61 protein-coding genes and 1 riboswitch (2 of these 62 only partly in view) are annotated in these 54,939 nt (G+C 68.9%); of the genes, 21 read left to right on the top strand and 40 right to left on the bottom strand.

Features of this window, described 5'->3' with window-relative positions:
• The 3 genes in view from LX13_RS12645 to LX13_RS12635 are tightly spaced (at most 38 nt apart) and all read left to right on the top strand, a layout consistent with a single transcriptional unit that may run on beyond the window.
• Positions 1-119: the 3' end of a WS/DGAT/MGAT family O-acyltransferase gene (locus LX13_RS12645; protein ID WP_253661845.1), read on the top strand. The gene continues 1,252 nt to the left of window position 1, outside the view; 119 of the gene's 1,371 nt are visible here — the last part of the coding sequence; its start codon lies off the left edge, out of view; it ends in the stop codon at positions 117-119.
• 38 nt (positions 120-157) lie between these two features.
• Entirely contained in the window at positions 158-820 is a 663-nt protein-coding gene (locus LX13_RS12640; RefSeq protein ID WP_253661649.1) for a GNAT family N-acetyltransferase, read from the top strand.
• Between the two features lie 12 nt (positions 821-832).
• Entirely contained in the window at positions 833-1,201 is a 369-nt protein-coding gene (locus tag LX13_RS12635) for a DUF1304 domain-containing protein (RefSeq protein WP_253661648.1), read from the top strand.
• Positions 1,202-1,208: 7 nt separating this feature from the next.
• Here the strand turns inward: LX13_RS12635 and LX13_RS12630 are convergent, their stop codons facing one another.
• Genes LX13_RS12630 through LX13_RS12620 form a run of 3 tightly spaced genes read right to left on the bottom strand, consistent with a single transcriptional unit; the run spans position 1,209 to position 3,294 of the window.
• The gene (locus LX13_RS12630) at positions 1,209-1,589 is read right to left on the bottom strand and encodes a DUF8021 domain-containing protein (RefSeq protein WP_253661647.1); all 381 of its coding nucleotides are present in this window, start codon (positions 1,587-1,589) and stop codon (positions 1,209-1,211) included.
• Complete coding sequence (locus LX13_RS12625) at positions 1,589-2,509, bottom strand: SDR family oxidoreductase (RefSeq protein WP_253661646.1); 921 nt, start codon at positions 2,507-2,509, stop codon at positions 1,589-1,591. The genes LX13_RS12630 and LX13_RS12625 overlap by 1 nt, the downstream gene beginning before the upstream one ends.
• Positions 2,506-3,294: an SDR family oxidoreductase gene (locus LX13_RS12620; protein ID WP_253661645.1), complete on the bottom strand. Its 789-nt coding sequence runs from the start codon at positions 3,292-3,294 to the stop codon at positions 2,506-2,508. Before LX13_RS12620 ends, LX13_RS12625 begins: the two co-directional genes overlap by 4 nt.
• Before the next feature lie 111 nt (positions 3,295-3,405).
• Between LX13_RS12620 and echA20 the strand changes: the two genes are divergently transcribed.
• Genes echA20 through LX13_RS12600 form a run of 4 tightly spaced genes read left to right on the top strand, consistent with a single transcriptional unit; the run spans position 3,406 to position 6,909 of the window.
• Positions 3,406-4,161, top strand: coding sequence for a (7aS)-7a-methyl-1,5-dioxo-2,3,5,6,7,7a-hexahydro-1H-indene-carboxyl-CoA hydrolase (gene echA20, locus LX13_RS12615; RefSeq protein ID WP_253661644.1), 756 nt, complete (start codon positions 3,406-3,408; stop codon positions 4,159-4,161).
• Positions 4,158-5,075 (top strand): CoA transferase subunit A, encoded by a 918-nt coding sequence (locus LX13_RS12610; protein WP_308214739.1) that lies wholly within the window; start codon positions 4,158-4,160, stop codon positions 5,073-5,075. The genes echA20 and LX13_RS12610 overlap by 4 nt, the downstream gene beginning before the upstream one ends.
• Positions 5,072-5,839: a cholesterol ring-cleaving hydrolase subunit IpdB gene (ipdB, locus tag LX13_RS12605; RefSeq protein ID WP_253661643.1), complete on the top strand. Its 768-nt coding sequence runs from the start codon at positions 5,072-5,074 to the stop codon at positions 5,837-5,839. The genes LX13_RS12610 and ipdB overlap by 4 nt, the downstream gene beginning before the upstream one ends.
• Positions 5,840-5,850: 11 nt before the next feature.
• A complete protein-coding gene (locus LX13_RS12600) occupies positions 5,851-6,909 on the top strand; it encodes an NAD(P)H-dependent flavin oxidoreductase (RefSeq protein WP_253661843.1) in 1,059 nt (352 codons plus the stop codon).
• A 22-nt stretch (positions 6,910-6,931) separates the two neighbouring features.
• Here the strand turns inward: LX13_RS12600 and LX13_RS12595 are convergent, their stop codons facing one another.
• Positions 6,932-7,657, bottom strand: coding sequence for a hypothetical protein (locus LX13_RS12595; protein WP_253661642.1), 726 nt, complete (start codon positions 7,655-7,657; stop codon positions 6,932-6,934).
• A 356-nt stretch (positions 7,658-8,013) separates the two neighbouring features.
• Here LX13_RS12595 and LX13_RS12590 point away from each other — a divergent pair, with 356 nt between their 5' ends.
• Both LX13_RS12590 and LX13_RS12585 read left to right on the top strand, forming a co-directional pair.
• Positions 8,014-8,757: a class I SAM-dependent methyltransferase gene (locus LX13_RS12590; protein WP_253661641.1), complete on the top strand. Its 744-nt coding sequence runs from the start codon at positions 8,014-8,016 to the stop codon at positions 8,755-8,757.
• A 1-nt stretch (position 8,758) separates the two neighbouring features.
• Positions 8,759-9,505 (top strand): class I SAM-dependent methyltransferase, encoded by a 747-nt coding sequence (locus LX13_RS12585; RefSeq protein ID WP_253661640.1) that lies wholly within the window; start codon positions 8,759-8,761, stop codon positions 9,503-9,505.
• Positions 9,506-9,516: 11 nt separating this feature from the next.
• Here the strand turns inward: LX13_RS12585 and LX13_RS12580 are convergent, their stop codons facing one another.
• Positions 9,517-9,990 (bottom strand): MarR family winged helix-turn-helix transcriptional regulator, encoded by a 474-nt coding sequence (locus LX13_RS12580; RefSeq protein ID WP_253661639.1) that lies wholly within the window; start codon positions 9,988-9,990, stop codon positions 9,517-9,519.
• Positions 9,991-10,036: 46 nt separating this feature from the next.
• Between LX13_RS12580 and LX13_RS12575 the strand changes: the two genes are divergently transcribed.
• Together LX13_RS12575 and LX13_RS12570 are read left to right on the top strand one after the other, a co-directional pair.
• On the top strand, positions 10,037-10,564 hold the full coding sequence (locus LX13_RS12575; protein ID WP_253661638.1) for a phenolic acid decarboxylase: 528 nt from the start codon (positions 10,037-10,039) through the stop codon (positions 10,562-10,564).
• On the top strand, positions 10,564-11,031 hold the full coding sequence (locus LX13_RS12570; RefSeq protein WP_253661637.1) for a DUF3237 domain-containing protein: 468 nt from the start codon (positions 10,564-10,566) through the stop codon (positions 11,029-11,031). The genes LX13_RS12575 and LX13_RS12570 overlap by 1 nt, the downstream gene beginning before the upstream one ends.
• Before the next feature lie 8 nt (positions 11,032-11,039).
• Here LX13_RS12570 and LX13_RS12565 read toward each other — a convergent pair whose 3' ends face one another.
• From LX13_RS12565 to LX13_RS12540, 6 genes are all read right to left on the bottom strand, one after another.
• Complete coding sequence (locus tag LX13_RS12565) at positions 11,040-11,354, bottom strand: DMT family transporter (protein WP_253661636.1); 315 nt, start codon at positions 11,352-11,354, stop codon at positions 11,040-11,042.
• 10 nt (positions 11,355-11,364) lie between these two features.
• Positions 11,365-11,426, bottom strand: a riboswitch (guanidine-III (ykkC-III) riboswitch).
• Positions 11,427-11,459: 33 nt separating this feature from the next.
• Complete coding sequence (gene atzF / locus LX13_RS12560; RefSeq protein ID WP_253661635.1) at positions 11,460-13,136, bottom strand: allophanate hydrolase; 1,677 nt, start codon at positions 13,134-13,136, stop codon at positions 11,460-11,462.
• Positions 13,133-15,130 (bottom strand): 5-oxoprolinase/urea amidolyase family protein, encoded by a 1,998-nt coding sequence (locus LX13_RS12555; RefSeq protein WP_253661634.1) that lies wholly within the window; start codon positions 15,128-15,130, stop codon positions 13,133-13,135. The genes atzF and LX13_RS12555 overlap by 4 nt, the downstream gene beginning before the upstream one ends.
• Positions 15,127-15,813 (bottom strand): urea amidolyase associated protein UAAP2, encoded by a 687-nt coding sequence (locus LX13_RS12550; RefSeq protein ID WP_253661633.1) that lies wholly within the window; start codon positions 15,811-15,813, stop codon positions 15,127-15,129. Before LX13_RS12550 ends, LX13_RS12555 begins: the two co-directional genes overlap by 4 nt.
• An 11-nt stretch (positions 15,814-15,824) precedes the next feature.
• Positions 15,825-16,664, bottom strand: coding sequence for an urea amidolyase associated protein UAAP1 (locus LX13_RS12545; protein ID WP_253661632.1), 840 nt, complete (start codon positions 16,662-16,664; stop codon positions 15,825-15,827).
• Positions 16,661-18,199 (bottom strand): amino acid permease, encoded by a 1,539-nt coding sequence (locus LX13_RS12540; protein WP_253661631.1) that lies wholly within the window; start codon positions 18,197-18,199, stop codon positions 16,661-16,663. Before LX13_RS12540 ends, LX13_RS12545 begins: the two co-directional genes overlap by 4 nt.
• A 209-nt stretch (positions 18,200-18,408) precedes the next feature.
• Here LX13_RS12540 and LX13_RS12535 point away from each other — a divergent pair, with 209 nt between their 5' ends.
• The 3 genes from LX13_RS12535 to LX13_RS12525 all read left to right on the top strand — a co-directional run bounded on the left by LX13_RS12535 (position 18,409) and on the right by LX13_RS12525 (position 20,347).
• Positions 18,409-19,038, top strand: coding sequence for a TetR/AcrR family transcriptional regulator (locus LX13_RS12535; RefSeq protein WP_253661630.1), 630 nt, complete (start codon positions 18,409-18,411; stop codon positions 19,036-19,038).
• Positions 19,039-19,112: 74 nt separating this feature from the next.
• Positions 19,113-19,400, top strand: a complete 288-nt coding sequence (locus LX13_RS12530; RefSeq protein WP_253661629.1) for a putative quinol monooxygenase — start codon at positions 19,113-19,115, stop codon at positions 19,398-19,400.
• A 41-nt stretch (positions 19,401-19,441) separates the two neighbouring features.
• Positions 19,442-20,347, top strand: a complete 906-nt coding sequence (locus LX13_RS12525; RefSeq protein ID WP_253661628.1) for an LLM class flavin-dependent oxidoreductase — start codon at positions 19,442-19,444, stop codon at positions 20,345-20,347.
• Between the two features lies 1 nt (position 20,348).
• On the opposite strand, the gene LX13_RS12520 is transcribed toward LX13_RS12525, so the two are convergent.
• Positions 20,349-20,882 (bottom strand): TetR/AcrR family transcriptional regulator, encoded by a 534-nt coding sequence (locus LX13_RS12520; RefSeq protein ID WP_253661842.1) that lies wholly within the window; start codon positions 20,880-20,882, stop codon positions 20,349-20,351.
• Between the two features lie 125 nt (positions 20,883-21,007).
• The gene (locus tag LX13_RS12515; RefSeq protein ID WP_253661627.1) at positions 21,008-22,531 is read right to left on the bottom strand and encodes an aldehyde dehydrogenase family protein; all 1,524 of its coding nucleotides are present in this window, start codon (positions 22,529-22,531) and stop codon (positions 21,008-21,010) included.
• 117 nt (positions 22,532-22,648) lie between these two features.
• On the opposite strand from LX13_RS12515, the gene LX13_RS12510 reads away from it, so the two are divergent.
• Entirely contained in the window at positions 22,649-23,035 is a 387-nt protein-coding gene (locus LX13_RS12510; protein WP_253661626.1) for a hypothetical protein, read from the top strand.
• A gap of 147 nt (positions 23,036-23,182) precedes the next feature.
• Here LX13_RS12510 and LX13_RS12505 read toward each other — a convergent pair whose 3' ends face one another.
• The 3 genes from LX13_RS12505 to LX13_RS12495 are packed head-to-tail and all read right to left on the bottom strand — an operon-like array spanning position 23,183 to position 26,453.
• Complete coding sequence (locus tag LX13_RS12505) at positions 23,183-24,337, bottom strand: acetyl-CoA C-acetyltransferase (RefSeq protein WP_253661625.1); 1,155 nt, start codon at positions 24,335-24,337, stop codon at positions 23,183-23,185.
• 20 nt (positions 24,338-24,357) lie between these two features.
• Positions 24,358-25,203, bottom strand: coding sequence for an SDR family oxidoreductase (locus tag LX13_RS12500; RefSeq protein WP_253661624.1), 846 nt, complete (start codon positions 25,201-25,203; stop codon positions 24,358-24,360).
• Positions 25,200-26,453 carry an acyl-CoA dehydrogenase family protein gene (locus tag LX13_RS12495; RefSeq protein WP_253661623.1) on the bottom strand — a complete coding sequence of 418 codons (1,254 nt, stop codon included), beginning with the start codon at positions 26,451-26,453 and terminating at the stop codon, positions 25,200-25,202. Before LX13_RS12495 ends, LX13_RS12500 begins: the two co-directional genes overlap by 4 nt.
• Here LX13_RS12495 and LX13_RS12490 point away from each other — a divergent pair.
• Positions 26,452-28,074 (top strand): FadD3 family acyl-CoA ligase, encoded by a 1,623-nt coding sequence (locus tag LX13_RS12490; RefSeq protein ID WP_372499887.1) that lies wholly within the window; start codon positions 26,452-26,454, stop codon positions 28,072-28,074. The genes LX13_RS12495 and LX13_RS12490 overlap by 2 nt on opposite strands.
• A 178-nt stretch (positions 28,075-28,252) precedes the next feature.
• Here the strand turns inward: LX13_RS12490 and LX13_RS12485 are convergent, their stop codons facing one another.
• From LX13_RS12485 to ftsH, 14 genes are all read right to left on the bottom strand, one after another.
• Positions 28,253-28,585, bottom strand: coding sequence for a histone-like nucleoid-structuring protein Lsr2 (locus tag LX13_RS12485; protein ID WP_253661622.1), 333 nt, complete (start codon positions 28,583-28,585; stop codon positions 28,253-28,255).
• 157 nt (positions 28,586-28,742) lie between these two features.
• The gene (gene lysS, locus LX13_RS12480) at positions 28,743-30,269 is read right to left on the bottom strand and encodes a lysine--tRNA ligase (RefSeq protein WP_253661621.1); all 1,527 of its coding nucleotides are present in this window, start codon (positions 30,267-30,269) and stop codon (positions 28,743-28,745) included.
• Positions 30,270-30,290: 21 nt separating this feature from the next.
• A complete protein-coding gene (locus LX13_RS12475) occupies positions 30,291-30,800 on the bottom strand; it encodes a hypothetical protein (protein ID WP_253661620.1) in 510 nt (169 codons plus the stop codon).
• A gap of 121 nt (positions 30,801-30,921) precedes the next feature.
• Complete coding sequence (locus LX13_RS12470) at positions 30,922-31,728, bottom strand: type III pantothenate kinase (RefSeq protein WP_253661619.1); 807 nt, start codon at positions 31,726-31,728, stop codon at positions 30,922-30,924.
• A gap of 1 nt (position 31,729) precedes the next feature.
• Positions 31,730-32,155 carry an aspartate 1-decarboxylase gene (panD, locus tag LX13_RS12465; RefSeq protein ID WP_253661618.1) on the bottom strand — a complete coding sequence of 142 codons (426 nt, stop codon included), beginning with the start codon at positions 32,153-32,155 and terminating at the stop codon, positions 31,730-31,732.
• A 7-nt stretch (positions 32,156-32,162) separates the two neighbouring features.
• A complete protein-coding gene (gene panC / locus LX13_RS12460; RefSeq protein WP_253661617.1) occupies positions 32,163-33,053 on the bottom strand; it encodes a pantoate--beta-alanine ligase in 891 nt (296 codons plus the stop codon).
• An 8-nt stretch (positions 33,054-33,061) separates the two neighbouring features.
• Entirely contained in the window at positions 33,062-33,982 is a 921-nt protein-coding gene (locus tag LX13_RS12455) for a Rossmann-like and DUF2520 domain-containing protein (protein ID WP_253661616.1), read from the bottom strand.
• Between the two features lie 114 nt (positions 33,983-34,096).
• Positions 34,097-35,347, bottom strand: coding sequence for a DUF6779 domain-containing protein (locus LX13_RS12450; RefSeq protein WP_253661615.1), 1,251 nt, complete (start codon positions 35,345-35,347; stop codon positions 34,097-34,099).
• Positions 35,348-35,442: 95 nt separating this feature from the next.
• Positions 35,443-35,955: a DUF3180 domain-containing protein gene (locus LX13_RS12445; RefSeq protein WP_253661840.1), complete on the bottom strand. Its 513-nt coding sequence runs from the start codon at positions 35,953-35,955 to the stop codon at positions 35,443-35,445.
• The gene (gene folK, locus LX13_RS12440) at positions 35,955-36,533 is read right to left on the bottom strand and encodes a 2-amino-4-hydroxy-6-hydroxymethyldihydropteridine diphosphokinase (protein WP_253661614.1); all 579 of its coding nucleotides are present in this window, start codon (positions 36,531-36,533) and stop codon (positions 35,955-35,957) included. Before folK ends, LX13_RS12445 begins: the two co-directional genes overlap by 1 nt.
• A 10-nt stretch (positions 36,534-36,543) precedes the next feature.
• Positions 36,544-36,906: a dihydroneopterin aldolase gene (gene folB, locus LX13_RS12435; protein ID WP_253661613.1), complete on the bottom strand. Its 363-nt coding sequence runs from the start codon at positions 36,904-36,906 to the stop codon at positions 36,544-36,546.
• Positions 36,907-36,956: 50 nt separating this feature from the next.
• Positions 36,957-37,847 (bottom strand): dihydropteroate synthase, encoded by an 891-nt coding sequence (gene folP, locus LX13_RS12430; RefSeq protein WP_372499886.1) that lies wholly within the window; start codon positions 37,845-37,847, stop codon positions 36,957-36,959.
• 53 nt (positions 37,848-37,900) lie between these two features.
• A complete protein-coding gene (gene folE, locus LX13_RS12425; RefSeq protein ID WP_253661612.1) occupies positions 37,901-38,497 on the bottom strand; it encodes a GTP cyclohydrolase I FolE in 597 nt (198 codons plus the stop codon).
• A gap of 85 nt (positions 38,498-38,582) precedes the next feature.
• Complete coding sequence (gene ftsH / locus LX13_RS12420; RefSeq protein ID WP_253661611.1) at positions 38,583-41,063, bottom strand: ATP-dependent zinc metalloprotease FtsH; 2,481 nt, start codon at positions 41,061-41,063, stop codon at positions 38,583-38,585.
• A gap of 163 nt (positions 41,064-41,226) precedes the next feature.
• Between ftsH and LX13_RS12415 the strand changes: the two genes are divergently transcribed.
• Together LX13_RS12415 and LX13_RS23495 are read left to right on the top strand one after the other, a co-directional pair.
• Positions 41,227-41,703: a PPOX class F420-dependent oxidoreductase gene (locus LX13_RS12415; protein WP_253661610.1), complete on the top strand. Its 477-nt coding sequence runs from the start codon at positions 41,227-41,229 to the stop codon at positions 41,701-41,703.
• A gap of 34 nt (positions 41,704-41,737) precedes the next feature.
• Positions 41,738-42,805 carry a GGDEF domain-containing protein gene (locus LX13_RS23495; protein ID WP_253661609.1) on the top strand — a complete coding sequence of 356 codons (1,068 nt, stop codon included), beginning with the start codon at positions 41,738-41,740 and terminating at the stop codon, positions 42,803-42,805.
• Positions 42,806-42,920: 115 nt separating this feature from the next.
• Here LX13_RS23495 and bluB read toward each other — a convergent pair whose 3' ends face one another.
• From bluB to hpt, 3 genes are read right to left on the bottom strand one after another with little or no spacing between them, the layout of a single operon-like run.
• Entirely contained in the window at positions 42,921-43,571 is a 651-nt protein-coding gene (bluB, locus tag LX13_RS12405; RefSeq protein WP_253661608.1) for a 5,6-dimethylbenzimidazole synthase, read from the bottom strand.
• The gene (locus LX13_RS12400; protein ID WP_253661607.1) at positions 43,568-44,944 is read right to left on the bottom strand and encodes an amidase; all 1,377 of its coding nucleotides are present in this window, start codon (positions 44,942-44,944) and stop codon (positions 43,568-43,570) included. Before LX13_RS12400 ends, bluB begins: the two co-directional genes overlap by 4 nt.
• Positions 44,941-45,522, bottom strand: coding sequence for a hypoxanthine phosphoribosyltransferase (gene hpt / locus LX13_RS12395; protein WP_253661606.1), 582 nt, complete (start codon positions 45,520-45,522; stop codon positions 44,941-44,943). Before hpt ends, LX13_RS12400 begins: the two co-directional genes overlap by 4 nt.
• 417 nt (positions 45,523-45,939) lie before the next feature.
• Between hpt and LX13_RS12390 the strand changes: the two genes are divergently transcribed.
• A complete protein-coding gene (locus LX13_RS12390) occupies positions 45,940-46,407 on the top strand; it encodes a hypothetical protein (protein WP_253661605.1) in 468 nt (155 codons plus the stop codon).
• A gap of 77 nt (positions 46,408-46,484) precedes the next feature.
• Here the strand turns inward: LX13_RS12390 and tilS are convergent, their stop codons facing one another.
• The 3 genes from tilS to dacB are packed head-to-tail and all read right to left on the bottom strand — an operon-like array spanning position 46,485 to position 49,863.
• Entirely contained in the window at positions 46,485-47,456 is a 972-nt protein-coding gene (gene tilS, locus LX13_RS12385; protein ID WP_253661604.1) for a tRNA lysidine(34) synthetase TilS, read from the bottom strand.
• A gap of 2 nt (positions 47,457-47,458) precedes the next feature.
• A complete protein-coding gene (locus LX13_RS12380; RefSeq protein ID WP_372499885.1) occupies positions 47,459-48,511 on the bottom strand; it encodes an Rv3626c family coenzyme F420 biosynthesis-associated protein in 1,053 nt (350 codons plus the stop codon).
• A complete protein-coding gene (dacB, locus tag LX13_RS12375) occupies positions 48,502-49,863 on the bottom strand; it encodes a D-alanyl-D-alanine carboxypeptidase/D-alanyl-D-alanine endopeptidase (protein WP_253661602.1) in 1,362 nt (453 codons plus the stop codon). The genes LX13_RS12380 and dacB overlap by 10 nt, the downstream gene beginning before the upstream one ends.
• A gap of 168 nt (positions 49,864-50,031) precedes the next feature.
• Between dacB and LX13_RS12370 the strand changes: the two genes are divergently transcribed.
• Positions 50,032-50,544, top strand: coding sequence for an inorganic diphosphatase (locus LX13_RS12370; protein ID WP_253661601.1), 513 nt, complete (start codon positions 50,032-50,034; stop codon positions 50,542-50,544).
• Between the two features lie 71 nt (positions 50,545-50,615).
• On the opposite strand, the gene LX13_RS12365 is transcribed toward LX13_RS12370, so the two are convergent.
• Both LX13_RS12365 and LX13_RS12360 read right to left on the bottom strand, forming a co-directional pair.
• On the bottom strand, positions 50,616-52,526 hold the full coding sequence (locus tag LX13_RS12365; protein ID WP_253661600.1) for an MDR family MFS transporter: 1,911 nt from the start codon (positions 52,524-52,526) through the stop codon (positions 50,616-50,618).
• On the bottom strand, positions 52,523-53,020 hold the full coding sequence (locus tag LX13_RS12360; RefSeq protein ID WP_253661599.1) for a MarR family winged helix-turn-helix transcriptional regulator: 498 nt from the start codon (positions 53,018-53,020) through the stop codon (positions 52,523-52,525). Before LX13_RS12360 ends, LX13_RS12365 begins: the two co-directional genes overlap by 4 nt.
• A gap of 207 nt (positions 53,021-53,227) precedes the next feature.
• Here LX13_RS12360 and alc point away from each other — a divergent pair, with 207 nt between their 5' ends.
• On the top strand, positions 53,228-54,235 hold the full coding sequence (gene alc, locus LX13_RS12355) for an allantoicase (protein WP_253661838.1): 1,008 nt from the start codon (positions 53,228-53,230) through the stop codon (positions 54,233-54,235).
• Between the two features lie 18 nt (positions 54,236-54,253).
• Here alc and LX13_RS12350 read toward each other — a convergent pair whose 3' ends face one another.
• Entirely contained in the window at positions 54,254-54,721 is a 468-nt protein-coding gene (locus LX13_RS12350) for a hypothetical protein (protein WP_253661598.1), read from the bottom strand.
• Positions 54,718-54,939: the end of an aminotransferase class V-fold PLP-dependent enzyme gene (locus LX13_RS12345; protein ID WP_253661597.1), read on the bottom strand. 1,110 nt of this gene lie beyond the right edge of the window; the window shows 222 of its 1,332 coding nt (coding positions 1,111-1,332); its start codon lies off the right edge, out of view — the gene reads right to left on this strand; its stop codon occupies positions 54,718-54,720. The genes LX13_RS12350 and LX13_RS12345 overlap by 4 nt, the downstream gene beginning before the upstream one ends.

The following is a 54,939-nucleotide window of genomic DNA, read 5'->3' as shown; positions in this document are numbered from 1 at the left end:
ATCAGCTCGACTTCGGGATCATCGGATGCCGGCAGACGGTGCCCAGCCTGCAGCGTCTGATCCACCACCTCGAGGACTCCCTGACCGAGCTGGAAAAGGCGGTCGCGGCGACCGTGTGACCGCCCGGGGAGGGGGTGGGCTGATCTACGATGTCGCCATGACCGATCACGATCGTGCCGCGGACCGCCGCGAGATCACCAACGCCCTGCACTCCGCCCTCGAGCGCCGCCACGAGGTCCTCGACGCCATCGTCGAGGCCTCCGACCGCGACGCCGCCGTGGCTGCGATCGCCGAGTTGCTCGGCACCGCCACCCTCGGCGCGCAGGCCGTCATGGGCATGTCGTTCGCACAGTTGACCAAGGACGCCCGGCGCGCCAACCAGAGCGAGCTCGAGGACCTGAACAACCAGCTGACCTTCACCCTGTCGGATCGGCCCGCCAGCTCCGGCGAGACCCTCGGTCTGCGGCCGTTCGACGGTGCAGGCGACAGCGACATCTTCGCCGCACGGACCGACGAGATCGGCGCCGCGGGTGACGGTTCGGGCGGCCCGGCGGGCGGGCTCGACGACGAGATCGCCTCCGCGGTGGACCGCGTGCACGCCGAGGAGGCCGCATGGTTCGTCGCCCTGGAGGGCTCGGACAAGATCGGCATGGTCTTCGGAGAGCTCATCGGCGGCGAGGTGAACGTCCGCATCTGGATCCACCCCGAGCACCGCAAGAAGGGCTACGGAACCGCTGCGCTGCGCGCGTCACGGACCGAGATGGCGTCGCACTTCCCGGGCGTCCCGATGGTGATCCGCGCCCCCGGCGCACCGGCCTAGCGGCCCACGGCCGTGCCCGTCGTCGCCGCTGTCTTCGCGGTCCTGGCCGCGCTCCTGCACGTCGCCATCTTCGCGATGGAATCCGTGTTGTGGACGCGGCCGGCGGTCTACCGACGGTTCGGCGTCGCCTCCGACGCCGATGCGGCCACCACGAAACCGTTGGCGTTCAACCAGGGTTTCTACAACCTCTTCCTGGCCGTCGGCATCATCGTCGGGGTCGTCATCGGCGGCACCGCGGGACTCACGCTCGTCGTCTTCGGGTGCTCGTGCATCGTCGCGGCCGCAGCCGTGCTCGCGAGCACCGGGCGCGCGTACCTCCGCGCCGCGGCGACGCAGGCACTCTTCGCGATCGTCGCCCTGGTGCTGCTCGCCGTCCTGTAAGGCGGCCTCAGGGTGCGCGGTGCGGGACACCGAAGCGCGCAACGATTCTCACGATGTCCCCGGTGTCGGTGAACTCGAACGACTCGGTCACCTTCGCCTGCAGCCGGAGCGGCCGCGGGTGGACGTGGACACAGAAGGTCGAGTGCACGACCCCGTCGACGACCCGAGCCTGGAAGTCGGAGATGGTGTGGATCAGCTTGAACTGCGGCGCTCCGGCGAGCCCGCGTGCGATGTGTCCACCGTTGCGTCCGGTCTTGAGTCCGAGCTCGATCCGCACGCAGGCCGGGTCCAGGGGCACCGCGGACGGGTCGTGGCTCACGAGGGCGTCGACATAGGCCTTCGCCGCGGTGACCCGCTGCTCGTCGGTGAGCCCGGTCCCGCCCGTCATCAGCGGGCGCCGTAGACCGGGAACGGCGCGGGTGCCTCGGCGAGGATCTCGGCGATCACCGGACCCAGCTCGGCCGGATCCCACCGAGACCCTTTGTCCCGCAGCACACTGCGCTGCCAACCGTCGGTCACCGACACCTTGCCCCCCTCCACCTCGAACACCCGACCGGTCACGTTCGCCGACTCCGGCGAGCCCAGCCACACCACCAGCGGCGACACGTTCGCCGGGTCCATGGTGTCGAACGACCCGTCGGCCGGAGGCGCCATCTGCGCGGCCATGGCCTCGCCGGCGCTGGTGGTCATGCGGGTCCGCGCGGACGGGGCGATCGCGTTCACGGTGACGCCGTACCCGGCGAGTTCGGATGCCGCCTGGATGGTCAACTGCGCGATGGCCGCCTTCGCGGCGGCGTAGTTGCCCTGTCCCACCGAGCCGTACAGGCCGGCACCCGACGAGGTGTTGATGATGCGGGCCGACCGCGTCGACCCGGCCTTGGCCTGCGCCCGCCAGTACGCACCCGCGTGGCGCAGCATCGAGAAATGGCCCTTGAGGTGAACGCGGATCACGTCGTCCCAGTCGTTCTCGCTCATCGACACCAGCATCTTGTCGCGCAGGAAGCCGGCGTTGCTGACGAGCACGTCGAGGGCCCCGAAGTGCTCGACCGCCGAGTTGACGAGGTTCTCCGACCCCGCCCAGTCGGCCACGTCGTCGCCGTTGACGACGGCGTCGCCACCCGTGGCGACGATCTCGGCGACCACCTGCTCGGCAGGCGAGTCCCCTGTGGCAGACCCGTCCAGCCCGGCCCCGATGTCGTTGACGACGACCTTGGCGCCGGACGCCGCGAACGCCAGTGCGTGCTCGCGGCCGATGCCCCGTCCCGCGCCGGTGACGATGACGACGCGTCCCTCGTTGATGCCGCTCATGATGTCTTCTGCTCCGATGTGGTGGTGGTGGTGTTCGCTGCGTCCAGGAAGGCCGGCCTCTCGCCGCCGCCGTGGACCGTGATGGTGGATCCGGTGATGTATCCGGCCAACGGCGACAACAGGAATGCCACCGCGTTGCCGATGTCGTCGGGGACGGCCATCCGTCCCATCGGGATCGTGCGACCGACCGCGGCGACGCCCTCGGCGTCGCCGTAGTGCAGTTCGGACAGTTCGGTCTGCACCGGACCCGCGACCACCGAGTTGATACGCACCGCGGGCGCCCACTCGATGGCCAGTGAGCCCGTGAGGTTGTCCAGCCCGGCCTTCGCCGCGCCGTATCCGGCGGTCCCCGGCGACGGGCGGTGGCCGCTGACGCTGGAGACGTTGACGATGGCGCCGCCGTCGGCCTGCTCCCGCATCACGGCCTGCGCGGCCTGCGCGACGATCAGCGGCGCCAGCAGGTTGAGTTCGACGATCTTGCTGTGGAAGCGAGCACCGGCGTCGGCCGCGAGGGCGAACGGCGACCCGCCCGCGTTGTTCACCAGGCCGTCGAGCCGTCCGTGGCGCGCCACGATGCCCGCGACCATCTCGGCCACCGCGTCGGGGTCGCGGACGTCGCAGGAGACGAACTCCGGGGCGCCCGCGCGGTCCGGATCGTCGGGGGCGCGGCGCGCGCAGGCGACGACGGTGGCACCCAGTGCGCCGAGTACCGAACAGATGCCCGCCCCGACCCCTCGTGCGCCGCCGGTCACCAGGACCACGCGGCCGTCCAGACCGATATCCACGCATCCACTCCGATCGCCCGAGTCCTCCGGCCGCCTGACCGGTGCTGCTAGGCTACCAAGCAAGTGTTTGGTTGGTAACACGTCCACCGGGTATGCGAGGGAGTAGCGCCAGTGTCGATCACGACATCCACCATCGAACCGGGCATCGTGACGGTGACCGTCGACTTCCCGCCGGTCAACGCGTTGCCGTCGGCGGCCTGGTTCGACCTCGGTGAGCAGATCCTCGCCGCGGGGGCCGACCCGGCCACCCACGTGGTGATCCTGCGAGCCGAGGGACGTGGCTTCAATGCCGGCGTCGACATCAAGGAGATGCAGGCGACCGAGGGCTACGGCGCGCTGATCGACGCGAACCGCGGGTGCGCGGCCGCCTTCGCCGCGGTCTACGACTGCGCGGTCCCGGTCGTCGTCGCGGTCAACGGGTTCTGCGTCGGCGGCGGTATCGGTCTGGTGGGCAACGCCGACGTCATCGTGGCCACCGACGACGCGGTCTTCGGTCTGCCCGAGGTGGACCGCGGAGCACTCGGCGCCGCAACCCATCTCGCACGTCTGGTCCCCCAGCACCTGATGCGCACGCTGTACTTCACCGCCCAGAACGTCACCGCGCAGCAGCTCGAGCACTTCGGGTCGGTGTACCGGGTGGTGCCGCGCGCCGATCTGCTCGAGACCGCACTGGAGGTCGCGCGCATGATCGCCGTCAAGGACACCCGCGTCATCCGTGCCGCCAAGGAGGCCCTCAACGGCATCGACCCGGTCGACGTGAAGACCAGCTACCGCCTCGAACAGGGATACACCTTCGAACTCAACCTCGCCGGTGTCTCCGACGAGCACCGCGATGCTTTCGTCACCACCGGAAAGGCCAAGGCGTGAGCGCGACCGGCACCACCCGGACGCAGACCGACAAGTCGTCGACCCTCGACGAGGCCATCGCCGAGATCTCCAGCGGGATGACCATCGGCATCGGCGGATGGGGATCGCGCCGCAAGCCGATGGCCTTGATCCGTGCGTTGGCTCGGTCGGAGGTCACCGATCTGACCGTGGTCACCTACGGCGGCCCCGACCTGGGGCTGCTCTGCGCCGCGGGCAAGGTCGCCAAGGCGTACTACGGGTTCGTCTCTCTCGACTCGCCTCCGTTCTACGACCCCTGGTTCGCCCACGCGCGGACCACCGGCGCCATCGAGGTCCGCGAGATGGACGAGGGCATGGTCAAGTGCGGACTGGAGGCCGCCGCGTCGCGTCTGCCGTTCCTGCCGATCCGGGCGGGCCTGGGCTCTGCCGTGCAGGACTTCTGGGGCACCGAGCTCAAGACGGTCGACTCGCCCTACCCGGACGCCGACGGCCGCACCCAGACGCTCATCGCGATGCCTGCACTGAATCTCGATGTGGCACTGGTGCACCTGGACATCGCCGACGTGCACGGCAACGCCGCGTACACCGGCGTCGACCCGTACTTCGACGACCTCTACTGCGGGGCCGCGACACGGCGCCTCCTCGAGGTCGACACCGTGGTGAGCACAGCCGAGCTGGTGGAAACGGTTCCGTTGCAGCGCATGCTGCTCAACCGTATGAACGTCGATCGGGTCATCCACGCACCGAACGGTGCCCACTTCACCTTCGCCGGCGACTACGGACGCGACGAGGCGTTCCAGCGGTTCTACGCCACCTCAGCCGCCGACCCGGACACCTGGCGGGCGTTCTCCGACCGGTTCCTCGCGGTCGACGAGGAGACCTATCAGACGCGTGTGCGTGACTGGGCGAGCGAGCAGGGAGCAGAGAAAGCATGAGCGACAACGTCACCCGCGCCGAGGTCTGCGTGATCGCCTGCGCCGAGATCTTCGACGGCGCCGGCGAGATCATGGCGTCCCCGATGGCCACGACACCACTGATCGGCGCGCGCCTGGCACGCCTGACCACCGAACCCGACCTGCTCATCACCGACGGTGAGGCGCTGATCTTCGCCGACACCCCCGCGGTCGGGCGCAGCGCACCCATCGAGGGGTGGATGCCGTTCCGCAAGGTGTTCGACGTGGTGGCGTCGGGTCGGAGGCATGTCGTGATGGGCGCCAACCAGATCGACCGACACGGCAACCAGAATCTGTCCGCGTTCGGTCCGCTGCAGCAGCCGACCCGCCAGATGTTCGGTGTGCGTGGGGCTCCCGGCAACACCCTGAACCACCCGACGAGCTACTGGGTCGCCAAGCACAATGCGCGTGTGTTCGGCGATCAGGTCGACATCGTCTCGGGCGTCGGATACGACCAGGTGAACCCGGACAACCCGGCGTATCAGTACCTCGACATCCACCGCGTGGTGACGAACCTCGGCGTGTTCGACTTCGGCGGACCCGACCACACCATGCGGGCACGCTCGCTGCATCCCGGCGTCACCGCCGATGAAGTGGCCGACAACACCGGATTCGAGGTGGCCGAACTGGATTCGGCGGGCGTGACGCGACTGCCGAGCGACGAAGAAGTGCGTCTGATCCGTGAGGTCATCGACCCCAAGGGCCTGCGCGAGCGCGAGGTCAAGCCGGTGGAGACGAGCCGGTGACGCAACCGCGGATGTCGACGCCGTTCACCGAACTGGTCGGCATCGACTACCCGATCGTGCAGACCGGCATGGGCTGGGTGTCGGGGGCGTCGTTGACCTCGGCCACGTCGAACGCGGGTGGCCTCGGGATCCTGGCCTCGGCGACGATGACCTACGACGAGCTCGAGACCGCGGTCGCGAGGACGAAGTCGTTGACCGACAAGCCGTTCGGCGTCAACATCCGCGCCGACGCCACCGACGCCGGCGAACGCATCGACCTGCTGATCCGCGAGAAGGTGCGGGTCGCGTCGTTCGCGTTGGCGCCCAAGAAGGATCTGATCAGCAAGCTCAAGGACAACGGCATCGTCGTGATCCCGTCGATCGGTGCGGCCAAGCACGCGGTCAAGGTCGCGTCCTGGGGTGCCGACGCCGTGATCGTGCAGGGCGGTGAGGGCGGCGGCCACACCGGCCCCGTCGCGACGACGCTGTTGTTGCCGTCGGTGCTCGACGCACTCGGTCCCGGCGGGATCCCGGTCGTCGCCGCGGGCGGGTTCTTCGACGGTCGCGGGCTCGCCGCGGCACTGTCGTACGGCGCGGCCGGGGTCGCGATGGGCACCCGCTTCCTGCTCACGTCCGACAGCACGGTGCCCGATTCGGTGAAGCAGGAATACATCGGTCGGACCCTCAACGACACCGTCGTCTCCACCAAGGTCGACGGGATGCCGCATCGGGTGCTGCGGACCTCGCTGGTGAACAAGCTCGAGGGCGGTAGTCCGATCAAGGCCCTGGTCGCGGCGGCCCGCAACGCCAACGACTTCAAGCAGATGACCGGCATGAAGTGGACGACGATGCTCACCGACGGTCGCACCATGCGCAGATCCGGTGAGCGCACCTGGCAGCAGATCATCATGGCCGGGAACACCCCCATGTTGCTCAAGGCCGGCCTGGTCGACGGCGACACCGGCGCAGGGGTGCTCGCGTCCGGGCAGGTGGTCGGGATGATCGACGACCTGCCCAGCTGCGACGAGTTGATTCAGTCGATCATGACCCGGGCCCGCGAACGACTCTCGGAGCTGCGCGAACTCGCCTGAGCATTTCTTGCCGTAACGCTGGCTAGTAGGTCGACCGCATAGACCTCAACCGGGCGATCGGAGTTGCCCGTCCGGCCACCGCGTAGGTGAAATTCTGGGTCCTCGGCAATTCGGATATCCGGGCATAGTCAGTCGCCAGGGCTTCGTACTTCCCAGCGGAGCCAACCAGAAACGCACTTGCCACCGCCCCCGTAAGAGGAACCATCAGCAGGAATGCGTTCCATGGGGCCGGTTCGGCAGCACCGCTGGCGAACCAAATAACCACGCGAGGTACAAACGCCGAGGCCACCAATCCCAGAAGAATTCCGACCGTCTTTCGCATCGTCGCACTGAATCGTGCCTGAGCCGCGAACGAACCGGAGACCACGACGCTTCGGACAGACTGCGGCACCTCCCAGTCGTCGTTGAACCGTCTGCGGTGATACTCCAGCACCCGACCGTGACACTCGATTGTGGACGGGTGCGGGAACCGCGACGAGGCTTTCACCCAGCGAACGACCCTGGCCCTCTCGCGATTTGCTACGACGAGCAGAACCGAACCGAGAATCGTGACGATCGCGGCAACCGCCAACCCCGCCGCGAACGGCTGAATTGCCGTTGCAGGTCGTAGGAGCAGCGGTAGTGCGCAGCTGAGAAGCGTCGCACCGACCAAACGATTTCTCCTCAACAGGCGCACGGCTCGGCTAAGTGTCTTCGGAAGATCCGACGGATGGACTGCCCACGCGTAGTAGAAGACGACGACGGACACGAGAAATCCCAAACCGGGCCCCACCCGGAGGAGCAGCCACATTGCCATTCCCGCAGTTCGCATGCCCCCGGTAACCGGCACAACCCCTCCAGCTGACAACGCCCACGCACCGAGCATGACCCAGGCCGATGCGATGGAAACGAAAGCGAGTGCATTAATTACGACAAACCACCACAAGTACGTCCTGGACGGCGACCATCGAGTTTTGCGTTCCGCTGTGTGCACGGGTCCTCACCTCTCGCATGTACTCGTTTGACAGAACCGGCCCCTTTTTACCGTGGAGCACTGACACCGCCGAAGTCCGCTCGTGCGCGCTTGTGACCTGCCCTGATACACCGGCGTTCTAAGCTAAAGGCGTGCCCGAGCCCACTCCCCTTCACGTCGATCGCCACCTCGCGCTCAGCTTCGGAGCGCAGGCACAGGCCTACGAGGACCATCGGCCCGACTTCCCCGACGACCTGATGGATGCGGTCGCCGCACTCGGCCATCGTGTCCTCGATGTCGGGTCGGGTACGGGTAAGGCGGCGGCCGCGCTGCTCGCCCGCGGTTGCGATGTGCTTGCCGTGGAACCGGATTCGGACATGGCGGACATCGCGCGCGCCAAGGGTGTGACCGTGGAGCCCGGGACCTTCGAGCACTGGGACCCGCGGGGGCGGTCGTTCGATCTGGTGGTCTTCGCCCGCTCGTGGCACTGGGTGGACCCGATCCCGGCCCTGGCGAAGCTCGCCGAGATCCTCCCCGTCGGCGGCCACGTTGCACTGCTGTCCCACGAGTCGAGTTGGCGCGGATTCGACAATCCGGCCATCCACGACATCGTCGACGGCGTGCTGGGCAACAACGACACCGCCCGACGCAGGCTGACCGACGAGACGGCCGCCGACTTCACCGCCGCCGGTTTCGACATGCGCGTCGAGGACTTCCCACTGACGGAGACCGTCACCGTCGCAGACTGGTTGGACACCGTGTTCACCTACTCCCGGTTCCTGGTGCTCGACCAGCCGACCAAGTACCGGCTGCGGGACGAGTTGTCGGCGGCTCTCGGCGACGATCCGATCACGATCACCGGGTCGCCGCGGGCGATGATCGCCCGGAGGCGCTGACGTGGCCGGACCACTGCACACCCAACGGGATCGAGCGGACTCGTTCGGATCGGTGGCACGCGCCTACGACCGGCACCGACCGAGGTATCCGGTCGAGGTGATCGACGACATCGCCGCGCTCGCCCACGGCGGTCGTGTTCTGGACGTGGGCTCGGGGACGGGCATCGCCGCCGCGCAGCTCGCCGAGCGTGATCTGCCGGTGTTGTCGGTGGAGCCGGACGCGGCGATGGCCGCGGTCGCTGCCGCCAAAGGGCTGCGCGTCGAGTTGGGCACGTTCGAGGACTGGGACCCGGACGGACGGGTGTTCGATGTCGTGCTGTTCGCGCAGTCGTGGCACTGGGTCCGCGCCGACGTCGCTGTGCCGAAGGCGTATTCGATCCTCCGGCCCGGTGGGTCGCTCGCGCTGCTGTGGCATGCCACCGCACCGGAGTCACCACCGCCGGCGGACTTCGACACCGTCTACCGCAGGTACATGAACATTCGCGAGCATCCGACGGCGACCGGCGAGGTTCCGCTCGCGGACACCCTGGCCGCTGGCGGGTTCGAGGTGTCCGAGACGACGCACCCGATCCGGACCGAGTACACCACCCAGGCGTGGCTCGACATGGTCTTCACGTTCTCCGCGCAGATCGTGCTCGATCCCGATGCGGCACGGTCTCTTCGAGCCGATCTCGCGGAACTGGCGGGCCCGGACGGGGTCACGGTCATCGGATCCACCTACCTGGCCACGGGAACCAAGCCCCGCTAGGGGGTTTCCCGTCAGTCCGGCAGCTCGTCGGCCATCCGGGCGACGAGGGCGGCGGTGAGTCCGTCGAGTACCGGCAACGCATGGGCGAGGACCGCACGGGCGTCGTCGTCGAGACCACCGAGGATCTCGTCGAGGACCGCGCCGGCAGCCTCGTCGTATCGATGCAACAGATCCAGCGCGCGCGGGGTCGGGGCGATCAGCACCTGTCGCAGATCGTCGGCACCCGGCACCCTGGTGACGAGGTCGTCGGCGGTCATCGCCCGGATCACGTTGCTCACGGTGGGGCGGGCCAACTGCAGGCCGGCGGCCAGATCCCCCGACGTCTGCGGGGACTGCCCGGCCAACGACCGCAGCACCTGGATCTGCGCCTCGGGGAGGTCAGGGAGGCCGGCGGCCAACCGCGCCGCGCGCAGCATGGCGCGACGCAGTGGACCGATCGTCCGGCTCAACTCCGCGGCGAGCTCGGTCATGGGCACCTCCGACATCCTGCACACCATTGTCTGCAAACTAGTTTTGTGACAAAATCAAATCATGACTCAGCACATCGACGTACAGAACCCCATCCCCGCGCAGGACCTCTCCGGCCTTGTCGGCCATCGCTTCATCTACACCTACGCCAACTCGTGGCAGTACGAAATGTATGTGAAGAACGCGACCACCATCGACTACCGGATCCACACCGGCATGGTCGGTGGGCGGTGGGTCAAGGACCAGGAGGTCGACCTCGTCCAGCTCGACGACGACGTCTTCAAGATCTCGTGGAACGAGCCCACCGGCACGTCCGTCGTGGTCAACGTCCTGCCCGGCAAGCGCCGCCTGCACGGCACCATCTTCTTCCCCAAGTGGGTCGAGGACGCGGGCACCAAGACCGTGGTCTTCCAGAACGACCACCTCGACGAGATGCGCACCTACCGTGACGCCGGCCCGACCTACCCGATCTACGTGGTTCCCGAGTTCGCCGCGATCACGCTGTTCGAGAACGTCGGGATCGACGACGAGTCCGTGATCTCGGTGGGACCGTCGGAGCTCCCCGCCGGATTCGCCGACCGCACCAACTGATGTCCACGCCCGCCGCGCCGCCGCTGGAGTTCGTCGCGCACCTCTCGATCGCCGTCGGTACACCCATCGACCTCGGCGCCCTGCCGAACGGCCACCGGCGCATGGTGCCGATCCTGGGTGGCACCGTCGCCGGGCCCCGGCTGCGCGGACGGGTCCTCCCCGCGGGCGCCGACCACCAGTACCTGCGGTCGGATCGGGTGACCGAGCTCGACGCACGGTACGCCGTGGAGACCGACGACGGCGCACGGATCGCGGTGCACAACATCGGCTTGCGCGTGGGCAGCGCGGCCGATGTCGCGGCGCTGCTGCGCGACGAACCGGTCGATCCGAACCGGATCTATTTCCGCACCCAGCCGCGTCTGTCGACCGCCCATCCCGACTACGCCTGGCTTGACGACACGTTGTTCGTCGCGGCCGGGGAACGGACTCCCACCACCGTCGAACTGGACGTCTTCGCCGTTCGGTGAGTCGGGAGTCAGTGCAGGACCTTCAGTCCCACCACACCTCCCACGATGACAGCCAGCAACACGATCTTCGTCCAGGACGCCGCCTCGTCACCGGTCAGCATCGCGTAGGTCACCGTGAGCACCGCCCCGATACCCACCCACACCGCGTAGGCCGTACCGATGGGGAGACTGCGCAACGCGTAGGCCAGACCGGCCATGCTGACGACGAGTCCGACCGCGAAGACGACAGACGGTGTCAGGCGAGTGAACCCCTCGGACCTACCGAGCGCAGTGGCCCAGATCGCTTCGAAGACACCGGAGATGATGAGAACCGACCACGCCATGACGAGCTCCTGTGCACCGTCTTGTCGCTGGTCGGGTACGGCGCGCTCGTCCGAGGGTCATTGTGACTGCCGTCCACGCTAGCAAATGCGACACCCGCACCGGTGTCAGCGGGCGAGCCAATGGTCGACGGTCAGCTCGGTGCCGCCGGCGAGCGCCTGAGCCTGGGCGCCGAACCCGACCGTCGTGGTCCCGTCTGCGAGCTCGATCGACCCCAGCAGCATCGGTGGCGGGAGCTCGGCGAGGAAGCTGCCCAGCGCGGCCGCCGACAGCACCCATGTCTCGCCGCGGATCGCGCGCCCGGACACGTCGTCGCGCACCAACCCGGGCTTGGGCGGCGTCGTGTCGAGTTCGACGAGCCGGTACGCAGGTGCGGTGACGACGTCACCCGCCCACCGAGCGCCGCGGTCGGTCAGCTGGTGGTCGAGCGGTTGCCCGCGCAGGTGCGCGCCGAAGACCGCGAGTTCCACCGCGTCGGACACCTTCTCGACCCATGTCGGCCCGTCACCCGAGCGGGCGAGGCGACGCGCGACGTCGATCAGCACGGCGTCGCGATGGGCCGTCGACAGCAGCGTCACGCCGAACTGCGCCGTGCCCGAGTCGCCGTCGTCGGCCTCTCCTGCCGGGACGGCGAGGGCGCACATGTCGAAGAGGTTGCAGAAGTTGGTGTAGGTCCCCATCCGCGCGTTGACGCCCACCGGGTCGGCTGCGACCTCGGCCAGGGTCGGGTGCGCGGGTGCGGTCGGAACCATCAGCACATCGACCCCGTCGAGCAACGCCACTGCTGCGGAACGCAACTCGTCGACACGTCTGCGGTCCCGCAACAGATCGGTCGCCGACCATCGCGATGCCGCCGAGATTATCGATGCCACCGTGGGATCGAGGCCGTCCGGACCGGCGTCGACGAAATGCCCGACCGCATCGTGGCGTTCGGCCACGAGTGCACCGTCGTACAGCAGGACCGCGGCCGCGAGGAAGTCGCCGAGGTCGATCTCGCGCACCGAACACCCGGCGGCCACCGCGTCCTCGACGGCCCGGGCGAAGGCCGCCCGCCAGTTCTCGTCGAGGGACGGCAGGGCGGACGGGATCGCGATCACCGGAGCCGTCGACGCGGCCAGCGCGGTGTCGGCGGGGAACGGTCGTGGACCGGCGGCCGTCGCCATGACGGCCATCGCGGCGTCCGCCTGCGCGAGGTCGCGGGCGAAGACGGTCACGCAGTCATAGCTCGCGCAGGCCGGGACGACGCCGTCGGTGGAGACGACCCCGAGGGTCGGTTTGATCCCGACGATGCCCTGCAGGCCTGCGGGTATCCGGCCCGACCCGGCGGTGTCGGTGCCGATGGCGATGTCGGCGAACCCGAGCGCAACGGCCACGGCCGAGCCCGAACTCGACCCGCCGGAGATGTGGTCGGAGCGGCGTGAATCCCGGACCGCGCCATACGGACTGCGCGTACCGACCAGACCGGTGGCAAACTGGTCGAGGTTGGTCTTGCCGATGACGACCGCGCCGGCGGCCCGCAGCGCGGCGACCACGGGTGCGTCGACGGCGGGCACCGTCGCGAACGACGGACAGGCTGCGGTGGTCGGGAGGCCTGCCACGTCGACGTTGTCCTTGACGGCGAGGATCACCCCGGCGAGTGGGCCGTCGGCCGCCAGCGACGCGGCCAGTTCGGCCTCGACCTCGGCGACCGGTCGGAGGTGGATGAAGACCTCGGTACGCCCACTCGACTGGATCTCCCGGTGGATGTCGGACACGCGGCCGGTACCCACGGCGGTGGTCGTCATGCGACCCGTCCTCTCGAGACCTCTCCACCGTCGGACCAGCGCTGCCGTTCGGCGTCACGTGCGGTCTCCATCTCGCCACGCGTGCGCGCGATCTCACCGGCGTTGACGTCGAGGAACGCCTGGTGGTCAGCGATCGAGAACTCGCCGTCGGTGATGTCCATGTGTCCGCCTCCCGCGGCGACGTCGGCCCGCATGTCGAGAAGTTCGTCGGCGCCGACGGGATACCACTTGATCCGGTCGAAGAAACGTAGCAGCCAGGGATGTTCGGGATCGAACCCGACGGTCGCCTGGGGATGTCGGTGGTTCCAGACCTGGGTGGTCCGGCCGACGAACTGGTATCCCCCGGGCCCCTCCATCCCGTAGACGCACAGGTAGGCGCCACCGATACCGACGGCGTTCTCCGGGGTCCACGTCCGGGCCGGGTTGTACTTGGTGGTCACCAGGCGGTGTCGGGGGTCGAGCGGAACGGCCACGGGGGCACCGAGATACACGTCACCCAGACCGAGGACCAGGTACTCCGCGTCGAACACGATCCGGTGGACGTCGTCGGGCGATGCGAGGCCGTTCATTCGCCGGATGAACTCGATGTTCCACGGACACCAGGGCGCGTCGTCGCGGACGCCGAGCATGTAGCGCTCGGTCGCCTCCCGCGTCGCGGGGTCGTCCCACGACAACGGCAGGTGGACCGTGCGGCTGGGCACGACGAGGTCGTGCACCGACGGCAGCTCGGCCTCGCACTCACGGAGCCACTCGACCACCGTCGACTGCTTGATCGCCGACGGATCGAACTTGACCTGGAGCGAACGGATCCCGGGGGTGAGGTCGACGAGCCCGGCCGGGCGGTCGGCGGCGATCCGCTCGGCCAGTGCGTGGACGCGGGCGCGCGAGGCGAGGTCGAGGGCCATGTCGCCGTACTCGATGAGGACGTTGTCGTCGCCGCTGCGGCGGTAGGTGACACGGGACCCTCCGTCGGCGGTGTCGGCGACACCCAGGATGCCGCCGTCGGGGTCGCCGCCGGTCGAGATCACCGGGATGTACTGGGAGCGGCGGGCGTTGCCGATGGCCGAGGAGTCGGCCACCGCCGACGACCGGACCGGGACGAACCGCACCGCGTCGCCGGGCGCGATCTGGCCGAGTTTCCACCGATCGGCGGTGGTGACGGTGACCGGGCAGACGAATCCACCGAGGCTCGGCCCGTCCGGCCCGAGCAGGATCGGGGTGTCGCCGGTGAAGTCGAGCGCACCGACCGAGTAGGCGTTGTCGTGGATGTTCGACGGGTGCAGGCCGGCCTCGCCGCCGTCGGTCCGCGCCCACTGCGGTTTGGGTCCGATGAGCCGGATGCCGGTCCGGTCGGAGTTGAAGTGCGCCTGATACGAGGTGGCGTACAGCGTGGCGATGTCGTCGTCGGTGAAGAACTCCGGTGCACTGTGCGGTCCGACCGTGACCGCGAGGTCCCACGCGGTTCCCATCGCGGGTTCCTCCTCGTGCTGGATTCGCCGGGGCGGGCCGTTCGGCGCGACACCGGCGAGGTCGAGCTCGTCGCCGTCGGTGAGGACCCGACCCCCGTGGCCACCGAACCGACCGAGTGTGAACGTCGAAGCGCTGCCCAGCACCTTCTCGGCGGCCAGTCCCCCGGCCACCGCGATGTAGATCCGCATACCGATCGATTCGACCGCGCCGATGGTCACCCGGGCCCCGGCTGCGACCGAGATGGGTTCGCACTGGCCGTGTTCGACCCCGTCGACACTGATCCGGACCGGGGCGCCGGTGACCGCGATGGTCGCGGCCACGGTGAACCGCAGGGTGGGTCCGGCCATGGTGGCCTCGAGCGCCGCGGTGCCCTGCGGGTTGCCGACGGCGATGTTCGCGAGCCGGAAGGACAGGTCGTCCATCGGTCCCGACGGCGGGACGCCCACGTGCCAGTACCCGGTACGTCCGGGCCAGTCCTGGATCGTGGCCATCGGTCCGGCCCGCTCGACGACGATGGCGCTCATGCGGCGATCTCGGTGTCCGGGTGGGTGACGATGACGCGGACGGCCGTCGGGTCGAAACCGTTGCACGGGTTGTTGATCTGCGGGCAGTTCGAGATCAGCACCAGGGTGTCGACGTCGGCGCGCAACGCCAACCGCTTGCCGGGGGCGGACAGGCCGTCGACGATGCCGAGGCTGCCGTCCGGGTCGACGGGGACGTTCATGAAGAAGTTGACGTTGCCGACCATGTCGCGCTTGCCGAGTCCGTGGCGGGCGCCCTCGATGAGGAAGTTCTCGACGCAGGCGTGCTGGTGCTTGGTGTGGTGGCCGTAGCGCAGGGTGTTCGACTCCTGCGAGCACGCACCGCCCACGGTGTCGTGGTTACCGACCTCGTCGGCGACGATCGTCATCAGCGGGTTCGACTCCTGATCGCGGATCACCGACCCGGTGGTGAGGAACAGATTGCCCTGGGCGGCAACGGTCGCCTGCGCGGAATAGCGCGCGGCCGGGTCGGGTGTGCCTGCGGCCGTCACCCCGTAGAACAGGGTGTCGACGGCCTGGTTGCCGTACAGGTCGACGATCGTCAGCACGTCGCCGGCGGCGATCACGCCCGACCACGGACCGCGGGCGCCGATCTCGACGTCGCGGACGACGGTGCCGGGCACCAGCGCCGCCTCGGCGGCGGGAACGGCTACGGGGGTGGACATCACGGTTCCTCTCACAGGTGTGCGGCGGCGACGGCGTCTTCGGAGTTCGCCACGGCGCGTCGGTATTCGGGGTCACGATCGTCGACCGTCGCCAGCAGGGCGGCCAGATCGTCCGGTGCCCGCCAGGCGAGCACCTCCAGCGGGCCGGTGTCGAAGCCGGGCGACGGGTCGAGCGGGTGCGCGGTGTTGGCCACGGCGACGATGCACGGCAGGTGCAGGAGCAGGTCGACGTGTTTGCCGAGACCGGCCGACCCCTTGGACGTGAGCGTGCCGTCGGATTCGACGACCACGCCGTGGAAGAAGGACACCGACGGCGCGACGTCCGCAGGGGTCAGGCCGTGTTTGGCCGCGGCGAGACCCAGCAGCTCCCGACCGGCCGGGCTCTGCGAATGCACCTGTCCCGCGCCGTATTTCCCGGTGTTGCCGACCAGGGTCGTGGTTCCGCAGAGCGCGTCGTGGTGTCCGGAGTCGTCGGCCACGACGGTCGCCAGCACCCGCCCCTGGTCGCTGAGCAGCGGATGTCCCTCGGTGAGGTAGGCCTGCCACGGCACCTTCACGGTGTCGGCGACGTTGAGTCGTTCCCACGGGGCGTCGGACCGCCACAGCAGCACGTGCGCACACGCGCTCCCCGCGACGTCACGCAGACGCAGGCGCGTTCCGCGGGCCAGGACCTTCACGGTGTAGCGACCGCCGGGGACCGTCTCCGCCCAGGTCATCGCCTCCGGTGCGACGCCGGCCGGGGGATCCGGCCAGCGCGACGCCGGGACGACCGGCATCGAGTCGGTCAGCGCACCCGCCTGCGCGCGGGCATGGGCCTTGGCGCCGGTCGTGGACCCGGTGGCCGCGCTCATCGCGACCGCTTCGAGCGCACGAGCGCGTCGGTCGGGACCGGGGCGCCGGGAAGGTCCTTCACCCGCATGTAGGCGGCGGCACCGACCACGAGAGTCAGGGCGACGAAGATGATCGCGAAGTAGTGCAGGAACCACGACGTGCCATCCGGGTCGTACACCTCGGCCCGCGGCCAGGCGATGTTGATCATCAGCAGCGTGCCCATGACGACTGCGATGACGTTGACCAGGATTCCCCAGCGACCGAGGTCGAAGACCGGTCGGCCGAAGCTGAGGCTGGTGCCGCGGACCCGGTGGATCAGCGCGGGGACGGTGACCATCAGGTAGGCGATGTAGACGATGACGACCGAGACGCTGGTGATGGCGGCGAAGACGCCGGCCTGACCGAGATTGACCAGCAGCACCGCGATGGCCAGCGCGCTGACGACGATCCCGGTGTTGATCGGGGTCCCGGTGCGCGGGTTGACCTTCGCCAGGAACGACCCGAACGGCAATCGGTTGTCGCGGGCCATCGAGAACATCACCCGTGACGCCGAGGCCTGGATCGCGAGGGTGGCCGAGAAGATCGCGATCGCGACGATCGCCAGCAGGGTGCGGCCCATCCACGTGTCGAGCTGGCTGGTGATGACCCAGGCGATGCCGTCTGCGGAGAGCTCCGGGGCGCCGAGCGACGGGGCCGCCATCAGGGCGGCCAGGATCATCAGCCCGCCGCCGAGGAACGACACCAGCAGGGCGTTGACGATCGCCTTGGGAGCGGTCTTACGCGGGTTCGCGGTCTCCTCGGACAGCTCTGCCGCACTGTCGAATCCGTACATCACGTAGGCGGCCATCAGCATCGACGCCAAGAATCCGGGGAGGTACCCGAGACCGGTCCCGTGTCCGCCGGTGTCGAGAACCGCCTGTGCGGGTGACCGTTCGGCGTTGATGAACAGCAACACGACCAGGAGCACCACCCCGATGATCTCGATGGTGACGCCGATGACGGTGATCTTGCCCATGAACGCGACACCCATCGCGCTGATCACCGTGCAGAGCGCGATGGTGATGCTGCCCAGGATGATCGCGTTCGTCGCGCCGGAGACGGAGGCGAGCGCGGTGTCGGTGCCGACGAGCTGGAAGCCCGACCAGATCGACGGCAACACACTCTGCATCGCGATGGCCAGCGCGGCGACGCTGACGATGTAGCCGATCAGCATGAACCAGCCGGCGAACCACCCCACGCCGTTGCCGGCCAGACGTCGTGACCACTGGTAGATGGCGCCCGCGACCGGGAACTTGCCGGACAGTTCGGCGAAGACGAGACAGACGCAGAACTGGCAGACGAACACGATCGGCCAGGTGAAGAAGAAGCCGGGTCCGCCGAGTCCGAACCCGAGCGCGAACAGCGCGAACACCGTCGTCAGGATGGACACGAACGAGAAGCCGGAGGCGAACGACGCATAGCCGCCGATCCCCCGGTGCAACTCCTGCGTGTACCCGAGTTCGGACAGTGCGTCGGCGTCGTCGGCCGACGAGATCGACCGGTCTAGTGCGGTCATGAGGACTCCTGTTGGGTGGGGCCGCTGCTTCGCCGGAGCGGTGTATATCTATCAAGTGATCGAAAAGTATCGGTCGCATTTGTTGCCGCGGTTTCCCGAGTGTGAAGAGCGTGTGACGGAGTGCTCACCGTGCAGTTGGGACGTTCGTCTCGGTAAAGTTGCCGCGGACGGCCCGCCGACAACCACCGACCGACGAGGAGATCATCGCGATGCGTCCCGAGTCAGGGCAGGCGGCACGGGGACGTCCACGCCTGGTGGAACAGCGCCGGACCGGCGGCAACCCGCGCGAGGAGATCCTGGACGCCGCCGGCGAACTGTTCACCACCCAGGGGTTCGCCGGGACGTCCACACGGGCGATCGCCGAGTCGGTCGGCATGCGGCAGGCCTCGCTCTATCACCACTTCGCGACCAAGGACGACATCCTCGCCGCGCTCCTGCAGGACACCGTCGCCCCCGCGCTCGACGTCGCACGGGCGTTGGATCCGGCCACGCCCGCTCTCACGCGACTCCTCGACCTCATTCGATACGACGCGGAACAACTCGCTGCGTCGCGGTGGAATCTCGGCGCGCTGTACCTGCTCCCCGAGCTCCGCGGCGAACGCTTCACCGCGTTCCGTGACATCCGTGTCGAACTGCGCGACGTCTATCGCGCTCTGGCCGTCGAAGTGGTCGGAGACCAGACCGACGGCCGGGTCCACCTGCCTTTCCGGCTCGTGGAATCGGTCATCAGCATGCGATCCGACGGCCTGCTGACCGACCCGGGTACGCCGGAGGGGGCCGCCGCGCGCGCATCGGTGGTCGCGGCCATCGCCGACGCGACCGAACGCCTCCTGCGCTGAGCCGCTGCAGGTACTTTGAGGGTGACGCGTCGACACCGATGGTCGACGTGCACCGTGATGAGAGTGAGTGTGTGATGGCCGATCTGCATGTGGTCGCGACGATTCCCGCCAAGCCCGGCTTCGAGAAAGAGGTGGGCGACGCACTGAAGGGTCTGGCCGCCGCCACCCAGGACGAGGCCGGCTGCATCTCCTACGAGCTGTTCGAGTCCGCTTCCACCCCGGGTGTTTTCGTCACCGTCGAGCTGTGGGAGTCGCAGGAGCACCTCGACGCCCACATGAAGGCACCGGCGCTGACCGAGGCCATGGGCGCGGTCGGGCAGCACCTCGGTGACCTCGCGATTCACCCGCTCAAGCCGTTCTGACGGCACGCGGACACCTCACGGTCGGCTGAGCTCACGACGTCATGTTCGTCGGTCTGACCCTGCCCGTCATGGAGCCCGACGTCTGGGCGGACGGACCCGCCACGCTCGAGGCGTGGGCCCGGGCGATCGACGCGGGTCCGTTCTCCTCGTTGTGTTTCGGCGAGCGGATGGCCTTCGACAACCCCGAGACGCTCACGCTGCTCGGCGCGGTCGCGGCGTGGACCTCACGCGTTCGCTTGGTGACCACCGTGATCGTGCCGCAACTGCACGATCCGGTCCTGCTCGCCAAGTCGCTCGCCACCGGCGACCAGCTGTCCCGGGGCCGACTCACCGTCGGGTTCGGTGTCGGCGGGCGTCGCGAGGACTATCGCGCCGCGGGCGCGGACCCGGCCACTCAGACGATGCGTGGGATGGCCGATCGGGTGGCCGTGATGCAGCGGGTGTGGCGTGGCGAGAACGTCACCGGCGCAACGCTTCCGGTGGGTCCACCGCCGGTCCGGGCAGGCGGTCCCGAGTTACTCGTCGGGACGACCGGACGCAAGACGATCCGCAGTGCGGCGTCGTGGGCCGACGGCCTCGCCGGGGTGACCCTGGATCTCGCGGCGGCCGGGGTGGCCGATCTGTTCGACGTCACCCGCGCCGCATGGGCCGAGGCCGGCAGGCCGTCGCCACGGCTGACCACGTCGTTCTGGGTCGCCCTCGACGACGGCGACGGTTCGGGCCGCGGACAGATCCACCGCCACCTCCGGCACTACATGAACTGGCTGCCCGTCGATCTCGTCGACGCGATGGCACCGACCACCGGTTTCGTCGGGACACCGGCGCAACTGCGTGAGGTGCTGGCGACGTTCGCCGACGTCGGCGCCGACGAGGTACACCTGATCCCCACCGACTCCGACGTGGACCAGGTGCATCGTCTCGCCGACATCGTCGGCGAGGTGGTCTGACTCAGCGCGGGACCAGGCCCTCGAGGACGACGCTCAGGTACTGGTCTGCCACCTCACGCGCCGACAGCGAACCGCCCGGCCGGTACCAGCGGACGGCCACCCACACGGTGTCGCGTAGGAACCGGTACACGAGCTCGGTGTCGAGGTCGGCGCGGAACGTGCCGTCGTCGACTCCTTTGCGCAGCACCGTCTTCCACAGTTTGCGGAACTCGGTGTTGCGCACCGCGATGTAGTCGAACCGTTCCTGACCCGACAGGCGCTTGGCCTCGTCCTGATAGATCGCCACCGCGTGATGGTCGGCGTCGATGCTCTCGAACGACGCGACGATCAGCTGGACCAGCGTCTCGTCGGCGGGCAGGTCGGCGTCGACGATCGCGTTGTAGCGGGTGAACAGCGCGTCGAGGAACCCCCTGAGGATCTCGTCGACCATCGATTCCTTCGAATCGAAGTGGTGGTAGAGACTGCCGGAGAGGATGCCCGCCGAATCGGCGATGTCGCGAACGGTGGTGGTGCGCAACCCTTGTTCGGCGAACATGCGGCCGGCGAGCCCGAGCAGTTCGTCGCGTCGCGTCGAGCGCGAAGCAGTATTCGGCGACACGTGTGCGATCTCCTCCTCGGCCAGGTCACCAACCCTAGCAAGCGCTTGGCCGAGGAGTTCGATCAGCGATTCTTCTTGCTCGCCCGCTTCGTGATCATCCGCCACATCGCCAGCTGGATGTTGGTCGAGCGGGTGTCGCGCTTGCGGAACGGCGCCGACATCAGCTCGGCAAAGCTCAGCGGCATGCGCGAGTGGGTGACCGCGCGGGCGTGGGAGAACGTGGCGAACCCGAATTTGCCGTGATAGCTGCCCATCCCGCTGGCACCGACACCGCCGAAGGGCAGTTCCGCGCTGAGCAGGTTGAGGGCGAAGTCGTTGCCGTTCACCGAACCCGAGCGGGTGGCGTCCTGCAGCGACTCGTAGCGGTCGTTGTCCGGGCCGTACCAGTACATCGTCAGCGGGTGGCTGTGCGAGGTGATGTGGCTGATCGCCTCGCCGAGATCGCGGTAGGGGTAGACGGTCAGCACCGGACCGAAGACCTCGTCCTCCTCGATCTTCATGCCGGCGGAGACCCCGGTCAGCAGCGTCGGCGGGATCTTGCGCGACGCCGCGTCGGGCAGCTTCTCCCCGGCCGGGATGAGCTGCTGCTTGGTGGCGCCGAGGCTCACGGCGTCGTCGATCAGCCCGACGATGCGCGTGTAGTTCTTCTCGTTGATGGTCGAGGTGAACTGCTCGTTGTGCAGCACCGACGCGTAGTTCTCGCGCCAGCGGGCCATCACCCGATCGGTGAACTGGCCGAGCTTGTCCTCGGGGACGAAGGCGTAGTCGGGACACAGGCAGACCTGACCACTGTTGACCATCCGTGCGTCGGCGAGGCGCTTGGCCGCGGTGTCGATGTCGGCGTCGACGTCGACGACGGCCGGGTTCTTGCCGCCGAGTTCGAGGGTGACCGGGACAAGGTTCTTGCCCGCCTCCGCGGCCACCGACGCGCCCACCTCGGGGGATCCGGTGAAGAACATGTGGTCGACCTTCAGCTTGGCGAAGTCCGATCCCGATCCGTGCGCGCTGGTGAGGACGGCGAACTCCTCGAGCGAGAAGTAGTTCGGCGCGTACTTGGCGAGCACGGCGGTGGTTCGCGCTGTCGCCGACGACGGGCGCATCATCACGCGGTTTCCCGCGGCGAACGCCGAGCCGGCCGGGACGACCGTCAGCTGGAGCGGAAAGTTCCAGGGGCCGATGATGCCGACGACACCCAGCGGATCGTGCCGGATGCGCTGCGAGAACCCGGCCAGGCCCATCGCCTTGGCGACCTTCTCGGTCTTCATCCAGCTACGCAGGTGCTTGCGCTGATGTGCCAGATCGATCATGCATCCGGCGACGTCGGTGGCGATCGACAGATCCCGCGGACGCGTGCCGAAGTCGGCGTCGAGGGCCTCGGCGATCTCGTCGGCGTGGTCGAGCAGGAGCGACGAGAGCCGGTTGATCCGGCTGATGCGCGTGGCCGCGTCCGGGATGCCGTCCCGCAGGAACGCCGCGCGCTGCAGATCGAGAAGCTCGGTCAGGCTGCGCTCATCGGCGGAGCGGTGCAGCGGCGTGACGGTGGCGGCGTGCGCGGTACCGGATGTGGTCGGAGCGGGCTTGGTCATCGTTCGATCTCCTTCGATCGCCCAAAGAAACAAATTGTTCAATGTGTTGCTTTGCAGTATGCGCCACATCACAGGGTTCGCGCCACCGCCCGTGGGCCGGACCGTACTGTCGAGCCCATGACCGACGTACTCATCCTGGTCGGGTTGTGGTCGATCGCGGTCGGGGCGGTGTCGGGGTTCGCGGTCACGCTCGTGGTCGAGAAGCCGGACGCACTACGTGCGATCGGCCTGATCCATCAACGACGCGTGTTCCAGACCCATCTCGACTGGATCATCATGGGCATCCTCATGGTCGCGGTCGGGGCGGTCGCGTCGGACACCCCCGACTGGGCGCTGGTCCTCGTCGTCATCGGCGGCATCGTGAACCCGCTGCTGTTCATCCCCCTCGGCTTCAACGCCGACATCCAGAAGATGATCGTCTACAAGGCGATCTCAGGCCTGTCGTTCGTGTCATTGTCGACCGGCCTCGTCGTCACCGCCATCGCCCAGACCGTCGCCTACTGACGCACGGTCGGCGGGTTGTTACGGCACGGTCGGTGGGCGGTTACGGCACGCTCGGCGGGCCATAACGGCACGGTGGGCGCGTTGTTACGGCACGGTCGGCGGGCCATAACGGCACGGTGGGCGCGTTGTTACGGCACGGTCGGCGGATCAGAGCCGCTCGATGATGGTGACGTTGGCGGTCCCGCCGCCCTCACACATCGTCTGCAGCCCGTAGCGCCCGCCGGTGCGTTCGAGTTCGTTGAGCATCGTCGCGAACAGCTTCGCACCGGTCGCACCCAGCGGGTGGCCCAGCGCGATGCCGCCGCCGTTGGGGTTGACCCGGGCCGGGTCGGCTCCGGTCTCCTTCAGCCACGCGAGGACCACGGGCGCGAACGCCTCGTTGATCTCGACGACGTCGATGTCGTCGATCGACAGCCCGGTCTTCTCGAGCGCGTAGGCGGTGGCCGGGATCGGCGCCGACAGCATCATGATCGGATCGTCGCCTCGCACCGAGAGATGGTGGATCCGCGCGCGCGGGGTGAGGCCGTACCGTTCCAACGCCGCCTCCGACACCACCAGCGTGGCCGCGGCACCGTCACAGATCTGCGATGCGACGGCGGCGGTCAACCTCGACCCCTCCTCGAGCACCGGCAGCGACGCCATCTTCTCCAACGACGTCTCGCGGGGGCATTCGTCGACGACGCAGTCGCCGAGCGCGACGAGCTCGTTGTCGAAACGCCCCTCGGCGATGGCCGTACGCGCCCGCTGATGCGACTGCAGCGCCCACGCCTCCATGTCCTCGCGGCTGATCCCCCACTTCTCGGCCATCATCCCGGCGCCGCGAAACTGCGAGATCTCGGCGTCGCCGAAACGCTCCTGCCACCCGGTGGAGTCGTGGAACGGGTTGCCGAAACCGTACTGCGCCCCGGCGATCATCGCCGCCGAGATGGGGATGGCGCTCATGTTCTGCAACCCACCGGCGATCACCACGTCCTGGGTCCCGCTCATCACGCCCTGCGCGGCGAAATGGATTGCCTGCTGCGACGATCCGCACTGCCGGTCGACGGTGGTCGCCGGGACGGCCAGCGGCAGGCCTGCGGCCAGCCAGGACGAGCGGGCGACGTTGCCCGCCTGGGGCCCGATGGTGTCGACGCAGCCGAACACCACGTCGTCGACGACGTCCGGGGCGATCCCGGTGCGCTCGACGACCGCCTTCATGACGTGGGCACCGAGATCGATCGGGTTCACCTTCGCCAGGGATCCGTTGCGCTTGCCCACCGGGGTGCGCAGGGAATCGACGATGTAGGCCTGCGGTGTGCTCATGGTGTGGCTCCTCGTGCGGGTCAGGCTCGTTGGCTGGAGATCGAGACGATCTCCCCGGTCAGGTATGTGGTGTAGTCGCTGGCGAGCATCGCGATGGTGGCGGCGATCTCCCAGACCTCGGCCGCGCGGCCGTAGGCCTCACGCGAGGCGAGGTCGTCGAGTAGTTCCTCGCTGGTCACCTTGGCCAGGAACGGATGCCGGGCGATCGACGGGGCGACGGCGTTGATGCGGACGCCGTACTCCGCGGCCTCCACCGCCGAGCACCGGGTCAGGGCCATGACACCGGCTTTGGCTGCGGCGTAATGGGATTGACCGTGCTGGGCGCGCCACCCCAGCACCGAGGCGTTGTTGACGATGACCCCGTTGTGGGGTGCGGCGGCGAAATAGCGCAGCGCGGCCCGGGTCGCACGGAACGTGCTGGTCAGCGTGATGTCGAGGACCCGGTCCCACTGGTCGTCGGTCATCTCGACGATCGGGGTCTCGCCGCCGAGCCCGGCATTGTTGATCAGGACGTCGATCCGACCCAGGTCATGTGCCGCGACATCGATCAACTCGTTCACCTGATCGGTCTTCGACACGTCGCAGACCGTCTGTGCCACGGTCTGATCCGGGAACTCCAGCACGAGCTTCTCCACGGTCTCGCCGAGTCGGCGCTCGTGGAAGTCGCTGACGAGGACGTCGGCGCCCTCCAGCAGCGCGCGCCGTGCCGAGGCGAACCCGATGCCGGTTCCCGCCGCTGCGGTGACGACGACCTTCTTGCCGGCCAGCAGACCGTGTCCGGGGATCTCCTCCGGCGGCGTCGACAGCGGCGAAGAGGCGTGGGGCGTAGAGGCGTGCGGCGAGGAAGGGTGGGGGGATGTGGTCACTGCCGTGCCTCTCGCGGAAGTCCGAGCACCCGCTCGGCGATGATGTTGCGTTGGACCTCGTTCGAGCCGCCGTAGATGGTGTCGGCACGCGTGAAGAGGAAAAGGCGTTGCCACTCGTCGAGTTCGACCCGGTCGGGGGCGGTGATGTCGTTGGCGACACCCTCGGTCGTGGCGTCCGGGGCGATCAGCGACGGCGCGCCCTGCACGGCCATCGCCAGCTCGCCCAGGTCGCGATGCCAGTTGGCCCACTGCAGCTTCGACACCGACGCCTGCCCACCCGCGCCGCCGGTGTCGACCGCGGCCAGGGTGCGCTCGGCGTGCGCGCGCATCACGCGCAACCCCACCCAGGCGGTGATGATGCGCTCGCGGATCGTCGGGTCGGCGGCGGCGCCGTTCGACTTGGCCAGCGCCACCACCCGGTCGAGTTCACGGGCGAAGCCGACCTGTTGCCCGAGCGTGGACACCCCGCGTTCGAACTCGAGCAGTCCCATCGCGACCTTCCACCCGTCGCCGGGCTCGCCGACGATCAGGTCGGCGTCGGTGACCGCGTCGTCGAAAAAGACCTCGTTGAACTCCGATGTGCCGGTGAGCTGTTGGATGGGACGCACGGTGATGCCGGGCTGGTCCAACGGCACGAGGAGGAATCCCAACCCCTTGTGTCGGGCCGACCCGCGCTCGACGCGGCAGAGCACGAAGACCCACTGCGCGACGTGCGCGAGCGACGTCCACACCTTCTGCCCGTTGATGACCCATCGGCCGTCGACGAGCTGGGCGGTGGTGGACACGTTCGCAAGATCCGATCCCGCCCCGGGCTCGGAGTACCCCTGCGCCCACAGCTCGGTCACGTCGGCGATGCCCGGCAGGAACCGTTCCTTCTGCGCGTCGGTACCGAAGGCGATGAGCGTCGGCCCGAGCAGTTCCTCGCCGAGGTGGTTGACCCGGGCGGGCGCGTCGGCCCGGGCGTACTCGGTGTGGAACAGGATGCGCTGACCGATCGTGGCGTTACGGCCGCCGTACTCGGTGGGCCAGCCGAGGCAGGTCCATCCCGATTCGGCGAGATGTCGATCCCAGGCCAGCCGTCCGGCGAAGAACTCGTGCTCGCTGCCCGGTCCGCCGCGTCCGGCCAGGTGCGCGAAGTCGCCGGTCAGGTTCTCGCCGAGCCAGGTTCGCACCGAGAGCGCGAAATCCTCCGCGCCGCCCGGATACCGCCCCAGGTCGACGCCCCGATCGGCGAGATTGGTCGGAGTCATGCGAGCTAGCCTAACCTACCAAGCGTTTGCTAGGTTTTCCGATGTGACCGACCTGGACCTGGTGCAGACCACGCCGCAGGCGCTGCGTCGCGCGGCGCTCCTGTGGCCCGACCGGGTCGCGATCGTCGACTCGCAGTGGGGCGAGGACATCGAGCTGACCTGGTCCGAGCTGCTGGAGGCGGTGCGCACCTTCGCGGGAGCCCTCGTCCGTCAGGGCATCGCCGCCGGTGATCGCGTGGCCATCTGGGCGCCCAACAGCGTGCACTGGCCGATCGCCGCTCTGGGCGCGCACCTCGTGGGCGCCACACTCGTCCCGGTCAACACCCGCTACACCGCCACCGAGGTCCTCGACGTCCTGATCCGCACCCACGCCCGCGCGCTCGTGGTGCCCGGGACCTTCCTGGGTGCCGACCGCCTCGCCGAACTCGCCGCGCTGGCCGACCTGAGCACCGACACCGACCTGATCGCGGCCGTCCGGATCCGCCTCGACGCCGACGACTGCACCCGCGCGGAGCACGGCATCGACTGGAACGACTTCCTCTCGTCGGCGACCGACACCGACCGCGCCGAGGCCGACGCGCGGGCCGACGCGGTCCGTCCCGACGACGTCTCCGACATCCTGTTCACCTCGGGCACCACCGGTCGCAGCAAGGGCGTCGTCGCCGAACACCGTCAGTCGGTGGCCGGGGCCCGGGCCTGGGGCGCCAACGGGGCGCTGACCCCCGACGACCGGTACCTGATGGTGAACCCCTACTTCCACACCTTCGGCTACAAGGCGGGTATCCTCGCCTGCACCCTGTTCGGCGTGACGATGCTCCCACTCGCGGTGTACTCCGCCGAGGCTGCGATGGCCCTGGTCGCGGCGCGGCGGGCCACGGTCTTCCCCGGCGCCCCGACCATCTTCCAGACCATCCTCGACGCCGACACCCGCGCCGACCACGACCTGTCGAGCCTGCGTCTGGTCGTCACCGGTGCGGCGATCGTTCCGGTCGTCCTGGTCGAACGCATCCAGCGCGACCTGGGCGTGCAGACCGTCATCACCGCGTACGGACTCAGCGAGACCAGCGGGTTCGTCTCGACCTGCACGCCCGATGACGACGACGAGACGGTGGCGAACACCTGCGGCCGCGCCTTCGCGGGGATGGAGATCGCGCTCTCCGACGTCGGCGAGGTGCTGGCGCGGGGCGACATGGTGATGCGCGGCTATCTCGACGATGCGGCGGCCACGGCCGAGACCATCGACGCCGACGGGTGGTTGCACACCGGCGACATCGGGACGATCGACGACCGCGGGAACCTGCGCATCACCGACCGACTGAAGGACATGTACATCTGCGGGGGCTTCAACGTCTATCCCGCGGAGGTCGAGCAGACCCTCGTACGACTCGGCGCGGTCACCGAGGCGGCCGTGATCGGCGTCCCCGACGAACGCCTGGGGGAGGTCGGACGGGCCTACCTCACGCTGCGGGGAGGGGCGTCGATCTCCGAGGCGGAGGTGATCTCCCACTGCCGCTCGACACTCGCCAATTTCAAGGTCCCGCGCAGTGTCGTCGTCATCGGCGAATTCCCCCGGAATGCCGCGGGAAAGATTCTCAAACGTGAACTCTCTTCACTGAAGTGATGTAAATCATCTTCTTAATTCGCGGCAAGGTATATCAAATCGAAGTTGGGACGCGAGTTTTGTTCGCGCAAACAGCTTTTCGCCCGCTCAATTCACACAAACGACGACGCCCGGCTGCCGTTGTGATCAGGCAACCGGGCGTCGACGCGGACCGGGTCTTCACCCGGCCCGCCGTGTATCAGTGTGCGGCGTTGTAGAGCTCCACGATCTCTCCCGAAACACGTCCACGCGCAGAGACGCCGTGGCCGTTACGCCGTGCCCAATCCCGGATGGCCGCGGACTGACCACGGTCGATCGCAGCGGAGGGCGTCATGCCCTTGCTGCGCCGACGGCCGCCGACCCGACGTGCGTGCTCGACCCAGGTGTCGATCTCCGACCGCAGACGAGCTGCGTTCTTGGTCGAGAGATCGATTTCGTAGGTCACGCCATCGATGCCGAACTCCACGGTTTCATCGGCGGATTTACTGTCGTCGACGTCATCCACAAGGGTGACCGTCACTTTCTTCGCCATGTTTTGCCCCATATCGTTGAACACTTCCGAAAGTGATCGGAGCCACAGCCCAGGAATCCCCGGTAAATCGAAAACCCCCAGCGCCAGCCCCCAATCAATCCCCACTGTAACCGGAAATCGACGAATCGACCATGAAAGTCTGCGACGACCTAGAGGTTCATTCGTTCGGCTTCACCAGCGGGAACAGAATCGTCTCCCGAATACCCAATCCCGTCAGCGCCATCAACAGGCGGTCGATACCCATGCCGGTGCCCGTCGTGGGCGGCATCCCGTGCTCCATCGCGGTCAGGAATTCCTCGTCGAGGACCATCGCCTCGTCGTCGCCGGCGGATGCGAGGCGGGCCTGATCGGCGAAACGCTCGCGCTGGATCACCGGGTCGATCAATTCCGAGTAGCCGGTCGCCAACTCGAAGCCACGGATATAGAGGTCCCATTTCTCGACGACGCCCGGGATGGACCGGTGATCGCGGGTCAGCGGGGACGTCTCGACCGGGAAGTCGCGGACGAACAGTGGCGAGTCGATGTGCTCGCCCACCTGGTTCTCCCACAACTCCTCGACCAGTTTGCCGTGCCCGTATCCCTTGTCCGAGGGCACATCCAGGCCCACGCGGGCCGCGATCGACATCAGGTCGGCGACCGAGGTCCGCGGGGTGATCTCCTCCCCCAGCGCCTCGGAGAGAGACGGGTACATCGACACCGTCGTCCACTCACCGGACAGGTCGTAGGTGCTGCCGTCGGCCATCGTGGGCGCGAGCGTCCCCAGAGCGCGCTGCGACACCTCCTGGACCAGTTCCCGGGTCATCACCGCGGAATCGTCATAGGTGCCGTAGGCCTGATAGGTCTCGAGCATCCCGAATTCCGGGGAGTGGGTGGAATCGACACCCTCGTTCCGGAAATTGCGGTTGATCTCGAAGACGCGCTCCATTCCGCCGACCACGCAACGCTTGAGGAACAACTCCGGTGCGATGCGGAGATAGAGATCGATGTCGAGCGCATTCGAATGGGTCACGAACGGGCGGGCCGCGGCACCGCCGGGCTGGGTCTGCAGCATCGGCGTCTCCACCTCCAGGAAAGCGCGCTCGCGCAGTGCGGAGCGGAGTTCGTGGATGACGGCGATGCGGGTCCGTGCCGTCGCCCGCGCCGCGGGCCGCACGATGAGGTCGACGTAGCGCTGCCGGACGCGGGAGGACTCGCTGAGCTCCTTGTGGGCAACCGGCAACGGCCGCAGCGCCTTCGACGCCATCTGCCAGTCGTCGGCCATGACACTGAGCTCACCGGTCCGCGAACTGATGACCTCGCCGTGCACGAAGACGAAGTCGCCGAGGTCGACATCGGACTTCCAGGCGGCCAGGGACTCCTCGCCGACCCCGTTGAAGCTGATCATCACCTGCAGTTGCGTTCCGTCGCCCTCCTGCAGCGTCCCGAAACACAGCTTGCCCTTGTTGCGGACGAACATGACCCGGCCGACGACGCCGACGTGGTCGCCGGTGGCGGTGTCGGTCTCCAGATCCGGGTACAGACCGCGGATCTCGGCCAGCGAGTGCGTGCGCGGGATCGACACCGGGTACGCCTGCACACCGGCCGCCAGCAACCGGGCGCGCTTCTCCGAACGGATGCGCTGCTGTTCGGGGATCTGGTCGTCCGAGGGGCTGTCGGGTCCGGGCGTTGCCGTTGCGTCACTCACCCGGACGACCCTATCGGCACCTCAGTGCGCAGCGATGATGGCCAGGTCGCGGTGGCCCTGCTCCGACAGCGGCAGGCTCACGTGACCGGCCGCCGCGTCCCGGCGGGCGCGCTCGCGCAGCGCGTCGAGACCGCCCAGCAGGAAGCGGGTGCCCGCGACGCCACGCGCCTGCAGGTGCCAGGCCGACCACTCGGCGTCGTGGCCGTCGGAGCTCACCAGGATCCAGCGGGCGTCCGACGCGGCCGCGCGGAGCGCGTTCGACGACCCGGGGACGAGCCGGTCGAGCAGCACCGACGGGTCGATGGCCAGGGCGCCGGTGATGATGCCGTCGGCGTCGCGTTGCCGTTGTGAGCGGATGTCGACGACGCGGTGACCTGCGGCGACGGCGGCCACATAGTCGTCGACGGTCACCGACACCGAGCGCACGGCCGTCGCGGTGACCGGGGTGCGGGGACGGTACGAGAGCGCGGTGGGCCGAGCCGATCGGACGGCCGAGTGCGGACGGGAATCGATCAGAAGAGCAGCAGACATGAGAGTCCTCGAATGTGAGAGGCGAACAGCAGGGAATGGCGAGGCGTATCAGCCCCGACAACACTCCAGTGCGCTCTGCGTCATCACGCGGACAAGTGTGCCACATCGTCGCGCCCCGGTGTCAACGCTTCTTGGTGCGCGGGCCCTCCAGCTGCCGTTCGAACACCAGCCGCAGTCCCTCGAGGGTCAGGAACGGGTGGTGCACGGTCAGGGTCTGGCACTCGTCGAACACCAGCGGGGCGAGATATCCGGTCGCCACGACGGTGACGTCGGGCCCGGCGAATCCCGGCACGTCGCGCTGGACCCGCGAGACGAGTCCGTCGACCTGGCCCGCGAAGCCGTAGAGGATGCCCGACTGCAGCGCCTCGACGGTGTTCTTGCCGATCACGCTGCGGGGCGGCAGCAGCTCGACCCGGCGCAGCGTCACCGTACGCACGGCGAGAGCGTCGACGGCGAGGTCGATACCGGGGGCGATGGCGCCGCCGAGGAACTCACCGGCGGCCGAGACGGCGTCGACGAGGGTCGTGGTACCGAAATCGACGATGATGCAGGCGCCCCCGTAGGTCGCGTGGGCCGCCAGGGCGTTGGCGACGCGGTCGGTGCCGACCTCCTTGGGGTTGTCGACGAGCAACGGCACACCGGTGCGCAGACCGGGTTCGAGCAGCACGTGCGGGCCGGCCCCGAAGTACTTGGACACCATCACCCGCATCTCGCGCAACAGAGATGGCACCGTGGACAACCCGACCACCGAGACCACCCGCTCGACGTCGGGCCCGAGGAGGCCGCGCAGCGACAGCGCGAGCTCGTCGGCGGTCATCTTCGGTTCGGTGCGCATCCGCCAGTCGTGCACCAGCTTCGCGTTGTCGCCCTTGCCCGCGAACACCCCGAGATGGATGTTCGTGTTGCCGACGTCGAGTGCGAGGAGCACGTCAGCCCAGGGCCGGTGCGGGCTCGCGGGGATCGAGCAGACCCGATCCGACCGGCGCGTGCGCGGGGTCGGAGCCGAGGTCGTCGATGCGGTTGCGCTCGTCGACGAACACCACGCGCGGCGCGTACCCGTTGACCTCGGCCGGGCTGAGGATGCCATAGGCGATGATGATGACCAGATCGCCGGGGTGCACGAGATGAGCTGCGGCGCCGTTGATCCCGATGACACCGGAGCCGCGCTCACCGGCGATGGCGTAGGTCTCGAGACGGTTGCCGTTGTCGATGTCGACGATCGTCACCTGCTCGCCCTCGAGCAGATCGGCGGCGTCGAGCAGATCGGCGTCGATGGTCACCGAGCCCACGTAGTGCAGATCGGCCTGGGTGACGGTGGCGCGGTGGATCTTCGACGTCATCATGGTGCGAAACATGTCTACCTCACTCGGATAGGAAGCCGGTGCCGACGGCGACGCCGACGTTGTCGATCAGGCGGGTGGACCCGAGGCGGGCGGCGACGAGCAGCCGTCCGTCACCGTGTTCGGGAGCGGGACCGAGGTCGATCCCGCGCACCTCGAGGTAGTCAACGTCGACCTCCGGGCTGTGGGCCAGGACCGCGGATGCGGTGGCGAGGATGGCCGATGCGCCACCGGCCGCGGCGTGGGCGCCCGCGACGAGCGCCGCCGACAACGTGGTCGCTGCCTCCCGGTGCTCGGGGCTGAGATAGGCGTTGCGACTCGACATCGCGAGACCGTCGGATTCGCGCACCGTCGGGACGCCGACGATGTCGATGCCCAGGTTGAGGTCGGTGACCATCTGGCGCACCAACACGAGCTGCTGGTAGTCCTTCTCGCCGAAGAAGGCCGCATGGGGCGACGCGATGGACAGCAGCTTGGCGACGACGGTCAACATCCCCGCGAAATGGGTGGGCCGCGACTGCCCTTCGAGTTCGGCACCGAGCGGACCCGACATCACCGTCGTACGCGGGCCGTTCGGGTACATGTCCGCGACCGTCGGCGCGAAGACGAGTTCCACGCCGAGCTCCTCGAGCAGGGCACGATCGGCGTCGAAGGTGCGCGGGTAGGCGTCGAGGTCCTCACCGGCGCCGAACTGCAACGGGTTGACGAAGATCGAGACGATGACGACCGTGTTGCCCTGGGACTTGGCCGAGGCCACCAACTCCCGGTGGCCGTCGTGCAACGCACCCATGGTGGGCACCAGGACGACTCGCTTGCCGGTGGCGCGCAACGCCTTGCTGATCCGGCTGATCTGAGCCGGGTCGCGGTGCACGGTCAACGAACCCGGCACGTACGGGCGGGTGGGTGTGGTCATGTTCTCGCTCACCTTTCGAGCACTTCGATCAGAGCGGCGGGCGCTCGGGTGTAGGACGCAGCACGCAGGGACATGGTGCGATAGGTCTCGGCCAGGTCGGGATCGGCCTCGCGCAGCACGGCGAGATGGCCTGCGACCGCCACGGCATCGCCGCGGGCCACCGGTCCGGTCAGCGCCCGGGGGCCCAGCTCGAGGGTGTTCTGCAGAGCTGCCGACACCAACGGTCCGAGCAGCCGCTCGGGCAGGCCCGCCGCGTTCTCGTCGATGAACTCCTGTCCCGGGAGCTCCTGGCCGGACAGCGCGATCCGAAGTGCGGCAAGGGAATCGGAGATCAGAGCGACGAGGTGGTTCGCGCCGTGGGCGAGGGCGGCGTGGTAGAGGGTGCGGGCCTCCTCGCGGACACGGACCGGCTCACCACCCATCTCGAGCACCAGCGTCGATCCGACGGCGTAGCCGATCTCGTCGGCGGCGGTGACGCCGAAACAGGTCGAGCGCAGCCGGGTGGTGTCGTCGTCGGTGTCGACGAAGGTCATCGCGGGGTGCAGTGCGAGGGGCGTGACACCCAGTTCGGTCAGCGGGGCCAGGATCGCGATCCCGTGTGCGCCCGCGGTGTGGGCGACGATGGTGCCCGGCCGGACCGCTCCGGAGGCGGCCAGCTCGGCGATCACGCCGGTGAGCTGGTCGTCGGGGACGCTGATGACGAGCAGTTCGGAACGGGCGGCGACCTCCTGCGGGGGCAGAATCTGCGATTCAGGAAGGCGTCGGGCGACACGGTCGCGCGCGAGCGACGAGCGGGCGACGACCGCACCGACGACGTGGTCGGCGGATTCCAGGGCCGCTCCGAGCGCGGTCCCGACCCGGCCGGCCGAGACGATGCCGACGGTCAGGCGCGCGGGCGCGGGCCAGTTGGCGATGCCCGATGAGGTCACCGATGTCCTCCATCTGCTCGTTCCAGGCCCGAACTCGGGTACCGGACGTTCAGCGCCGAGGATAGGGCGCGGTCGGCGTCCTCAGCCAATCGCTGTGACGCGGCTCACCGGGTCTCAGTCCTCGCGGCGTCGGCGGCGACCGCCGCCGGTCCCCGATCGCAGCTGGTCGATCAGTTCGGACGCCGATCGGCCCGACTGGTGTGCGCCGGGCTCGGGATCGGGGGCGCGATGACGGTCGTTGCGGCTCGGCGCCGGGGCGGGCGTCGGCTCGACCGGCGGCTCGGGGACCGGGTCCGGGGTGGGTTCGGGCTGCGCCGTGGCCGCGCCGCGACCGTGCCGACCGCCGCCCTGGCTCGCATGCGACGTCGCCGACGGTGCCGGGGGCTCGGTCACGACGTCGGCCACGATGGGCTCGGAAGCGATCGGTTCGGCCGCGATCGGTTCGGCCGCGATCGGTTCGGCCGCGATCGGTTCGGCTGGGACCGGCTCAGGAACGACCTCGGCGGGCGCCACCGCCCATTCGTCGGTCGGGGTCTCGTCGACGAACTTCGGGACGTCGGCGGGAGCGGGGTCGGACGCGGCGGCCCCGTGGCGGGACGACGGTGTCGGACTCGGCGCGCCACGTAGGCCGTCGTCGTCGGACGTCGGCCCCTGCTCGTCGTCGGTGACCACCGGGATGACCTCGGTCAGGGTGTTGGGCTCGGCGATCGGCACCTGGTCGGCGCCGACGTCGGGCGCGGTACTGGCGAAGTCGCGTTCGGCCACGGCACCGTCGTCGTAGGCGGTGTCGTGGAAGGCAGGGTCGTGGAAGGCAGGGTCGTCGAAGGCGGGGTCGGACGAGGAGTACGACCCCGCGGACGAGTACGACGACTCGCCGGACCCCGACCGTGCGCGGTCGAGTTCCCGGCGACGCTCGGACCGCAGGGCGACCCGCTGCTCGGGCAGGTCACCGCCGACGAGGAGTTCCAGGCTCGCGCGCAGCGCCTCGATCTGGGCCTTGAGTTCGCCGAGTTCCTCGTTCGTCTCCGCGTGCACCTCGCGGCGGACCTGCGTCTCGACCCCGAGTTCGTACTGGCGGCGGGCGGTGATCTCCCGCTCGAGCTGCAGTTCGTAGACCAGTCGCAGGTCGCGCGCCTTGGACTCGGCGGAGTCGGCCTGCCTGCGGAACTTGGTCACCAGGATCGCGCCGATGACCGCGGCCCACAGTGCCGAGATCACCGCCAGACTCGCTGCGATGCTGCGTGAGTTGCTGAACATCATGGCGATGCTGGCGCCGATCGCGAGCGCGAGCAGCAGACCGAGCAACCATTGGGCGGGCCCCCGACGAACGCGGCGGGAATCAGCCGAGCGGCCGGTGGTCGTCATGTCGGTCAACATACCTGCGTTTGTCGGTGCGGCGTGCGAGCCGGTTCGGAGAGTCACGCATTCTCCCCACCTGCGGCGTTCCTGTCGCGGTGCAGCTAGGCGGCCGATTCGTCGGTGGGATCGTCGGGTGTGCGACAGCAGAACTCGAGCACCAGCGCTGCGACTCCGAGGAGTACCCCGCCCACCAACCCGACGACCGCGGCGGGCGTGTCGTGGTCGGCCGCCGCCGAGTCGGTCTGCGCGAGAAGATAGATCAGCAGACCGATCCACACCCCGGTGGCGATGGCGGCGAGGATCGCCGACGCCTTGGCCAAGGCGAGGACCCGCGCGGCGGTGAGCGGGTGCAGTTGGTCGCGGTTGGCACCGACCTCCGAACGCGACACCCGCAACCGCACGACGATCGCGATGACCACCTCGAGCGCCGCCAGCACGTAGAGCACGATCCCGGCGAGCAGCGGCAGCGGCGGCAACTGTCCGTAACTGACGCGCACCAGCAGCCAGACGACGACGGCGGTGAACGCCGCGATCCCCAGCAGGTCACGGATCCGGGTCGGGCCCAGCCCGCCCTCGTCCGGGTCGTGGTCACGTGGTGTGCGGCGCCGGGCCATCATCGAGGGCTCGCTTTCGTGTTCTGCTGAGGTCCATCCCCCGGCGGTCGGTCCCCCTGCGCTGCATCCCACCGCGGGATGTCCTGTCGTCGCACCCCGGCGCGGTCGGACTCGTCGAGGGCGACGACGAGGTCGGCGACCGGCCGGGATCCCTCCGGGGTCCACAACTGTGCGTCCGGATCGGCGTCGAGCCACGGGATGAGCACGAAGGCCCGCTCGCGCGCTCGGGGATGCGGCAGGGTCAGGACGGGATCGTCACTGACCTCGACGCGGCCGTCGACACTCACCGAGACCACGTCCACATCCAGAGTTCTTGGGCCCCAGCGCTGTTGCCGGGTGCGGGCGGCGGCAGCCTCGAGTCCGAATCCCTCGTTCAGCCAGTCCATCGGCCCGCACGAGTCGTCGTCGACGACGAGGACGGCGTTGTCGAAGTCGTCCTGCGCCACCGGCCCCCACGGCGGGGTCGCGTACACCGCGGACGCCGCGACGAGTCGATCGGCGAAATGCTCACGCACCGACCACAACAGGTCGAGGCGATCGCCCATGTTGGACCCGATGGACAGGACGGCTCTACTCATCGCCGACGACTCATCGCCGTGAGCGTCGCGTCACCACGGCGACGTCGGAGAAGGTCAACGGGATGGGGGCGGACGGCTTGTGCAGCGTCACCTCGCAGGCGGCGACGCGCTCGTCGGTCATGATGCCGTCGGCGATCTCGGCGCACACGGTCTCGATGAGGTCGCGCGCCGGCCCGGCGACGATGTCGGCGGCGCGCTGCGCGAGACCGCCGTAGTCGACGGTGTCGGCGAGGTCGTCCGAGGCCGCGGCCCGTCGCAGATCCAGCCACAGGATCAGGTCGACGATGAAGTCCTGTCCGTCGCGGCGCTCGTGGTCGAAGACACCGTGGTTGCCTCGAACCGTCAAGCCGCGCAGTTCGATTCGATCAGCCATCGCAGGTCCCGTCTCTCCGTGGCGCGGTCGCGCCCGCGGTGGGGGTGCGCTCAGCCATCGACACTCCCCCGCCGTCCTCCATCGTTCCACGCCGTGGCGACGGCGATCGCGTCGCGACTCGACGTCACGTCGTGCACGCGTACACCCCAGGCCCCGTTGACGGCGGCCAGCGCACTGATCGCCGCGGTGGCGACCTCACGCCCGGCCGGGGGTCGCGGTTGCGTACCGCCGGAGAGCAGGGTGCCGAGGAATCGTTTGCGCGACGCCCCGACGAGGATCGGGAAGCCGAGACCCACCAGCGTCGGCAGCGCGTTGAGCAGCGCCCAGTTGTGTTCGGCCGCTTTGGCGAAGCCCAGGCCGGGGTCGAGGATCACCGCCGCCGGGTCGACGCCGGCGCGGACCGCCGCGTCGACCTGCGCGAGCAGCTCGCCGCTCACCTCGGCGACGACGTCGCGGTAGCCGCCGACATCGTCGACGCGGTGGGCGAAGTGGGTCGCACTGTCGGCCGGGTTCGACGCGGGCCGCCAGTGCATCAGGATCCAGGGCACACCCGCGTCGGCGACCACCGAGGCCATCGCGGGATCCGCGCGGCCGCCGGAGACGTCGTTGACGACGACGGCGCCGGCCTCGATCGCCGCCTGCGCCACCGAGGCGTGCATGGTGTCCACCGACACCGACACGCCCTCGGCCGAGAGCGCCGCGATGACCGGGACGACGCGTCGGGCCTCGAGATCGGGATCCACGCGGGTCGAACCGGGACGGGTGGATTCGCCACCGACGTCGATGAGATCGGCGCCGTCGGCGGCGAGCCGACGGCCGTGGGCGATGGCCGCGTCGGTGTCGAGGTAGCGGCCACCGTCGGAGAACGAGTCGGCCGTCACGTTGAGCACACCGAGGACGCGGGTCCGACCGGAGCTCACCACGCTGACGGCTGCGTTCACGCCGTCAACCGTATGCGCGATGGACACCGGAACCCGCAGCAGGGCGCTCGGGGCTACCGGGAGATGAGGTCGAGCGCCTCACCGCGGCTGACGGCACTGGTCTTGAAGATGCCGCGGACCGCCGACGTCGTGGTCGACGCACCGGGCTTGCGGATGCCGCGCATGGCCATGCACAGGTGCTCGGCCTCGATGACGACGATGACGCCGCGCGGATCGAGCTTGCGCACGAGGGCGTCGGCGATCTGTGTGGTCAGCCGCTCCTGGACCTGCGGACGCTTGGCGTACAGGTCGACGACGCGCGCCAGCTTCGACAGGCCCGTCACCTGCCCGGACGCACCGGGGATGTATCCGACGTGGGCGACGCCGTGGAACGACACCAGGTGGTGCTCGCAGGTCGAGTACATGGGGATGTCCTTGACCAGAACCAGCTCGTCGTGCCCGACGTCGAACGTCGTGGCCAGCACGTCGTCCGGTTCGGTGTGCAGGCCACCGAACATCTCCTGGTAGGCGCGGGCCACCCGCGCGGGCGTCTCCTTGAGACCGTCGCGGTCGGGATCTTCTCCGATCGCCACGAGCAGCTCGCGGACCGCCGCCTCCGCTCGCCCCTGGTCGAAGGGCGCGATGGCGCCCCGATTCTCGGTTCTGGTCATCAGGAGCTCGCTCTTCTGTGAGTGCCCGGAGGTGGAGGTGGATCGTCGCGGTGCGTGACCGGGACGAGGTCGGGTGTGGGGTCGGTCAGCGGGGCGGCTGACCCGACCCGTTCCCGTCACGCGGGGGCCACCCCGGCGCCGACCAGCCGTCGGGGGCGCCGTAGTCGGGACGGGTCCCGCCGTTGGGTCCCGCCGGACGGTTCGCACCGGGGGCGTCGGGGTTCTGATCGTGCGGGACAGACGGCGGCGTGGGCTGGTGACCCGGATTGCCGTAGCCCGGGCCCTGGTAGCCGGGAGCCGATCCGCCCTGCGGGTAGCCGGGATATCCCTGTCCCTGGCCGGGCTGGTTGTGGCCGTTCGGGCCGTAACCGTTCTGGTTGTCGGGACCGTAACCGTTCTGGCCGTAGCCGTTCTGGCCGTAGCCGTTCGACCCCGGGCCGTAACCGTTCTGGCCGTACCCGTTCGACCCCTGGCCGTTCTGGCCGTAGCCGTTGGGCTGTCCCTGGCCGTTCTGGCCGTAGCCGTTGGGCTGGCCGTAGCCGTTGGGCTGACCGCCGTTGTAGCCGCCGGGTCCGTACGGGTTCGGCTGCGACGACCCGGCACCGACGGTCTCCTTCACCAGGCGCGGGGCCGGCTCTGGGGGCCACGGCTCGCCGCGCTCGATGGCCAGCTCACCCGGGGTCTTCACCGGGGGCTTGTCGCTGGGCGTGCGGTCGCCGAACTCGTCGAAGGTGGTGATGCGCGGACGCTTCTCCACGCCCGAGAAGATGACCTCGAGATCCTTGCGGGTCAGCGTCTCGCGCTCGAGAAGCTGGGTCGCGAGGTCGTCGAGGGTGTCGCGGTACTCGTTGAGGATCGCCCACGCCTCGGTGTGCGCGGCCTCGATGAGGCGACGGACCTCGTCGTCGATCTCGGCTGCGACCTCGGTGGAGTACGACGCCTGCGCGCCCATCGAACGGCCCAGGAACGGGTCGCCCTGCTCCTGGCCGTAGTGGACGGCACCGAGCTTGGCGCTCATGCCGTACTCGGTGACCATCGCGCGGGCGATCTTGGTCGCCTGGTCGATGTCGGAGGACGCACCCGTGGTCGGCTCGTGGAACACGAGCTCCTCGGCGGCACGGCCACCCATCGCCATCACCAGACGAGCGATCATCTCCGACCGCGTCATCAGGTCCTTGTCCTGCTCCGGCACGGCGAGGGCGTGACCGCCGGTGCGACCGCGCGCGAGGATGGTGACCTTGTAGATCGGGTCGAGATCGGGCATCGCCCACGCGGCGAGGGTGTGTCCACCCTCGTGGTAGGCCACGATCTTCTTCTCCTGCTCGCTGATGATGCGGCTCTTGCGGCGCGGTCCGCCCACGACACGGTCGACCGACTCCTCGAGCAGTTCGGCGGTGATCGTCGTGCGGTTCTCGCGTGCGGCCAGCAGCGCCGACTCGTTGATGACGTTGGCCAGGTCGGCACCGGACATGCCCGGGGTGCGCTTGGCCAGACCGTCGAGGTCGGCGTCGGCGTCGATCGGCTTGCCCGCCGCGTGCACCTTGAGGATCGCCTTGCGTCCGGCGATGTCGGGGTTGCCCACCGGGATCTGCCGGTCGAAGCGACCGGGACGCAGCAGCGCCGGGTCGAGGATGTCGGGACGGTTGGTCGCGGCGATCAGGATCACGCCGGAACGCTCACCGAAGCCGTCCATCTCCACCAGCAGCTGGTTGAGGGTCTGCTCGCGCTCGTCGTGCCCGCCGCCGAGGCCGGCACCACGCTGGCGTCCGACCGCGTCGATCTCGTCGACGAAGATGATGCAGGGGCTGTTGGCCTTGGCCTGCTCGAACAGGTCACGCACTCGTGACGCACCGACACCGACGAACATCTCGACGAAGTCCGAACCGGAGATCGTGAAGAACGGCACGCCCGCCTCACCGGCGACGGCTCGCGCGAGCAGCGTCTTACCGGTGCCGGGAGGGCCGTAGAGCAGGACACCGCGCGGGATCTTGGCGCCGAGCGCCTGGTAGCGCGCGGGGTTCTGCAGGAAGTCCTTGATCTCGTAGAGCTCCTCGACCGCCTCGTCGGCACCGGCGACGTCGGAGAACGTGGTCTTGGGGTGGTCCTTGGTGAGCTGCTTGGCCTTCGACTTGCCGAAGCCCATGATCCCGCCCTTGCCACCACCCTGCATGCGGCTCATCACGAAGAAGAAGAGTCCGAACAGCAGGATCATCGGCAGGATGAAGATCAGCATCTGCCACAGGACGGACTCCTGCGTGACGTTGGTCTGATACTTCGCGCCCGACTTGGTGACGCTGTCGAAGACGAACTCACTCGACCGCGCCGGGTACTTCGCGGTGATCTTGTTCGTGCCGTCGACCTCGTCCTTCAACGTGATGCGGATCGCCTGTTCGCGATCGTCGATCTGCACCTCGGAAGCGTTGCGGGTGTTCAGCTGGGTCAGCGCGACCGAGGTGTCGACACTCTTGTACTCGCGGTCACCGCCACGCAGAACCGTGAAACCCCAGATCGCGAGCACGATCACGGCGACAATGGCCAAATTGCGGAAAACAGTCTTTCGATTCATTGCACGTCCCAGCCGGCGCCGGCGCGTCCCTTCGAAGTCGGTACACCTGACATAACAGGCTACCTGTCAACGTCGGCGCGCGGCGTCGCGTTCCCGAGCTGCACCTGTGCAGGTCGGGGCGGGTGTCGGCGGCCCGTATCAACGATCGCTTACCGTGATCGTCATGGCACGCACAATCGCGAAGAACAACACCGTCGACCGCGACGGGCTGCTCGAGTTCATCCGGCCGCGTCACCAGCTCATTCTGGTGACCACGCGATCGGACGGCAGCCCGCAGCTGTCCCCGGTCACCGGGGGCGTCGACGCCGACGGCCGCATCGTGATCTCGACCTACCCCGGTCGCGCCAAGACCCGCAACGCGCAGGCCCGACCGGTGGTGTCGGTGCTGGTGCTCTCGGATGCGTTCAACGACGCGTGGGTGCAGGTCGACGGCACCGCGGAGGTGCTGCACCAGCCCGAGGCGCTCGACGCGCTCGTCGACTATTTCCGGTCGATCTCCGGCGAGCACCCCGACTGGGACGAGTACCGCGAGGCGATGGCGACACAGGACAAGTCGCTGATCCGCGTCACGCCCACGCGATGGGGTCCGGTGGCCACCGGCGGTTTCCCGGCCGACGTCGCCGCGAAACTCGACGCCTGAGGCCTCCCGCCTGCGCGGTGAGACGAGCCGTCCGGTGAGCGATCGCAGGCTCTCTCGCCAGGACATCCTCGGCGGCGGGTCCTCTCCCGAACCCGTCCTGCGCATCGGGATCGCGGTGCAGACCATCGCGTTCGGTCTGATCGGGATCCTGTCGACGTTCAGCGACGCGGGGCCGCAGGGAACCGTGCGCACGATGATCGTCTACGTGGTGTGTGCGACCACCGTCCCCGCAGCTGTCGTGATCAGCCGGGCCAGGTTCATCGACGAATGGTGGACGCGCACCTCACGGGTGAACAACGGCTTCATCGTCTACGCCGAGGTCGGCGTCACCGCGGTGCTGCTGACCTTCGCCGATGCGTCCGTCGCGATCGTCGGGGCCGGACTCCTGGCTCTTGTCGGCGCCTGCGCCGCGCACTTCTCGAACCCGCTCGTGCTGCGGTTCCACGTCCTGTGGAGCACCGCGACCGTCCTCGGGCTGGCGACCCACGCACTGATCGACGGGGTCGAGGATCCGGCCGCGCTCGTCCTGCAGGCGGTGGTGGTCATCCTGGTTATGAACGGAGCGGTGTTCCTGCTCTCGGCGTTCTCCGCGGCCATCCTCGCCTCGAGCCGACTGCATCTGTCCGACGCGGTCACCGACCCACTCACCGGCCTGCTGAACCGCCGCGGCATCGAGTCGCACGCCGCCGGCGGGTTCGGTGTCGGGCACACGACGCCGTTCCTCGTGCTCATCGACATCGACGACTTCAAACAGGTCAACGACACCCACGGGCACGCGGCGGGCGACGACGTGTTGCGCCTGGTCGCTGTCCGGCTGACCGTGGCCGCCGGCCCGGGCGCGGTGGTCTCGCGGTTCGGCGGCGAGGAGTTCGTCGTTCTCGCCGACGAGGCGTCGCCGGATCTGTTCGGCTACGCCGAGCGACTGCGGACGAGTCTGACCAACGAGCGCGACGCCGTCGTGGTCACCGCGAGTGCCGGCGCGTGCGCCCCGCGCCCCGACCGGTCGGATCCGTCGGCTGCGTTCGCCGGGGCACTGGCCGCGGCCGACGCCGCCATGTACCGCGCGAAGTCATCGGGGCGCAACCGCACCGAACTGGCCTGAGCGGCAACGCCGCTCACGTGTGGCAGACGGTCTCGACGTCGGCCGATCGGACACCGAGATGATCGATCATGCCGCGATGATGAGACCCGGATCGGACATCGTCACCGGAAAATCGTCAGGGAGAATCGTCCCACCGGTCGGTGGAGATCAGTTCCGACAGCGGACGCTCCTGCGCCCAGCCCGTCTCGACCAGCATCGGCTGGGTGTAGAACTCGGGCACCGGTCCCAGACACAGCACGGCCACCGGTTCGGCACCGGCGGGCATCCCGAGGAGGTCGGCGAGCGCGACGGGGTCGAACAGCGACACCCAGCCCATCCCGTAGCCCTCCGCGCGGGCGGCCAACCACAGGTTCTGGATCGCGCACGACACCGACGCCAGGTCCATCTGCGGCATCGTGCGACGGCCGAAGACGTGTCGGTCGCGATCGTCGCCGAGCGCGACGACGAGCAGCTCGGCGCACTCCAGGATGCCCTCGACCTTCAGGGTCATGAACTCGTCGGCACGTTCGCCGAGTGCCTCGGCGGTCGCGCGACGTTCGGCGTCGACGAGGTCGTGGATCCCGCCGCGCACCGCCGGATCGACGATGCGCAGGAACCGCCACGGCTGCATCAGACCGACGCTCGGCGCGTGGTGCGCGGCGCCGAGGAGCCGGGCCAGGACGTCGTCGGGGACCCGACCGCCTGCGAAGTGCCGCATGTCGCGACGCTGCGCGATCGCCCGGTAGACCGCGTCACGGTCGGCGGGCGGGAAGGCCGCGGTGCTCACGCCTGCGTGGCGAAACCCGGGGCCACCCGCGGCCACGGGTGGGCGCTCTCGAGTTGGGCCGCGACACCGAGGAGCACGGCCTCGCTGCCCGGGCGTCCCACGAGGTGCACGGCCATCGGGGTGCCGGAGGTCGGGTGCACCCCGAACGGCACCGACATCGCCGGCCACCCGAGGACGTTGAACAACCCGGCGAACGGCGCGTACGAGACGTTGGCCAGCATGTTCGCCGCCCAGCCCCTCTCACTCCACCGCGCGGCGCGGATCGGCGGACGGGCGAGTGTCGGCGTCATGATCAACTCGGCGCCCACCGACTCGAGGTAGCGCTCGACCGACGCGATCAGCGCCGTCTTCTGGGAGTCACGGACGAGTCCGCGCCGGTTGACCTGGCGTCCGATCGCGACGTGTCGTCGGCTGCGCTTCTGCAGCAGCGAGATGTCGCCGCCCTGGGCGGCGATGTCGTCGACGTCGGCAGCCGCTCCGCCGACCCACCGCAACAGCAACGGCGCCGGGTTCTTCGGATACGGCAGCGGATGGGTGGTCACCTGGTGACCGATCCGGGTCAGCACCTGCCCGGCCTGCGACAATGCCGCGGCCCAGTGCGTGTCGGTGGAGCCGACCGCGAGCGGGAAGTTGTCGGCCAGTGCGATGCGCACCGGCGTCTGGTCGGTGCCGGCACCGGCCGCGGCGAGCGACATGTCGTCGGCCATGACGCCGAGCATCAGGGCGGCGTCGGCGACGGTGGTGGCCAGCGGGCCGTTCTCGGCCATGCCGTACCAACCGTTGCCGCCGGGCTGTGGGGGCACGACGCCGGGGCCCGGTTTGATCCCGAACAGACCGCAGTCCGCCGCGGGGATGCGGATGGAACCGAGTCCGTCGTTGCCGTGGGCGACCAGGACCTGCCCGCTCGCGACCGCGGCGGCCGAGCCACCCGAGGATCCCCCGGGGGTCAGGTCGCGGTTCCACGGGTTGCGGGTGACGGTGTCCGGGGAGTCGGTCGCGCCGAACAGGCAGAGCTCGGGGACCGCGGTGATGCCGACGACGATCGCACCCGCCGCGCGGAGTCGCGCGACGAGGACGTGGTCGGTGGGCTGCGGGGTGTCCGGGGTGGCCCGCGAACCGATCCGCATGGGCTCGCCGCGCACGGCGACGTTGTCCTTGATCGCGACCGGGACACCGGCCAACGGCAGGGTGGCGAGGTCGGTGCGGTTCGCGAGTTCGGCGGCCTCGGCGCGGGCGTGGCGCGCACGGACGGTGACGAACGCCCCGATACCGCGATCGCGTTCGATGATGCGATCGATGGCGTCGTCGACCGTCTGCTGCGGGGTGATGCGTCCCGCCGCGACGTCGGCGGCGAGCTCGATCGCGGTGCTCATCCCGTGTACACCTGCGGGTTCAAACGGCCGATATAGGGCAGGTCGCGATATCGCTCGGCGTAATCGAGTCCGTATCCGACGACGAATTCGTTGGGGATGTCGAATCCGATGTCGGCCACCTCGACCTGGGTGCGCACGGCGTCGGGTTTACGCAGCAATGTGCACACGGCGATGGATCTCGGTTGGCGGGAGCTGAGGTTCTTCATCAACCACGACAGGGTCAACCCGGAATCGATGATGTCCTCGACGATCAGCACGTCGCGGCCCGCGATGTCGCGGTCGAGATCCTTCAGGATCCGGACGACGCCGGACGATGAGGTCGCCGAGCCGTACGAGCTGACCGCCATGAACTCGAGCTGGGTGGGAATCGGCAGCGCACGCGCGAAATCGGTCATGAACATGACCGCGCCCTTGAGTACGCCGATGAGGATCAGGTCCTCGTCGATGCCCGCATACCGCGCACCGACAGTCTGGGCCAGATCGTGTGTGCGCTGCTTGATCTGCGCTTCGGTGACGACGACCGCCTCGATGTCGTCGCCATAGGGATGCGCTGGGAGTAGATCACCGTTCTCGGTCACCCGTGAATGCCTTTCGCGAATGGACAAGCCTCGCGCCCGCCGGTGTGTTAGCAGCTTGCCATGCGATGCCGCGTCCGCGAAGGGCGGGCGTTGGGCCGAGCGCACCGCCGCCGCTCGATGGGGGGTCGACGATGTGTGCAGCCGGCCCCTTTCCGGGCAGCACCCATCGCGACCTGCAGATGACGAATACATCACAAAACAATCACAAGAATTTGTAGAGATCACCATCGGCACCAGATTTCATAACGCTAATATCACTTTGCCCCTAACTACCCGGACGAATGCACGAGACGGTTAATCACAGCAACGACAGGGGAGTCGTTGCCGATCGACTGAGACAATTGTCGATCGATCAGATGACCGTCGCGGGGGGTGCGCTGATTCCGGATAGCTCTACGAAGTGAATGGAATACCCGAATGAACCTACGCAAAGCATTCGTCTCTGCGGTGGCCACGATCGCCTGCACCGCAGGAATCGTCGCGGCCGCAGGCGAGGCCTCGGCCGCGCCGGCCACCCCCACCAAGCCCTCTGCCGCCGCTCAGGCGCCCGGACGCGTTCAGGTCGACCAGCCGTTGACCCGCGCCGAGCGTGACCAGCAGGCACTCAACCAGCTCGGCTCGTCGGTCAGCACGGCCGTCTCCATCGGCGCGCTCGCCGGCACCGGGGTCGGCGCAGTGGCCGGTTGCATCATCGGTGGCATCATCATCCCCGCGGTCGGTTGCATCCCCGGTGTCATCACCGGCGCAGGGTTCGGCGGCATCGTCGGCACCATCGGCGCAGGCGGCCCGACACTGGCCGGCGCCGTCGACCAGTACATCAAGACGATCAACTCCCCGTTCACCCCTCCGAAGTCGATCACCATCCCGTTGACTCCGGCCCGGTAACGACCACAGGACCACACGAACGGCGCCGACCCTGCTGGGTCGGCGCCGTTTGTCGTTGTCGGGGTGTCGGTGCCGACTCAGCCGCGCGGGTCGGACACCACCGCGAGGTGGTCGCCGTCACGAACCACCACCGACCGATGACGGTCATCGCCCCCGATGGCGACTCGGGCGCGCGAGCCCGGCGTGACCGCCAGTTCGTCGAGGGCGAGGATCAGGCGTTCGGTCGGTTCGGTGGCGCCGTTCCCGATCACCCACTGCCGCACCACCCGTCGCCGGATCGCCGGCGGCGCGGCGGCGAGCGCATCCACGGCGAGCCGATCGCCGCGGACCGCCGACGCACGGGCCTGCGCCGCGAGGTCGTCGAGGACGTCGGAGTCGGCGCGCAGCTGCGTCGCGGTCCGGGCCAGCGCCGACGCGACCCCGCCCTGCAGGATGTCCTCGAGCAGCGGCAACACCTCGGTGCGCAGTCGGGAGCGGGTGAACCGCGGGTCACTGTTGTGCGGGTCGACGTACGGCGCGACGCCGAGTTCGGCGCACGCGGCCAACGTCGTCGACCGCCGCAGGTCGAGCAGGGGTCGTCCCCACGGACGGGCCCACGCCACCATGCCGGCGATCGATCGCGGGCCCGAGCCGCGGGCGAGGCCGAGCAGCACGGTCTCCGCCTGGTCGTCGAGGGTGTGGGCGAGCAGGACCGGCCGACCGGCGCGCACCGAGTCCAGGGCGGCGTAGCGCGCCCGACGCGCGGCCCCCTCCGGTCCCCCGCCGGTCCCGACCTCGACGCGCACCACGGTCGTGGACGCACCGAACGCGTCGGCGTGAGCGGCCGCGATCCGGGCCACCTCATCCGAGCCCGGTTGCAGACCGTGGTCGACGACGACCGCGGTCACCGACAGCCCGGCGCGGACGGCGCCCGCGGTCAGGGCGAGGGAGTCGGCCCCACCGGAGAGACCGACGCACACCTCCGGACCGCCGAGGTGGTCATCGGCGAATACTCGCACCGCACGGGCGATCTCGGCGGTTCGATCGCCGACACGTCCCGGGTCGGCCATGTCTACAGGACGCGGTCGATCCATCGACGCGGCTCGTCGATCTCCTCGGGGCGCGGCATGGTGTCGGGCCCGGACCAGATGGCGTTGAACCGGGTCATGCCCACGGTCGCGACCACCTCGTCGGTGAACGCCTTGCCCCGGATGTACTGCGCTAGTTTGGCGTCCATCCCGATCAACGACCGGATGATGCGCTGCACCGGGTTCTGCGGACGGGTGCGCCGGGCGTCGAACGCCGCCCGGATCGTCTCGACGGTCGGGACCTGCTCGGGTCCGACCGCATCCATCACGTGATCGGCGTGACCCTCGAGCAGGGTGCCGAGCATCATCAGTCGCGAAAACGCCTCGTACTGCTCGGGCGTCTGCAGCAGCTGCATGGCGCCCATGACGCCCTTCTCACGGGGCTTGCCCGACCGCAGCGCCGACGAGATCCGGTTCACGAGTTCGGCTCCCGACTCCCCGGTGTCCTCGCTGAGCTGCGCGATGTTGTCGAGCATGTAGCCGCGCAGCCACGGGTTGGCGGAGAACTGGACGCGGTGGGTGACCTCGTGCAGGCACACCCACAGCCGGAAGTCCGACGGCACCACCTTCAACGAGCGCTCGACCGCGATGATGTTGGGCGTCACCAGCATCAGCACCCCGTCGGCGCCGGTGTGCGGGTCCGGGGTGAACGGGTCGTACTGGCCGAGGATCGCGCCGGACATGAACGCGAGCAGACCGCCCGCCTGCACGCCGCTGATCCGGCCCGCGATGCCGGGCTTGGTCGTCGGGTCGCCGCCGCCGAGCATGGCCGACATCGACTGCGCCGCAGCGCCGATCCACTCGCCGCGGTCGAGGACGGTGGCCGCGGGGACGGGCAGTCCGTCGGCCAGACCGGTCACGGCGCGCACCGGGGCCTCGGCCGCGGCGGCCGAGGCCGCCAGCTCGGCCCGCGCGGCGTCGAGGGTGTACGTCGTGGTGATGGGGCCCGGGCGGGCGACGCGGCGGCCCACCGAGGCCGCGAGGGACCAGTCGATCCGGGCGCCCGGAGGTGTCGGGTCGTCGGTGCTCATCGGCATCCGCAGCCGCGCAGCGCGGTCACCAGCGCGTCGAGCGCCGGGCGGGCGGCGTTCGGGTCGGTGCCGTTCGACATCATCGCGAACGTGAGCACGCGGTTCTCCTTCGTCTGCACGATCCCGGCGAGAGTGTTGACGCCGGTGAGCGTTCCGGTCTTGGCTCGGATCCAGCCGGCCCCCGACACCCCGCCGGAGCCCGTGGTGGCGAACCGGTCGGCCAGGGTGCCCGTCGCACCGGAGATGGGCAGCATCTCCAACAGCGGCCGTAGCTTGGCGTCACCCGCGCCCGCGGCGGCCCGCAGGATGCCGTCGAGTGTCGACGCCGGGATGCGGTCGTCGACCGAGAGTCCGTTGGTGTCCTTCAGTGCGACGCCGTTCATGCTCGCGCCGGCCGAGGCCAGCACCGAGGTGACCGCGGCGACGCCGCCGTCGAGGCTGGACTGTCCGCCGGTCGCCTGCGCGACCTCGATGGCCATCGTCTCGGCCAGCACGTCGTCGCTGTCGCCGAGCATGTCGCGCAGGCGCGTCTCGAGCGGCGCCGATCGCACCGAGGCGAGGACGCGCGCGTTGGGGGTGGCGGTGGCGGTGGTGACCGTGTCGGCAGGCACCCCGAGATCGACGGCGAGTGCGGTCGCCGCGGCCATCGCCGGGGTCGGGGTGCGCGGCGAGTACAGCTCGGAGGGGTTGATGCGGCCGGAGTCGGTCATCACCGACTGGATCGGGGCGATGCTGCCGCCTGCGATGTCGGCGACCTCCCAGCTCGGCGCGAGCGAGGGCCCGCTGTAGAGCGAGGTGTCCACGGCCACCGAGGTGATGGGGGTACCGCTGCGTTTGATCTGGTCGGCGAGGTCGGAGATGCGCGCGGCGTCAGTGAAGAAGGTATCGGTGCCCGACGGCTGCGACGACAGCGTGGGGTCGCCGGCTCCGACGAGCACGACCTGACCGTTCTGGCCGGCGACCACGTTCGTGGTGATCCGCTTGTCCAGCGGCAGCGTCAGCAGGGCCGCGGCACCGGTGAGGACCTTGGTGGTCGACGCCGGGACCATGGCGCGGTCGGGGGAACGCGACCAGAGGGTCTGACCGGTGATCGCGTCGGAGATCTCGCCGGTCAGCTCACCGAGCGCCGGGTTGCGTGCCGCCGCGGCGATCTGCGCGGTGATCCCGGCCGCCGTGGGCTCGGGTGCGTTCGCGGCGACCGCGCGGACTGCGGGATCGGCTGAGACCAGCGGGGGCCGGACCGGCGCGTTCGACGCGGACGAGGAACCGCTGGTGTCGACGGCCAGGGCCACCACGACGAGCACGGCGGCGACCACCACGATCGCCAACACGGGGACAACGGTCCACCACACGCTCACGCGCCTGACCCGTCGTGCGTTCACGCGGCTCCCCCTCGAACTTCACTCGTGTCTCGTATCGCACCGCCCGCGGTCGGCGCACCGTCAACCAACAGTATCGTTGACTCGTTTCGAGAACCTGGTGGCCGAGCGATCGGCCGCTTCCCCACCAGCTAGGAGGACGCAGTCGTGGAGTTCGACGTCACCATCGAGATCCCTAAGGGCCAGCGCAACAAGTACGAGGTCGATCACGAGACCGGCAAGGTCTATCTGGATCGCTACCTCTACACCGCGTTCGGCTACCCCGCCGACTACGGATTCATCGACAACACCCTCGGTGAGGACGGCGACCCGCTGGACGCGATGGTGCTGCTGCCCGAGTCGGTGTTCCCCGGCGTCATCGTCCGCGGACGCATCGTCGGCATGTTCCGGATGACCGACGAGGCCGGCGGCGACGACAAGCTGCTGTGCGTGCCCGCGAAGGACGTCCGCTGGGACCACATCCAGGACATCGGCGACGTCTCGAAGTTCGAACTCGACGCGATCGCCCACTTCTTCGAGCACTACAAGGACCTCGAGCCCGGCAAGGACGTCACCGCAGGCGGCTGGACCGGGAAGGCCGAGGCCGAGAAGGTCGCCGAGGAGGCCATCGCGCGCCTCAAGGAGCACCCCGAAGAGGTCTCCCAGCCCGCTCGCGGCTGACACCTCCCCCGCACACGACTCGACCCCGACAGCGGCTGCTGTCGGGGTCGAGTCGTTCGTGGGTGCGGAGGTCAGGCCTCGTGTCGGCCCGGGTTCTCCTCGGAGCCGCCCAGGGGCGGCACGTTGTCGGCGCCGGGTGCGCGACCCACCTCGTGGCGGCCCGGTCCACCGGTGTCCACCTCGTGTCGGCCGTGGTCGGGAGCCGGGGTGGCCTCGGCGATCGAGTCGGCCACGGACACGTCCCCCGCCACCACGCTGCCGCCGGAGTTCGTGTCGTTCAGAGCCTTCTCGTCGGCGAGGTCCTGCGCCGCGGCCTGCGATCCGGAGCTGCCACGCAACGGCACCTCTTTCCAGGTGAACACCGCGACCAGCGCGATGATCGACATGATCGAGACCGACAGGAACACCAGGTCCATCGAGTCGGCGAACCCGACCTTCAGGGGCTCGGCGACCGCGGACGGCAACTTGGGGATGAAGGAGGTGTCGTTGAGCACCGAGCTCGATGCCCCCGGGTTGCCCGAGGCGAGTCCCTGCCCGAACTGGGCTACCGTGGCGTCGCCGCTGCGAGCGGCCTCGGCCACACCCTGTTTGAATTCCGCTGTAGGCGCAGCTTTCTCGATCTGGTCGGCGATGTTCGGACCCATGGCCGAGAACAGGACCGAGAAGAACACGGCCACACCCAACGTGCCACCGATCTGGCGGAAGAACGTCGCCGACGACGTCGAGATGCCCATGTCCTTCGCGGGCAACACATTCTGCATCGCCAGCGTCAGCGGCTGCATCAGGTTACCGAGGCCGAAGCCGAGGAAGAACGCCATCACCATGACCAGCCACAGTGGCGTCCCGACGCTCACGTAGTGCATCAGGAACGTCACCACCGTGATCAGCACGACGCCGATCATCGGGAAGATCTTGTAGCGACCGGTGCGGGAGATCGTCTGACCGGAGAGGATGGAAGCGCTCATCAGGCCGACCACCATCGGCAGCAACTGCAGACCGGCGACCGTGGGGCTCGACCCGCGGATCACCTGGAAGTACTGCGGCAGAATCGAGATGGCGCCGAACATGACCGCACCGATGACCACCGAGATGACGATGCCCTGGCTGAAGATGCGGTTCTTGAACACCCGCAGTGGGATGATCGCGGCCTCGCCCATGGCCTTCTCCACCGAGATGAACGCGGCGATGCCGAGTACGCCGACGATGTAGCAGACGATGGTCTTGTAGTCGCCCCAGCCCCACTCGCGGCCCTGCTCCGCGGCAATCAGCAGCGGCACCACGCCCAGCGCGAGAGCCAGTGCGCCCCACCAGTCCAACCGACGTCGTTCGCCCTTGATCTGGTTGTAGTCGAGAACCTTGAACACCACGACGAGCGCGATGAGACCGATCGGCACGTTGACGAGGAACACCCAGCGCCAGCCGGTGATGAACAGGATGCTGCTCTGGCCGGCGAACAGGCCGCCGAGCACCGGGCCGAGCACGCTGGAGGTACCGAACACGGCGAGGAAGTAGCCCTGGTACTTCGCACGCTCACGGGGCGGCACGATGTCGCCGATGATGGTGAGCGCCAACGAGAACAAGCCACCCGCGCCGAGACCCTGCAGGGCGCGGTACCCGGCCAGTTCGTACATCGACGTCGCCGTGGAACACAGCAGCGAGCCGATGATGAACAGCGTGATCGCCGTCATGAAGAACGGCTTGCGGCCGTACATGTCGGAGAGCTTGCCGTAGAGCGGCGTGACGATCGTCGAGGTGATGAGGTACGCCGTGGTGACCCACGCCTGCAGCGAATAGCCGTGCAGATCGTCGGCGATCGTGCGGATGGCGGTGGAGACGATCGTCTGGTCGAGTGCGGCCAGGAACATGCCGATCATCAACCCGCCCATGATCGTCAGGATCTGACGATGGGTCAGGCCGCCCGGATCCTTGTCCGACGCGACCGCGGTCGCGGCCCCTCTCGACACTGCTGCGTCGCTGCTCATCGTGTTGCCTCTTCGTGTCGTGGTTGATCTGGTGTGACGGTGTCGTCGACCCGGTTGGCGAGCACCTCGGCGGCGTCGACGAAACGGGCCATCAGAGAAGTGAGGTTGTCGATCTCGTCGTCGGAGAACTCGTCGAGCATCGCCTCGAGCGCGTGCAACCGGTGCTTGCGCACGGCCTCGACCTGACGTTTCCCCGTGTCGGTGAGGACGAGGATCGTCGCGCGGCCGTCGCGGGGATCGGCTTCGCGTCGGACGTAGCCGAGGTCGACGAGGTGGGCGATGTGCCTGCTGACGGTGGAGGGGTCGGCGAAGATCTGCTCGGCCAACTCACCCGAACGCAGGGGTGCGATCGCGAGCCGGAACATACACTGATAGGCCGCGGTCTCGACGATCCCTTCCGGGGTCTTGAGCTTGGTGACGGCGAGCCGCTCTTTGATCCGCCCGTACCGCGAGAGCACCGCGATGAGTTCGTCGACATGCGCGAGACGCGACATTGATTCTCACCTCGAATGAGTTTCCGGTTACAACTACTTGAACCGTGCAAGTATGCCCTCGGCGTCGGGGCGAGTGCAAACACGACATTCCCGCCGCGCGGGCACGTGCCGTCCCGGTGACGCGACGCGGCCTCAGTAACCTTGTGCGTCGTGACCACCTCTGCCGCCACCTCGCCCACCCCGCCCGCGCGACCGGACTTCACCGCGATGCCCGATCTCGCGCTGCGCAGCCTCGGCGGGGCCGCGGTCTGGACCAACGACGACCTGTTCGCCGAGGTGGAGAACCTCATCACCCCGGCGCCTGCCGAGTACCGCCCGTCCACGTTCGGGCACCGCGGCCAGATCTACGACGGGTGGGAGACGCGACGTCGGCGCCCGCCCGCCGGCAGCGCCCCGGGTGCCCCGACCGGGGGGGACCAGGCCATCGTGCGGCTGGGGGTCCCGGGGATCATCCACGGCGTCGTCGTGGACACCTCGTGGTTCGTCGGCAACTACCCGCCGTCGGTCTCGGTCGAAGCCGCGACCGTCGCCGGGCATCCCAGCGCCGACGAGGTGGCGCAGACGGCGCAGTGGCAGACCATCGTCGAGCGCAGCGAGGTCGGCGGCGACCGGCCGAATCCGTTCGCGGTCGAGTCGAAGGACCTGTTCACCCACGTCCGGTTGTCGATCTATCCCGACGGCGGTGTCGCCCGACTCCGCGTGCACGGACGTGGCGTCCCCGAACCGGCCCTGCTGGGGCACGGCAGCTTCGACCTGGCCGCACTCGAGAACGGCGGGATGATCACCGACTGCTCCAACATGTTCTACGGCTCACCGAACAATCTGTTGATGCCCGGTCGCGCCCGGTCGATGGGCGAGGGATGGGAGACCTCCCGGCGTCGCGACGACGGCAACGACTGGGTCCAGGTGCGCCTGGCCGACGAGGGCGTACCCGGCCTCGTCGAACTCGACACCAGCTACTTCCTCGGCAACGCGCCGGGCGCGGCCCGCGTACAGGGTCGCAACGGTGACGGCGAGTGGTTCGACGTGCTCGAACACACTGTGCTGCAACCCGACACACGTCATCGCTTCGTCATCGACGGTGTCGGCCCGATGACCGAGGCCCGGGTGGACATCTATCCCGACGGGGGCATGGCACGGTTCCGCCTGTTCGGCGCGCTCACCGACACCGGCCGCGCCGAGGTCGACCGACGGTGGTCGTCGGGCGACAACTGATCTCTGGACTGAGGTCGGTCAGGCGGCGCGACGGGCGGAGGACTCCCGCAGCCGCGGCAACACCTCGTCAGCCACGAGCACCGCGGTGGCCAGGCCGTCGATCGGCGTGATGATCACGGCGTCGGCGACCTCCGCGACGTAGAGGTCCTCGATCAGCGTGCGCAGACCGTTGGGCGTACCGACGTAGCGCAGGGTGTCCGACGTCAGGGTCTCCCCGCGACGCAGCAATTCTGCGCGGGCGGTGGACGCCTCGGGCGCGATGAGCGCCTCGACTTCGAGAGCGACCACGAGATCGGCCGGGTCGTCGACGGCATCGGCACGCAGGCGGGCCCGCTCACGGATCGACTCGCTCAGCGTCGAACGACGGATACGCACGACGCGGGCGGGGTGGGCGTCGGCCGGACGAGGCCCGCTCCACGCGATCGGATGGTCTTCGCCGTCGATCGCGACGGTGAGTTCGGGGCGGAGCCGGGCGGTGATGGTCATCTGGAGCCTTCCGATGCTGTCGCGGTGAGTTCCCGCAGGGCGTAGAGGAGTCGGTCGATGTCGTCGGCGCCGGTTCCGAGGCCGAAGCTGACGCGGACCGCCCCCTCGGGGTGACCCAGATGGTTCAACAACGGATGGGCGCAGAACCGTCCATCGCGGACGCCGATGCCGTGCGAGTCGTTGAGGAACTCGGCCACCGCGCGTGGGGTGCGCCCGGT

This window comes from Williamsia maris, assembly GCF_024171815.1.
Classification (GTDB): domain Bacteria; phylum Actinomycetota; class Actinomycetes; order Mycobacteriales; family Mycobacteriaceae; genus Williamsia_A; species Williamsia_A maris.
This window is presented reverse-complemented; position numbering and strand designations above follow the sequence as displayed.

Bases quoted from the DNA above. Each gene is read 5' to 3' on its own strand.
- LX13_RS12640 (WP_253661649.1), top strand. From the start codon at position 158: ATGACCGATCACGATCGTGCCGCGGACCGCCGCGAGATCACCAACGCC.
- LX13_RS12630 (WP_253661647.1), bottom strand. From the start codon at position 1,589: ATGACGGGCGGGACCGGGCTCACCGACGAGCAGCGGGTCACCGCGGCG.
- LX13_RS12625 (WP_253661646.1), bottom strand. From the start codon at position 2,509: ATGAGCGGCATCAACGAGGGACGCGTCGTCATCGTCACCGGCGCGGGA.
- ipdB (WP_253661643.1), top strand. From the start codon at position 5,072: ATGAGCGACAACGTCACCCGCGCCGAGGTCTGCGTGATCGCCTGCGCC.
- LX13_RS12600 (WP_253661843.1), top strand. From the start codon at position 5,851: ATGTCGACGCCGTTCACCGAACTGGTCGGCATCGACTACCCGATCGTG.
- LX13_RS12580 (WP_253661639.1), bottom strand. From the start codon at position 9,990: ATGTCGGAGGTGCCCATGACCGAGCTCGCCGCGGAGTTGAGCCGGACG.
- LX13_RS12575 (WP_253661638.1), top strand. From the start codon at position 10,037: ATGACTCAGCACATCGACGTACAGAACCCCATCCCCGCGCAGGACCTC.
- LX13_RS12570 (WP_253661637.1), top strand. From the start codon at position 10,564: ATGTCCACGCCCGCCGCGCCGCCGCTGGAGTTCGTCGCGCACCTCTCG.
- LX13_RS12565 (WP_253661636.1), bottom strand. From the start codon at position 11,354: ATGGCGTGGTCGGTTCTCATCATCTCCGGTGTCTTCGAAGCGATCTGG.
- atzF (WP_253661635.1), bottom strand. From the start codon at position 13,136: ATGACGACCACCGCCGTGGGTACCGGCCGCGTGTCCGACATCCACCGG.
- LX13_RS12555 (WP_253661634.1), bottom strand. From the start codon at position 15,130: ATGAGCGCCATCGTCGTCGAGCGGGCCGGACCGATGGCCACGATCCAG.
- LX13_RS12550 (WP_253661633.1), bottom strand. From the start codon at position 15,813: ATGTCCACCCCCGTAGCCGTTCCCGCCGCCGAGGCGGCGCTGGTGCCC.
- LX13_RS12545 (WP_253661632.1), bottom strand. From the start codon at position 16,664: ATGAGCGCGGCCACCGGGTCCACGACCGGCGCCAAGGCCCATGCCCGC.
- LX13_RS12540 (WP_253661631.1), bottom strand. From the start codon at position 18,199: ATGACCGCACTAGACCGGTCGATCTCGTCGGCCGACGACGCCGACGCA.
- LX13_RS12535 (WP_253661630.1), top strand. From the start codon at position 18,409: ATGCGTCCCGAGTCAGGGCAGGCGGCACGGGGACGTCCACGCCTGGTG.
- LX13_RS12530 (WP_253661629.1), top strand. From the start codon at position 19,113: ATGGCCGATCTGCATGTGGTCGCGACGATTCCCGCCAAGCCCGGCTTC.
- LX13_RS12525 (WP_253661628.1), top strand. From the start codon at position 19,442: ATGTTCGTCGGTCTGACCCTGCCCGTCATGGAGCCCGACGTCTGGGCG.
- LX13_RS12520 (WP_253661842.1), bottom strand. From the start codon at position 20,882: ATGTTCGCCGAACAAGGGTTGCGCACCACCACCGTTCGCGACATCGCC.
- LX13_RS12515 (WP_253661627.1), bottom strand. From the start codon at position 22,531: ATGACCAAGCCCGCTCCGACCACATCCGGTACCGCGCACGCCGCCACC.
- LX13_RS12510 (WP_253661626.1), top strand. From the start codon at position 22,649: ATGACCGACGTACTCATCCTGGTCGGGTTGTGGTCGATCGCGGTCGGG.
- LX13_RS12505 (WP_253661625.1), bottom strand. From the start codon at position 24,337: ATGAGCACACCGCAGGCCTACATCGTCGATTCCCTGCGCACCCCGGTG.
- LX13_RS12490 (WP_372499887.1), top strand. From the start codon at position 26,452: ATGCGAGCTAGCCTAACCTACCAAGCGTTTGCTAGGTTTTCCGATGTG.
- LX13_RS12495 (WP_253661623.1), bottom strand. From the start codon at position 26,453: ATGACTCCGACCAATCTCGCCGATCGGGGCGTCGACCTGGGGCGGTAT.
- LX13_RS12485 (WP_253661622.1), bottom strand. From the start codon at position 28,585: ATGGCGAAGAAAGTGACGGTCACCCTTGTGGATGACGTCGACGACAGT.
- LX13_RS12475 (WP_253661620.1), bottom strand. From the start codon at position 30,800: ATGTCTGCTGCTCTTCTGATCGATTCCCGTCCGCACTCGGCCGTCCGA.
- panD (WP_253661618.1), bottom strand. From the start codon at position 32,155: ATGTTTCGCACCATGATGACGTCGAAGATCCACCGCGCCACCGTCACC.
- panC (WP_253661617.1), bottom strand. From the start codon at position 33,053: ATGACCACACCCACCCGCCCGTACGTGCCGGGTTCGTTGACCGTGCAC.
- LX13_RS12450 (WP_253661615.1), bottom strand. From the start codon at position 35,347: ATGACGACCACCGGCCGCTCGGCTGATTCCCGCCGCGTTCGTCGGGGG.
- LX13_RS12445 (WP_253661840.1), bottom strand. From the start codon at position 35,955: ATGGCCCGGCGCCGCACACCACGTGACCACGACCCGGACGAGGGCGGG.
- folK (WP_253661614.1), bottom strand. From the start codon at position 36,533: ATGAGTAGAGCCGTCCTGTCCATCGGGTCCAACATGGGCGATCGCCTC.
- folB (WP_253661613.1), bottom strand. From the start codon at position 36,906: ATGGCTGATCGAATCGAACTGCGCGGCTTGACGGTTCGAGGCAACCAC.
- folE (WP_253661612.1), bottom strand. From the start codon at position 38,497: ATGACCAGAACCGAGAATCGGGGCGCCATCGCGCCCTTCGACCAGGGG.
- ftsH (WP_253661611.1), bottom strand. From the start codon at position 41,063: ATGAATCGAAAGACTGTTTTCCGCAATTTGGCCATTGTCGCCGTGATC.
- LX13_RS12415 (WP_253661610.1), top strand. From the start codon at position 41,227: ATGGCACGCACAATCGCGAAGAACAACACCGTCGACCGCGACGGGCTG.
- LX13_RS12400 (WP_253661607.1), bottom strand. From the start codon at position 44,944: ATGAGCACCGCGATCGAGCTCGCCGCCGACGTCGCGGCGGGACGCATC.
- LX13_RS12390 (WP_253661605.1), top strand. From the start codon at position 45,940: ATGAACCTACGCAAAGCATTCGTCTCTGCGGTGGCCACGATCGCCTGC.
- tilS (WP_253661604.1), bottom strand. From the start codon at position 47,456: ATGGCCGACCCGGGACGTGTCGGCGATCGAACCGCCGAGATCGCCCGT.
- LX13_RS12380 (WP_372499885.1), bottom strand. From the start codon at position 48,511: ATGCCGATGAGCACCGACGACCCGACACCTCCGGGCGCCCGGATCGAC.
- LX13_RS12365 (WP_253661600.1), bottom strand. From the start codon at position 52,526: ATGAGCAGCGACGCAGCAGTGTCGAGAGGGGCCGCGACCGCGGTCGCG.
- LX13_RS12360 (WP_253661599.1), bottom strand. From the start codon at position 53,020: ATGTCGCGTCTCGCGCATGTCGACGAACTCATCGCGGTGCTCTCGCGG.
- alc (WP_253661838.1), top strand. From the start codon at position 53,228: ATGCCCGATCTCGCGCTGCGCAGCCTCGGCGGGGCCGCGGTCTGGACC.
- LX13_RS12350 (WP_253661598.1), bottom strand. From the start codon at position 54,721: ATGACCATCACCGCCCGGCTCCGCCCCGAACTCACCGTCGCGATCGAC.